This is a genomic window from Arthrobacter sp. M4 (genome assembly GCF_020251205.1).
In the GTDB taxonomy this organism is placed as follows: domain Bacteria; phylum Actinomycetota; class Actinomycetes; order Actinomycetales; family Micrococcaceae; genus Arthrobacter.
This window is the reverse complement of the sequence record NZ_JAIWYX010000010.1, coordinates 56912-113893: the sequence shown is the minus strand read 5'-3', so window position 1 is coordinate 113893 and position 56982 is coordinate 56912. Positions and strand designations below refer to the sequence as shown.

Below are 56982 nucleotides of genomic sequence, written 5' to 3'. Positions count from 1 at the left end.
TCCCTTGTGAGGAACGCAGCGGTAAGTCCCAGCACACCAAGACCTGGTAGACGAGGGGCTACGCCCGGCCACCCCCAGGCTGCTGCTGTTGCCGCTAGGATCAGCGGAATTAACCCCGAGCGCACGGCGGAGAACTGGTAGCCGATGGACGCACCCGAGGTGCGAGTATTGGCGCTAAACAGCCCGGAGAACCAGGCGCCCTGCGCGCCACCATCTCAGTAGTGTTAAGTGGCGTCAAGAGACCTTTGTGAAGGGCCCTCATCCCGCCTTGCTCGAAGCACGGAAAGTGCGCGTCCACTGCCAGTTCCGGACATGCCGGAGTTGGAGCACAAAACTGTCGGAGCCTCCCGTTACAGTCCTAGACATGAACGCGATAGCCCTTTTGGAAACGGATTTTGTTGCGCCCTTGGGTCCCGCATCGGATCCCGAAACTGGCTGGCAGCTTGAGGCATGCCGCGACTGCGCAAAGACTCTTGGCGATGCCGAGCTCCTTCTCAGTGGCGACGAATACCGGTGCACTGATTGCGCGGACCTGGCAGCTCACAACGGTGAGTGCCGCGATTGTGGTCGTCTGCTGGCAGACGCCGATTTTGTCGCCGGGTCTTGCGCGGACTGCCTGGCCTAACTTCCGCACCTCCCGGGCTGCGGGAAGGACAGCGCCCGCGCTGGGCTGAATCTGGTCAGCGCCCGCTGCCATCTGCCAACCGCACCCGTCCGCCCTGCAACCAACTTGCCAGTACTAGGCCATCCAGGCCCTCTGCCTGGTGAGTTCGCCGGCACAAGGACCGGTGCCCGTCCCTCGGCCTCGTGAGCTTGCCGGCACAAGGACCGGTGCCCGTCCCTCGGCCTCGTGAGCTTGCCGGCACAAGGACCGGTGCCCGTCCCTCGGCCTCGTGAGCTTGCCGGCACAAGGACCGGTGCCCGTCCCTCTGCCTCGCCTGGCCCCAGGACCGGTGCCCGTCCCTCGGCCTCCTGAACCTGCCGGCACAAGGACCGGTGCCCGCCCCTCTGCCTCCTGAGCCTGCCGGCACAATGACCGGTGCCCGCCACTTTGCCTTGCCCGGCCCCAGCCCGCCGCGAGAGGGCTCTTGGCATTGATGACTCCCTTGTTTGGTGGATCATGGAGCAATGGACGCGATCGAGGCCCTCGACGAAATCGCCTTCTGGCTTGAACGAGGCCAGGCGGCGAGTTTCAAAGTTCAGGCATTTCGAAAGGCCGCCGACGTTATCAGGCAGCTGACCCCTGACGACCTCGCGCAACTCGTGGAGAGCGGGCGCCTCACAAGCCTCAAGGGCATCGGCAGCCGCAGCGCGGAGGTGATCAGCCAGGCCGTTGAAGGCCGCACCCCCGAGTATTTGGAGGACCTTCGCCAACGAGGGGCGGGGTCACTCACTTCGAGCGGCCTTACCGCAGCCCTTCGAGGAGACCTGCACAGCCACAGCAATTGGTCGGATGGCGGTTCGCCGATCGCCACGATGGTGGCAGCTGCGCGCACCTTAGGCCGTGAATACTTGGCCCTGACCGACCATTCACCCAACCTCACCATCGCCAACGGACTCAGCGTCGAGCGGTTGATCGAACAGCTCGGAGTGGTGGACAGCATCAACTCCGAGCACGGCGATTTCACCCTTCTGAGCGGCATCGAAGTGGACATCCTGGAAGACGGCGCCCTTGACCAGATCCCGGAAATGCTGGAAGGTCTGGACGTTGTGGTGGCCAGCGTTCACTCGAAGCTCCGCGCCGACAAAAACACAATGACGCGACGCATGTTGAAGGCTATCCGCAATCCGTACACCAACGTCCTGGGCCATTGCACGGGCAGGTTGGTGCAGGGTTCACGAGGAACTCGCCCTCAATCTGAATTCGACGCTGCGAAGGTATTTGCGGCTTGCGCGGAGAACAATGTCGCCGTAGAGATCAACTCGCGTCCGGAACGCCAGGACCCACCCGACAACCTCATGAAAATGGCCCTCGACGCGGGTTGCCTCTTCAGCATTGACAGCGACGCGCATGCACCAGGCCAACTGGACTTCCTTCAGTACGGAGCCGAACGAGCCGAGGCCCAGGGCGTACCGGCAGAGCGAATCATCACCACCTGGCCGCTGGAGCGCCTGCGGGGGTGGCTGCATGCGAAGAAATGAGCCACGGCAGCTGGACTCCATGATCGGGTCCGCATGCAGATACAGGCCTGTGGCCTCGCACGCCGGCACCGGTAAGCCCAAGAGTCAATGGCGCGGGGACACCCTGAATTTCCCCTTCTCAGTTTTGGTGCCGGCTGTAAGCAGCAGCCATGAATTTCCTGCCGCGAACAACCGGACCGCGCCTTCCAAGCAGCAGTAGATTGGTCTTAAGAGGTGCGTGAAGATGTCCTTGGCCGTTCTGGTACTGCTTGTCCTGCTGGCTGCACTTGCCCTTGTGGCGATGTTAGGTACTGTGCTCGTCGTCATTCACGACGGCCGGGGCCATTTGCCGCCAGAAGAATCAGAGTACGCATGGACTCCCGGCCAGCTCCCGAACCGCCCGTATTCGTCACCATCGATCCGCCCGTAAGCAACGCAATAAAGTCCCATCACATCCACTGCGAACTTCCCCTTGCAGCTGGTATCCCGCATTCGATGGCAGGTCAGGCATGGGCGGAGTAGGCGCCTCCATCCACGCTCTGGGTTTCAGTCCTGCCGGCCCAACCTTCCGCGCAATGCGGCCACGCCCCACGCTGCCAACATCATGGCCACCAGCAACAACCCGGCGTCGCCTAGATGCACTTCGTCCAACCAGGAGGTCACGGGGTCATTCAGGCCGAAGGCTGCGTTGAGGAATCCGCCCAGGGTGATTACCGATATGATCAGCGCCGACACAGCCGATAGTCCAGTGACGGCGGCGTTGAAACCGAGCTTGCGTCGGGGATCGTTGAGCGCGGACCTGTACATGTTCAGCATGGCAACACCGTTGAGGCAGTCGCACAGGGTCATTGCGGCCGTGAAAGCCAGCGGCAGCCCGAGCAAGGCTAGCGGCGAGACACCGGCGAGTGAGGCCGCCGTCGTCATCACCAACAGGCCAATGGTGGTTGCTGTATCGAAGCCCAGGCCGAACAAGAAGCCGATCACGTAAATATTGCGCGGGCTCTGGACCCGGGATAGCGGCCGGGCCAACAGGCGGGCGACAAACCCCCTCGCTTCAAGGTCCTCGAGGGAGATCTGGCCATGACGCTTCGCTTCCCTGTACACCTTGACTGTCTGGAGGAAGGCGTGGCCGTTGAAGAGGCCCATCAGCAACAGGAAGAGGCCAGAAACACCGCTGCCAACCAGACCCAACACAAGGTTGCCGGTGGTCCCGTCCTCCATGAACTGTCCAACGAGTGCTGCACCCGCAACCACCAGAACCCCGGCCAGAATCACCACCGAACTGTGGCCGAGGCTGAAAGCAAAGCCCACGCTGACGGGATCCTTGCGTTGCGCCACGAACTTCCGCGTCGAGTTGTCGATGGCTGTGATGTGATCCCAGTCGTAGCTGTGCTTGACGCCAGCCAAATAGGCGGTCATCACGAGGCCCAAGACCGTCGGCGTACCAGACCCCATGGTCCCAATCAGGAGCATCGCACCGGCGGCCAGATGGAGGGCGGCTACGGCACCGAACGTCCAAAGTAAACGCGTCCGCACAGGCAAGTGTTCACGGCGGCGGTAAAGGGCGGCCAGCTCCGCCAGCCTTGTCATCAATGCTTCCTTAACTCAATCGGCCCCTGACCGTGCCACTCCCTACGGAGGTAGGCAGTGCAGTCACTGAGCAACCGGTGTAGTTCCCCGGTGCTGTTGGATAGCGCACGCAGAACCAGCCCGGTGGTTCCGCTGACCGTTGCAGTAAGTGAAACACCGGTGTAGGCCTCGCGGGGATCTGTGAGCGTGTGTAGTTCGTCCGCGAGGGCTTGGTCTACGCGGCGATCTACGACAATAAGCGACCCCACGTGGCTGTAGCCCTCCATAAAGCCAAGCCCTGTCACATCCCTTGCAGGCGGACGGATGAGCAGGTTATCCATTGCCAACAGCTTCGCGCCTGACTCGTCCTCCACGTGGATTTCGTTGCGTAGCCGCAACTCCTGGTACTTGAAAGCCGCGCCGTCGGGAGACCATCCGGGGGTGATGATTTCGGTCAAAACAAGGCTCGACGACGGTCGCAAAGTAACGTGCGACCTTTGCCGATAGCTGGCGTCCCGGTAAGCGATGAGCTGGTCTGGCACCATCTCCAACCGCGCGCCTTCCCCGAGCCGAATCTCCATTCGTTGCTCAGCAAAACACCCAGGCGTCCGATAAACCTTAGTGGCGGACTGCGTAGTCAGGAGCAACGAAGCCCCCGCCTGCACCTCCATGTCCAGTACATAGACGTCCCCACCGAGATAAGCCCCACCCGGATTTACAACGACATAACAAACCTGGCCAGACCCATCCAGATAGTGCGGTCGTATCACCCTTAAGGCACCCTGATGGTACTGATGCGTGGCAACGGATCGTCCGCCGCGCACACCAACGCGCAGTTCGAGCGCCCCCATGGGTGAGCAATCAGATGCCCAACTAGCAGCAGCAGAGTCGGGCATGGGCCGAGGCGTGGCGCTGCCCGCAAGGGGCCCACGGGCGCGACCTTCCCAACTTGAGCTCGCGATGGTTGGGAGGGGACGGGCACCGCCCCCTGCACCCGGCTCAGTTTCCAAGCCAGAAGCGCTCACCAGGGGTGGGGACACTGTCAGCCTGGCGCGGACGGTGCCGCTCATGAGGCCAGGTCGAGCATCAGGACATCGTGCCGAATCCATTGGATGACCCTATCCAGCCCCTCGTCAGTCTTGAGGTTCGTGAAGCAGAAGGGCCTGTCACCGCGGAATTCTTTGGAATCCCGCTCCATGACTGAAAGGTCCGCGCCGACGAACGGTGCGAGGTCGGTCTTGTTGATGATGAACAGGTCTGATTTGATCATGCCTTGTCCGGCCTTGCGCGGGATCTTCTCTCCCTGGGCGACGTCGATGATGTAGATCGAGAAATCTACAAGTTCCGGGCTGAACGTGGCGGAAAGGTTGTCACCGCCGGATTCGACGAAGATAACCTGCAGATCCGGGTGCCGGCGCTTGAGTTCTTCGATGGCTGCGGTGTTCATGGATGTGTCTTCGCGGATGGCGGTGTGGGGGCATCCGCCGGTTTCGACGCCGATGATGCGGTCCTCGGGCAGGACTCCATTGGCCGCGAGGATCTTGGCGTCCTCGATGGTGTAAATGTCGTTGGTGATGGCGGCCATTGAAATTTCGCCGCTCATATGCCGGGTCAGGCGCTCGACGAGTTGCGTCTTGCCCGCCCCAACGGGCCCTCCGATGCCGATCTTAATGGGCTCAGGCATGATCTTTTCTCCTCTTCTAGCTCATGAACATGCGGGCGCGCTGCCGCTCGTGCCGCATCTGCGAAATCTCGAGTCCGGGGCTAACAGCTCCAAAGTCGTCCCAGCCAAGGTGCCGGACGCATTCGATGGCGGCAGCGACGTCGTCGTGCGCTTTCCGCAGGATGCGCTGTCCGGCGTTTTGGCCGAGCGGGATGGCGCGGACGGCGTTTTGCGTCAGCGAGGTGACGCTCGCAAACAGGTAGGCAGCCAGGGCTGCCTCGAACGGGACGCCCAGCGAGCGTGCGACGACTGCAAACGCCAAGGGCTGATGCCCCGCGGCCTGCCCCTCCCTCACGAGGGAAATGTAGGCATCCAGTTCGGGAGACGGAAACACCTCCACGCCAATTTCCAGCAATCGTCCGCCCATCTTGGCACTGGCCTCCCGCACCTCCCGGGGAAGCAACTGAGCGTTCAGGTGAGCATCCAGTTCAGCAAGATCACCACCCTCATAAAGGAACCGAACGGCCAAAGCATCCGAATAGGTGAGCTGCTGTCCCACAAAAACAGTCAACCACCGCCCGAACGATTCCTCGTCGAACACCACCCTGCGCTCGATATACGTCTCAAACCCGAACGAATGAGCAAACGCCCCAGTCGGAAGGGCTGAGTCACAAAGCTGCTGGAGAGCCAGTTGATAGTCATTCATCTACAACCCCTCCCTTTGCCTCGAAGATGGGGCACCGAAAGGGCGGGACAGCTGGCGGCGTCCCGGACTTTGAGGCCGCGGCGTGACGTTGCCCGCGGAGGCCCCAGCCGCGAAGTCCCCGACCCGAGCCTGCGAGCGTTGGAAGTGGCTGGGAACGCACAGCCCCCTTCCCAGCGAGCGGCCCCCAGCCGCGAAGTCCCCGACCCGAGCCTGCGAGCGGTGGAAGTGGCTGGGAACGGGCACGACCCCGGGAGCCCCCGGAGCCCGTTCAGTGCGTATGTTCTGCATGGCGAAACGGCACCGGCATGATGCGTTCTTGGCGGCTGAACGGGACGCCAACGTGCTTCAGGTAATCCTCGACGGTGTGGTCGTATTGGCACACCATCACTTCGGCGGCATAGTCGGAGTCCGCGTCGAAGAACTGTGCCTGCAGGTGCCTGTTCCCAAGCGAGTGCGCCACGACGCCCATTTCGTAGACGCTCCGCGGCGCGATCACGAGCACGTCTGTGGGCAGCACGGAAATCACCACGATGTTGGAGTCCGTGACGTGCAGGATGTCCCCATCGCGTAGGTCCCCAGAGCCGGAGGGGAGGCGAATGCCAATTTCCTGCCCGTGGTCCGTGGTGACCCGCTGGATGCGCTTGACCAACTGCGCGCTGGACAGGACTACTTTCTCTTTGTGCAGCTGGGCCAGCGCGGCGGCCTCGGCCTGCGGCAGTTCGTGCAGGTTGCCGAGGATCTTCTCGATGATCATGTTCTAATCCTCCCGCTACCTAGAACAGGAAGTACCGCTGCGCCATGGGCAGCTCGTCGGACGGCTCACAGGTGACTTCTTCGCCGTCGACTGTCACCTTATAGGTTTCCGGATCGACGGCGATGTCCGGCGTTTCGCCGTTGAATTTGAGGTCCCCTTTGCTGAGGTTCCGGATTCCCGAAACGGGCCTGATGAGCTTCTCCAAACCGAGCTGCTCCGGCACGCCAGCGTCGATGGCGGCCTTGGACAGGAAAGTGATGGACGACTTCTGCACGGACTTGCCGTAGGCACCGAACATGGGACGCATAGTGCGGGGCTGCGGCGTGGGGATGGACGCGTTGGAGTCGCCCATCAGCGCGTAGGCGATCTGTCCACCCTTGATGACGAGCTCCGGTTTCACCCCAAAGAACGCCGGATCCCACAACACCAAGTCGGCAAATTTGCCGACTTCAACCGACCCGATGATGTCCGCCATTCCTTGGGCGATCGCCGCGTTGATGGTGTATTTCGCGATGTACCGCTTGATGCGGAAGTTGTCGCTGTCCGATCCGTCGCCGTTGGGAGCACCGTGGGCCTCTCCGGAGGCATCACGCAATATCCCGCGCTGCTTCTTCATCTTGTCGGCCACCTGCCACGTGCGGGTTACCACTTCCCCAACTCGGCCCATCGCCTGCGAGTCGGAGGAGGTGATGGAGAAGATGCCGAGATCGTGCAAGACATCCTCGGCAGCGATGGTTTCGGCACGGATGCGTGAGTCGGCGAATGCCACGTCCTCAGGGATGTCCGGGTTGAGGTGGTGGCACACCATCAGCATGTCCAGGTGCTCTTCGATGGTGTTTCGCGTATACGGGAGTGTGGGGTTGGTGGAGGCAGGGAGGACGTTGGGGAGCCCCGCAATCTTGATGATGTCCGGTGCGTGGCCGCCACCCGCGCCCTCGGTGTGGAAGGTGTGGATGACACGGCCGTCGATCGCCCGGATGGTGTCTTCCACGAAGCCGCATTCGTTGAGGGTGTCCGTGTGGATTGCCACCTGGACGTCGTACTCATCTGCGACCTTGAGTGATGTGTCGATGGACGAGGTTGTGGAGCCCCAATCCTCGTGCACTTTGAGTCCAACGGCACCGGCGCGGATCTGTTCGGCAAGTGGTTCGACGGCGGAGGCGTGACCTTTCCCGAGGAGGCCGATGTTGATGGGCAGTCCCTCGGCGGCCTGGAGCATGCGGGCAATGTGCCATGGCCCTGGAGTGACAGTGGTGGCCTTGGTGCCCTCGGCCGGTCCTGTGCCGCCGCCAACCATGGTTGTGACGCCGTTGCACAGCGCCGCGGGAACCTGTTCCGGGGAAATGAAGTGGATGTGCGTGTCTATGCCACCAGCGGTGAGAATCTTCCGCTCACCCGCGATGATCTCCGTGGAAGAACCAATGACAATGTCCACGCCGTCACTGATCTGTGGGTTCCCGGCCTTGCCGATCTTGAAGATGTGGCCGTCCCTGAGCGCTACGTCCGCCTTGTAGATCCCCGTGTAATCGACGATCACCACATTGGTTATCACGGTGTCCGGCACCCCGCCGCCGGAACCGATGCCGCCGGAACCAACACCGCCCCCGGAATCAACTCCGTCACGTGTGACCTGTCCGTTTTGACCCATGCCATCACGGATCACCTTGCCGCCGCCGAAGACGACTTCCTCGCCGTAGACGGTCAGGTCCTTCTCGATCTCCAGGAACAACTCGGTGTCCGCGAGGCGGATGGCGTCGCCCGTGGTCGGACCGTATAGGTCCGCGTACTGCTTGCGCGACATTTCGAAACTCACGCGTCGCTCCCTTCCGCTGCGGCAGCGCCGCCGTCGTTGTTTCCATTGGTACCGCCGCTGGGACCTGCCTTTAGCGGGCCGTTGACGGCGTTGGAAAGGCCAAAGACTTGCCGATTGCCAGCCATCTCCACCAGCCGGACAGTCTTGCTGTCGCCGGGTTCGAAGCGGGCCGCTGTTCCGGCGGGAATGTCCAGGCGGCGGCCGTAAGCGGCCTGTCGGTCGAATTCAAGGGCCTGGTTGGCCTCGGCGAAGTGGAAGTGCGAACCCACCTGCACGGGGCGGTCGCCGCGATTGATGACGTCGACTTCGATCGCCTCACGCCCGCTGTTGATGCTGATCGACTCCAGCCGAAGTCGGTATTCCCCGGGGATCATCAGGGCCTCCTAGCGGATCGGGTGGTGGACGGTGACGAGTTTGGTGCCATCAGGGAACGTGGCTTCGATCTGCACGTCGTGGATCATCTCAGGCACGCCCTCCATCACGTCATCGCGAGTTAATAGTGTGGTGCCGTAGCTCATTAGCTCGGCCACGGTTTTGCCGTCCCGGGCGCCCTCGACGAGCTCGTAGCTGATGACTGCCACAGCCTCCGGATAGTTGAGCTTGAGCCCCCGGGCCTGTCGCCTACGAGCGAGGTCGGCAGCGACCACAATCATGAGTTTTTCCTGCTCACGGGGCAACAGATGCATGGGCTCTCCTCGGTGTTTCCGGCTCGGCACGCCGACCAATGTGTCCAGCGTAGGCCCACCACATTTCAGCCCTGTTACCCGGACAGCGCTATGTGCACAAAATGGCCGGTTCTTTCAGTCCCGAAGCGCCAGCACCGCTGGCCGCCCCGACGGTGTGAAATAGACCAGTTACAGGCGGCTCAGGTATAAGGATTGTGACGCAGCTTCAAGGATTGTCTACAATAGGATTATTCAATCTGGCCCTAGAAGGCAATAGGCAGTACGATTGTTGACAATGATTCGGCAGCTTGAAAGGTCATAGTGATGCCATGAACCTCCGCGAAGGGCTGCAGCCAATTACCCAGGAATCCACTCCATCGCTGATCGCCGCGCAGCTTCGACGGCTCATCGGCCAGGGTTCGCTGGCAGCGGGAGCACAGCTGGTGGAAATGGACATCGCCGGGGAGTTGGGCGTGAGCCGAGGTCCCGTCCGGGAGGCCATTCAGAGGCTGACCCAGGAAGGCCTTCTGGTCAGCGTCAGGAACCGCGGCGTTTTTGTGGCGGAGTTCAGCGAGGCAGATATCCGGGATATCTATGAGGCCCGGACGGCGGTAGAAAAGGCCGCTGCAGGAATCCTGGTCATTGGCGAGCATGAGCGTGCTGGCCGTGAGCTTACTCAACGTGTTGATGCCATGGAGGAAGCGCGGAAAGCCAATGACTCCGAAGCCATGACAGAAGCCGATATCGCATTTCACGAATGCCTTGTGGCATTTGCCTCCAGCCCACGCCTCGCAAGAATGCACGCGACGCTGTTGACAGAGACCAGAATGTGCCTGAATCGGCTCGAGGGCCGTTATGCCGATGAATCGGTCCGTGTGGCAGAACATCAAGCCATCGCAGAAGCCATTCGGGATGGCAGCAGCGAATTGGTCACAAAGCTCTTGGACTCCCACAAGGACGATGCCTTGGCACGGCTTCTCCCCCAGGGACAGCATTCCACCACGTCACAGCGCTCCGACCTTGGACAAAGCGCGTAACCAGCGGCGCTTCGGAAGCCCCGGTTCGATGCTTGACGACCTACAGACCGGTTCAACGACATTGCCCTCCGCCAACGCTTCCCGTTTCCTTGACCAGGCCGGAGCTCAATTCAATTGTTTTCAGCCCCACTCCGGCCACGTCACTGATTCCGTCCGCGCAAAATCCCTCCTTAACAGCGACACCGAGGAGTGGGTGGTCCGCTGGATCAGGAAAGCCGGCGGTTGGCAGCACCGCACCAACACACCAAAGGAAAACACATGTTCGAAGAATTCGATGCCCTTAGCTTCGACTGCTACGGCACCCTCATCGACTGGGAAGCAGGCATCGCCGCCGTCCTGGGGCCGTGGGGACGCGCCGCCCGGCCGGAACTGACAGATGAGGACCTGCTGCTCGCCTACGCGGACGAAGAAGCCCGTATCGAGCGCGAGAACCCCACAGCCCTCTACCCCCAGGTCCTGGCAGAAGCCTTCCGCGCAACAGGAGCCAAGCTCGACATCCCCGTATCCGACGCCGACGCTGAGACGCTGGGCAACTCGGTCCCCGACTGGCCAGCCTTCCCAGACTCCACCGAAGCCCTGCAGAAGCTGAAGACCCGCTTCAAGCTGATCATTCTGTCCAACATCGACAACAAGAGCTTCGCAGGCAGCAACGCCCGGCTCGGCGTCGAATTCGACCGCATCATCACCGCAGAGGAAGTGGGCAGCTACAAGCCATCGGAAAGGAACTTCGACGCCCTGAAGGCGTACGTCAACAGCGAAGGCCTGAAGGTCCTGCACGTCGCACAGAGCCTGTTCCACGACCACGTGCCAGGCAGGAAGGCGGGCATCAAGGGCGTTTGGATCAACCGCCGCCACAACCGTCCGGGTTGGGGCGCCACGCCAGACCCCGCTGCCGAGGTGAAGCCCGATTGGACCTTCAACTCGATGGCCGAGTTCGCCGACGCAGCTGTCCCGCAGACCGTCACCTCAAAGTAGCTTCCGACCAGCCCCGCTAAGCGGCGTCGGCAGTTGCTGCCGTCGTCGGAGCAGTGCCGGCCGCAGCCGCAGTCTAGGAAAACCATGCCCCACGATGTCCTCACCACGCCCGGAAACGGAAAGGGACGCGAACCGTCCCGTTCCCCTGAAAAGACGCCGCACCGCGCGGAAGTCCTGGCCAAGCTTCTGGCCGCGGGTGTGCCTGCGGAGGCATCGGGTCACCGGGTGGCCACGTACTCCTACGATGCGTCAAATTATCGGGTCCCGCCCCTGGCGGTGGTGTTTCCCCGCAGCGCGGACGACGTCGTGGCTGTACTGGCTGTGTGCAGGGAGACGGGCACTCCCGTGGTCAGCCGGGGCGGGGGGACGTCCATGGCCGGAAACGCGATCGGCCCGGGCATCGTCCTGGACTTCTCCCGCCACATGAACCGGATCCTGGCCATCCACAAGGACACCGAAACCGCCGACGTCGAGGCCGGCGTCGTGCTTTCCCAGCTCACCCGCGAAACTGAGCGCGCCACCGGCGGGACCCTGACTTTCGCGCCGGACCCGTCGTCGAAGAACCGCGCCACCATCGGCGGCGCGATCGGCAACGACGCGTGCGGCAACCACTCCGTCCGGTACGGCCGCACCTCGGATCATGTGCATGAGATCGACGTCATCACCTCAGACGGCGCCCGGCTCACCGCGTTCGACGGCGGCCTGAGGGCTACCGATGCGGCCGACGCCTTCTCGGTGTCACGGGCCTTCGAACTCGGCGAAGACCTGAAGAAGCTCGCCCAGGACAACCTCGCGGCTTTTCGTTTGGAACTTGGCCGCATCCAGCGCCAGGTCTCGGGTTACCACTTGGCCAACCTGCTGCCGGAGAACGGGCTGAACGTGGCCCGGGCGCTGGTCGGCACGGAGGGAACCTGCGCCGTCGTCGTACGGGCCCGGATGAAGCTGGTGCCGAAGGCGCCCAGCGCCCTGCTGGTCTGCCTCGGCTACGCAGACGTAGTGGACGCCGCCAGGGATATCGAGACGATCCTTGAGTTCTCACCGGCAGCTGTCGAGGGAATCGATGAGGCCATCGTGGACACCATGCGGCTCCGCCGCGGGAATGATTCCGTGCTGGGGCTCCCGGAAGGCAGGGCCTTCCTGTACGTGGACCTCGACGGCGACAATCCGGAAGAGGTCCACCGGGAGGCAAACCGGCTGTTGGAGCGGCTCGCCGCGAGCGGTCGGCTGGTTGACGGTCGGGCGGTCCCGGACGCTACGGAACGGGCAACGCTATGGAGTGTTCGCGAAGACGGTGCGGGCCTGTCGTCCAGGCCTGCAGGCGGCGGCGAATCCCAGCCGGGCTGGGAGGACTCAGCCGTCGCTCCGCAGAACCTGGCGGCCTACCTGGCCGATTTCCGCAAGCTGCTGGCCGAGTATGGGCTGACCGGAATCATGTACGGGCACTTCGGCGCAGGGTGCATGCACATCCGCATCACCTACGACCTGCGCAGCGAACAAGGCCGCAGCGTGTTCCGCCGCTTCACCCAAGCTGCCGCGGAGCTTGTGGTGCGCCACGGCGGTTCGCTGTCCGGCGAGCACGGCGATGGGCGCGCCCGCTCAGAGTTCCTTCCCGTGATGTACTCCCCCACCATGCTGGCCGCTTTCGGGGCCTACCGGAGATTGTGGGACGGTGCCGGGATCCTCAACCCGGGCTCCATCACCGAAGCTGAACCGATCGACGCCAATCTCGCCCTCGACGGCGTCCCGGACCGCGAGTGGCGAACCCACTTCGAGCTCCGGCCCAAGGAGGGCAGTGGGTCTGGCATCGATCCTTGGGTGCACGCTGTCCAGGCCTGCATTGGGGTCGGCCGGTGCCGCTCCGATTCCGGCGGGGTGATGTGCCCCAGTTTCCGGGCGACCGGCGACGAGAAGGACTCTACGCGCGGCCGGTCTAGGGCACTCCAGGACATGGTCCGGGGTGCAAAGACCATCGACGAAGGCTGGAAGTCGGAGGACGTCCGCGAAGTCTTGGACCTGTGCCTGGCCTGTAAGGCGTGCTCCAACGACTGCCCCACGGGTGTGGACATGGCCACCTACAAGTCGGAGTTCTTTTCCCATTACTACGAGGGCAAAATGCGGCCGATGTCGCACTTCTCCCTCGGATGGTTGCCACGCTGGCTGAAGCTCACCACTCGCATTAGCCCCCTGGTCAACGCCGTTATGGGAAGCCCGCTGGGCAAAGTCATCGCGGCGGCGGGCGGGCTCACCACCCAGCGGGCCATGCCGCGGTTCGCGTCACGAAAGATGCTCCGGCGGGAGCTCGCCACGTTCAAAAAGGCGCCCGCGGCTGCTGACGTTGTCCTTTTCGTCGATTCCTTCACCAAGGGTTTCCGCCCGGAAGTAGCGGGCGCAGCCGCGCGCGTCGTCGAAAACACGGGCCGACAGGTCGCCTGCGAGAGCGATGCCTGCTGTGGCCTGACCTGGATTTCAACGGGCCAGCTGGACACCGCCAAGACGATGATGGCCAAGGCCGTGGAGAAACTCGACGACGGCGGCGACGCGCCGATCGTTGTCATCGAGCCTAGTTGCGCGGCGGCTCTGAAGAAGGACGGCCCCGAACTGCTGGGCACGGAAGCCGCCGAGCGCGTTTCGACCCGGATCCAGAGTTTCGCGGAGGCTGTCAAAGGATGGCTCGACGGCGGCTGGGAACCTCCCGCAGTGCCCTCGGCCGTGACCGTGCAGACCCACTGCCACGAATACTCAACCTTCGGCGCCACTGTACAGCGCAAGGCCTTGGCCGCCCTGGGCGTCGCAAACGTCAACGAAGCCACCGGGTGCTGCGGAGTGGCCGGGAACTTCGGCTTCGAAGCGAACCACTACAACATCTCCATGAAGGTTGCCCAGCAGGCCTTGGCGCCGGCCCTCGCGCAGACAGCAGCGGATACTCCAGTCCTGGCCGACGGCTTTAGCTGTGCGATGCAGGTCAAACAACTCGAACCCGGGCGCAGGAGCCTGCACCTGGCAGAACTCCTGGATCCCCTCAGCAATGTCCCCGCAACACAGACTCGCCGAGTCCCCAGATCTGAAGGAAAACAATGACTACTACGACCCAGTGGCAACGCCGGGCTCATGCTTCGCGAGCATCAGCTACAGGCTCGGGCTCATCCAACCAGGTGAGCTCGGAATCCGGGGTGTAGCCCTGCGCAATTGCAGTTGCGGTTGCACGCCACGCGGCCAACGCGGCCAAAAGCCGGTCGTAATGAGCGATTGAAGCGCAGGCTCGGGCAACGCTCACCATTTCCTTAGCGAAGGCCTGCTGCCCACGCCTACCGCCGCGCTTCCCGCCTGTGCTTGCGCACCTGCCAAATGGCCAGAAGGACAACGGCGACGGCGGCAACCGCCACGGCCGCGCCGCGCCCTACCGTGCGGGCCAGCTCTTCATACGAGTTGCCGGCAACGAACCCGAGGCAGACAAACAGCGCGCCCCATATGATGCCGCCGGTGAAGTTCCATAGGGCGAAGCGCCGGTACGGCATGCGACTCAGCCCGGCGAGCGCAGGCATCACGGCGCGGAAGAACGCGGTAAACCGGCCTAGGAAGACAGCCAGGCCGCCCCTCCGGGCCAGGAAATCCTCTGCCCTCTCCAATTGGGCCCTGCGTTTGTCCAGGATTTTCAGGCGCATAATGCTCGGCCCAACGTGCTTGCCAATTTCGTACCCCACCATGTCACCCACAATGGCAGCAACCACAACCACCGCGATGATCAGCCAGAGCGGCAGCGTGCCGCGGCTCGCTATCACTCCACCCACGACGGCGGCAGTCTCGCCTGGGATGACAAAGCCGATGAAAAGGGCATCTTCGGCAAACACCAGCGCGAAGACGATGCACACAATAACCAACGGACTGGCGTGGGTGAGACCGTCGAAGAGCGATTGCATGCGTTGAGTGTGGCAGATTCGGCTGCGCGCCTACAGGTCCATCACTCCCTTGGACCCGGCGACCACTTCGAGGAACTGAAACCGATCCGCCTCCCGTGACGTGGCGTTCGCATGCAGCAAACGTCGTGCCGGCAAAGGTCGTACCGGCAAACGTTAGGGCCGGCAAACGTCGTGCCAGCAAACGTTAGGGCTGGCTGTGGCGATTCGCCCTAGCCAGCCCTTTCCCCCTAGTCACCCGTGACCTCAACTCGATAATGTAAGCATACTGATGATTTTGGATTATGTCGTCAGGATGGGGGCAATTTTCTAAGGGAGACACGATGACCACAACAATTGAAAAGCGCGTACTAGTGGACGTTCCCGTAAAGACGGCCTACAACCAATGGACGCAGTTCGAGGACTTCCCGCACTTCATGGGCGGTGTGGAGAGCGTGCGCCAGCTCAGTGACGATCGGCTCCACTGGGTCGCCGAAATTGCGGGCATGAAGCGCAGCTGGGACGCGAGGATCGTAGAGCAGCTTCCTGACCGCAAGATTGCTTGGGAAGCCACGGAAGGTGCCCGAAATGCGGGATCTGTGCTGTTCGAGGATGCCGGAAACGGACAAACAGCCATCCAACTTGTCCTGGAATACGATCCCGAGGGCCTGCTGGAGAACGCCGCTGACAAACTCCACCTGATCGAGAATCAGGCGGAAGCGGATCTCAAGCGGTTCAAGGAATTCATCGAGGACGAGGGCTACGAAACCGGTGCTTGGCGCGGTACGATTCAGGGCGGCAGTGTCACGTCCGGTGTCGGCGGCGACACACTTGGCAGCGAAACCACTGCCAGCGACGCAGCGGGCCAAAAGCCCGACAGGATCGGCCGACCATTCGATCAAACGAACGAACTCGCAGATTTTGAAGGCGACTCGGATGAGACAGCTGCGAGCGATACCCAAAGTGCGGCCGAGCGCGAAGCCGAGAGCAAACCGAGTCCTGCGCCGGGCATCATCCCTCCCGTCCCGCCCACCGGAGGCTCGCTAGGCCAGCACTAAGCCTCGAGTAGCTCCGCTCAAGGGGCCGACTGGCGGATGCGGAGGGCGTATTCCGCGCGGGGTTGTTCGACGTCGGCACGCTCGCCTTTGCCTTCCACCCGGTCAATGAGCAGGTCAACTGCGCGTTGCGCGATCTCCGTTCGGCCCGGGGACACGGTGGTGAGCGACGGCGACGCGAAGCGCGCCTCATCGATGTCGTCGAACCCGGCGACCGCGACGTCGTCGGGAACCGAATAGCCGCGGACCAGCAGCTCGTGCAGCGCGCCCAGGGCGACGACGTCGTTGAGGCCAAACACGGCGTCGAATTCAACGCCGCTGGCCAGCAAGCGCGAGACGGCTTCGGCGCCGCCGTCGCGCCGCCACCCACAGGGGATGACCAAGGCGGGGTCGTACTCCACGCCGTTCGCCTTCAGCGCGTGGCGATAACCGATCAGGCGCAGGCCGTTGCTCCCGGTCGTGTCGCCGTCGTTCGCTCCCAGTACGGCGATTCGACGGCGACCCGAACCGAGCAGGTGGGCCGTCACCGCGGCCGCGGCGTCCTGGTTTTGGATCAGTACCATGTCCAGCCTTGGGTCTTCCACGAATTCACCCAGCAGGACCAGAGGCTTCTTACCGGCCGCCGCGATGATGTCATCGCCGCCGAGGGCCAAGGGGATAAAGAACAGCCCATCCGTGAGGTTGCGGAACTGGCCTTGGAGGGCCGCACGCTCGTGCTCGGCCTGGTTGGCTGACTGCTCAACGAGGACGCGGTAGCCGCGGTTGGACGCCGCCTTCATGATGTCCGAGGCGAGTTCGGCGTAGTAGGGAACGGACAGATCAGAGAGGACCAGGCCAAGCATGTTCGTTTTCCCCGAGCGCAGGCTCCGGGCCGTCAGGTTGGCTTCATAGCCGAGTTCGGCGATGGCCTCCAGGACCTTCTGCTTGGTGGCTGGCCGAATGAACTCATAGTTGTTGATGACGTTGGACACCGTTTTCAGGGACACCCCTGCTGCCCGGGCAACATCGTTCATGGTGACGGCCATCTGCGTTTCCTCCTACTGCGTTGAATACATCGTTGCAGATTGGAGGAACCGCGGCCGTCTATACCGGCAACGGCTCAGCGACCGGGGCTTCCTGGTTCCTGAGCGGCCTTGTCACCTGTTTCTCCACACAGGACGGCATGCCCGCCACAGCACCCATCGCCTGACGGCGGTAGGCGCTGGGCGACATGCCCATCAGTTCGGTGAAGCGTGTGCTGAAAGTGCCCAACGACGAGCAGCCGACGGCGAAACAGACTTCGGTGACGCTCAGCTCGCCGCGGCGCAAAAGCGCCGTCGCCCGCTCAATCCGCCTCGTCATCAAGTAGGCATACGGCGACTCGCCATAGGCGAGCTTGAACTGACGGCTGAGGTGCCCCGCGGACATGTTCACGCCGCGGGCCAGCTCCTCAACGTTCAGCGGCTGTGCGTACTCGCGATCCATCCTGTCGCGGACGCGGCGCAGGCGCGCGAGGTCGCTCAGGCGCTGCGCCGCCGCGATGTCAGCTTGCCCCATCGAGGGGTGGCACATCCGAGTACTCCTTAGCCTTGGCTCCGCTAACTGCCGGTAATTGACGGCTCAGCGAAGCTCTTGGATGCGGACCATGTTGCCTGCAGGGTCGCGGAATGCGCAGTCACGCATACCGTACGGCTGCTCGGTGGGCTCCTGGACCACCTCGGCGTCACTGGCCTGTATCTTCTCAAAGGTACCGTCGAGGTCGCGAGTGGCCAAGAGGATCCAACCGTAGGTGCCCTTCGCCATCATCTCCGTGATGGTGCGGCGCTCGTCTTGGGTAATCCCAGGGTCGGCGGCGGGCGGTGCGAGGAGGATGGAGATGTCGGGCTGGCCGGCCGGGCCTACCGTGATCCAGCGCATGTTCCCTTGTCCGAAATCGGTGCGGACCTCGAATTCCAGAATGTCGCGGTAGAAGGCAAGGGAAGCCTCAGGGTCCGTGTGCGGAAGAACTGTGGTGTGAATTGTGATGTCCATGTCGATAATCCTAGGAACGCCTGCGAACCTGCGCTTCTTGATTCCTGATCAATTCCGAGGCGACATTCCGGGCCTGTCACACGGAGATCATCGATGCGCAACGCCCCTGCAACATGCTGCGTGTTGACTGAGGACCGTGAGGCAAAGCACGCTGAGGGGATCCGATATGACCGCCACCAACAACTCCATCCGCACATCCGCAGAGTTGGCCTTGGGCGACTCCATCGAGGCCTGGCACAACGGACGGCTGTACCACCGCGGAACCGTAGTGAAGAAAGTCGCCGCCACGGAGCTGTTCTGGATTGAGGAAACCGCCACTGGCCGGAGGCGTTTGCTGGACATGGATTCCGTCGAGATCGTCCGGGTCCCGCAGGCTCCGCAAACCCAGCCGCCGGCACAGCCTAAGGCAGCAGCGCCGTCGTTCTCGCCCTATCCGCTCTTCCAGGACGGGACTAAGTTGCAAGATGAGCTGCAGCGCCGGGCCGGAACCCGACTTCACGGCGGCACGCAGGCAATCGCCTGATCGACTGCGCGCCGCCCCGGGGCGTCGGGCCGTGGACTCGGGCTAGGACTCGACCGCCAACCGGATCATCGTCCAGGAGACGGCGGGCAGCTCTGCGGTGAGGCGACCGCCGTCGAGCTTCACGTTGACATTCTCAGCGGGCAGCACCGACGTCGAATCATCCGCGGTCGCCTGCCAATACGGGTCCTTGTTGGAGTAGGTGACCGCCTCGATGACGCGGGCGGCGCCCAAGCCCCCGACGGCGGCATCGAGCGTGAGTGCTTCGCTCGCCGAGCGGTTGACCGCGAAAACCACGGCTTCCCCAGACTCGGCGTCATAGCTTGCGACGGCGGACAGCGCCGAGAAGCCCGTGGTCTTTTCAGCGTCGATGCTCGGGGATTCGATGGCGAGGTTGAGCACCGTGCCTGCGGCGTGCCGCGAGGTGAGCGCGAACGGGTGGAAGGTGGTCTGCTTCCAGGCGCGGCCGCCGGGTTCCGTCATGATCGGGGCGATGACGTTGACCAGCTGCGCCAGGCTCGCGGAGTGGACGCGGTCCGTGTTGCGCAGCAGTGTGATCAGCAGGTCGCCAACGACGACGGCGTCTGCCACGGTGTAGCGGTCTTCCAACAGTGCGGGTGCCACCGGCCAGTCGTCGCCCGAGGGGACCTTGGACTCGGCCCGACTGGCGTGCCAGACGTTCCATTCGTCGAAGGAAATGTTGACCTGCTTGGTGGATTTCTTGACCGACTTCACGTGGTCGATGTGGGAGACGATGTCCTTGATGAAGAGGTCCATGCGGTATCCCGCCGACAGGTGCTCCTGCAGGTCGCCATGGTCCTCGAAGTACTGGTGCGCCGAGATCAGGTCCACGACGTCGTAGGTTTCGCTGAGGACAACGCGCTCCCACTCGCCGAAGGTCGGCATGCCTGGTCCGGAACTGCCGCACGCCACGAGTTCCAGCTTGGGGTCGATCATGCGCATGGCGCGCGCGGTTTCGGCGGCAAGGCGCGCGTACTCGGTTCCCTTCTTATGGCCGATCTGCCAGAAACCGTCCATTTCGTTGCCGAGGCACCACATGGTGATCCTGTGGGGTTCGACGGCGCCATTGGCCTTTCGCTGTTCGGAAAGGGCGGTGCCGCCCTTGATGTTGCAGTACTCCAGGATATCCAGGGCTTCCTGCGTGCCGCGGGTTCCGAGGTTGACAGCCATCATGGGTTCGACGCCGGCCTTCGCGGACCACTTGGCGAACTCGTCGACGCCCACAAGGTTGGGGTCCGTGGAGTGCCAGGCCAGGTCCAGCCGGGTGGGACGCTGGTCCGCTGGTCCTACGCCGTCTTCCCAGCGATAGCCGGACACGAAGTTGCCGCCCGGGTAGCGGACTGTGGAGACGCCCAGCTCCCTGGTGAGTTCAAGCACGTCGGTGCGGAAGCCGTCGTCGTCGGCATTCGGGTGCTCGGGTTCGAAGATGCCGGTGTAGACGCAGCGGCCCAGGTGCTCAACGAAGGCGCCGAAGGTCTTGCGGCGGACCGGGCCCACCACGAAGGCGGGATCGACTGTGACCTTGGCGGTGTTGGCCGTGTGTGCTGTGTCATTCCGGGCGTCGGAGCTTTGGTGGTTTCCCAAGGGTGGGTCCTTATCTCTGGTGTTCCCCAGGCGCGCCTTGCGTGTTTCCTGAGCGATTTACAACGTTATAGAAACATTGTTAGCGCTGCCACAGCGGGAGTCAAGGGCTCTTTCGCCACTTCGGTCTAAATCGTCCGGGCAGGGGAACGGTAAACGTAAGGGCCAATCAGGCCGGCAGTATCGGGCAACCGAACGCTAAATCCCACGATGAGGAGAACGGCATGGAATCCCCGGCGACTCAATCACAAGTCCACAGACGCACACATGCAACCGTGATGGCGATTGCCATGGTTGTCCTGGTCCTCATTCTCATGACGTTCGGTTGAACGGGGATTCCATCGCCGTTGGGAAGTCGCCATTTCTAGGTGGCGCTGCTTAGCCACTCCCGCGCAGCGGTCAGGTCGGCCTGCGCAATACCGTGGCCGCCGGGACGGAGGTGCTGCTCGACCTCGGCACCCCTCCCGCGGAGGGCGCCCACCGCACGGGTGACGCTCGGCAGGGGCGCCATTGGGTCGGCGTCGCCGTTCACCATCAGGATCCGGCTCGCGGTGAGGTCGGACGACGACTCCCGCTCCCCCAGCGGATACATGCCGGAGAAGGCGACCACCCTGTCCAGGGAAGCGGGGTGCAGCAGCGCAGTGGCCAGCGCGATATTCGCTCCATTGGAGAATCCGACGGCGACAATCGCCCTGCCGTCGAGGCCGTATTGTTCGCGGGCCGCTTCAATAAAGCCGGCCAGATCGGCCGAGCGGGAGATGACGTCGTCTACGTCGAAAACGCCCTCAGCGTGACGCCGGAACCAACGATTCATCCCATCTTCGCTGACCCGTCCGCGCGGTGCCAGCATGCCGGCGTCGGGGTCAAGTTCGACGGCGAGCGGCCGCAGGCTTCGCTCGTCACCGCCTGTGCCGTGGAGCAAGAGGAAGACGGGCGCGCCGGGCTGGCCAGGAACATAAAGGTGCGGCCAGTCGGTCAGCGTTTTTGTGGCCGTCATGTCAGCCCTCCAATCCAGCAGTAGGGTTGTTCTCAACGGCCGGGCTGTTCTCGACGGCCGGGTTGTTCTCGGACGGCAGCTCGATGCGGGCCACGGCCTGCTCGATCTCCTCTCGGGAAGGCTCCAGCCATGGTGGCAGCTTCAGCGAGCGCCCGAGCTCGAGCAGCGGCTCGTCGACGTTGAAACCGGGGGTGTCCGTGGCAATCTCGAAGAGGACGCCGCCGGGCTCGCGGAAGTAGATGGACTTGAAGTACTGCCGATCGAGGATGGCCGTCACGCGGTAGCCGCGGCCGATTAGCTCCTGCCGCCACAGCTCCTGCGTGGCCTGGTCCGGGACGCGGAAGGCGATGTGGTGGACCGTCCCGCCAGCAGTGAGTCCGTACTGTGCGCGGGGGTCGGCGACGACGTCGATGATGTTGCCAGCGCTGCCATCGCCGGCAGCCAGCCGCGTGGTGTTGCCCGTTTCGGAGAGGATGCTGAGCCCGAGGGCATCGGTGAGGGTGGCCAGCGTTCCCTCGGGATTGTTCACGGTGAGCACCGACGAGTGCTGGCCGCGGACTGCGTGCTCGGCGGGGACCGAAGCAGAATCCCAAGGATCACGCGGATCGGTGGTTGACGATGCCACGAGGTCCAGTTGGAGCCCGTCGGGGTCCCGCAGGGAAAGCCGCTCTTCATCCGGCGAAACGCGCACAATAGTGGATTCCACCCCAAGCGCCTTGAAGTGTTCGCGCCACCAGCCGAGGCTGCCCTCCGGCACGGAGAAGGCGGTGGAGGTGGACTGGCCCGCACCGATCCGGCCGGGAGCGATTCCGTTCCACGGGAAGAAGGTCATGAGCGTACCTGGTTTGCCGGATTCGTCGCCGTAGTAGAGGTGGTAGGTAGCGGGATCGTCGAAGTTGACCGTCTTCTTGACCAGCCGCAGTCCCAAACCCTTGATGTAGAAGTCGATGTTGGCCTGCGGGTTGCCCGCAATAGCGGTGACGTGGTGCAGGCCCTGCGTTGCAGCTGTCATGGTGGCCCCTCCCGGGCTACTTGGGTCGCCTGGACTGCCCAGCCGACTGATGTAGATGCAAACGCATGTAGTTTGGATTTATTCCAGCCACCTCCAAGCGTGCTGCCGAAACGACCACCGTTGGAACCCCGAAGCCCGCTTCTGGAGCTAAATCCCCCCGGCCAACCTGTAGTAGGCCGCGTTCCAGGCCAGCTCCTTCTTGAACTTCTTAATTGTGGTGCCCTCGTCGATGGTCAGCAGCTCGGTGCGGGCCATCTCCGCGAAGTCCTCGAATACCTCAATGCCCACCTGCGTGGACAGCACTGTGTGGTGCGCCGCGCCGGCAGTCAGCCAGGCAGCGGCCGACGTCGCGAAGTCCGGCTTGGGCTCCCATAGCGCCCGGGCAACCGGCAGGTTCGGCAGCGGCGCGGGAAGTTCGACGACGTCGACGGCGTTCGCGACCAAACGGAACCTGTCGCGCATGTCGGACAAGGCGACGACGACACCGGCACCTGCATCGGTGTCGAACACCAGGCGCACCGGGTCTTCCTTGCCACCGATGCCCAGCGGATGGACCTCCACGCGCGGCTTCGACGCCGTCAGGGAGGGGCAGACCTCCAGCATGTGCGCGCCGAGGATCTTCTCCTCCCCGGGGACAAGGTGGTAAGTGTAGTCCTCCATCAACGACGCACCGCCCGGCAGCCCGGCACCCATCACCTTGGCAGCACGGACCAGGATCGCAGTCTTCCAGTCGCCCTCAGCACCGAAGCCATAGCCCTCGGCCATCAGCCGCTGGACTGCCATGCCCGGCAACTGCCGCAGCTCACCAAGGTCCTCGAACGACGTCGTAAACGCGGCGGAACCATTCGCCTCCAAAAAGCCTCGCAGGCCGATTTCAATCCGCGCGCTGTAGCGCAGCGACTCGTGCCTCGCGCCGCCGGGGCGCAGCTCCGGCCCCACCTCGTAAAGCCGCTCGTACTCCGCAACCAGGGCGTCGACGTCGGACTCTGCCGTGGTGTGGACCGCGTCGGCCAGTTCGTTGACAGACCAGGTGTTGACGGACACGCCGAGGCGCAACTCCGCCTCGGTCTTGTCACCTTCGGTGACGGCGACATTGCGCATGTTGTCGCCGAAGCGGGTCAGCTTCAGGCTGCGAACAGCAGCCCACCCGGCGGCAGCGCGCTGCCAGACGCCCACTTGTCGGGCAACTTCGGGATTGGTGACATGCCCGACGACGGTCTTCCGCGGCACCCCAAGACGGGACTGGATGTACCCGAACTCACGGTCACCATGCGCAGCCTGGTTGAGGTTCATGAAGTCGAAATCGATGTCCGCCCACGGGAGTTCGACGTTGGACTGAGTGTGTAGGTGGAGCAGCGGCTTGCGTAGGAGGTCCAGACCCTGGATCCACATCTTGGCCGGGCTGAATGTGTGCATCCACGCCGTCACGCCGATCACTGAATCGTCCGAATTGGCGTCCAACGCGGTGCGACGGATCGCGTCCGAATCGGTCAGCACGGGCTTCCACACCAACTTCACCGGAACGGCGGCGGAAGCGTTGAGGGCGTCGACGATCTCTTGGGACTGCGCGGCAACCTGCTTGAGGACGTCCTCGCCGTAGAGGTGCTGGCTGCCGGTGAGGAACCAGACCTCGTAGCCGTCGAGGGAGGTTGAAGCTGCTGAAGTCATGTGTCTCTCCTGGAAGTTCTTGTCGAGTCTTTGGAGGCGGCCCGGCGCTACTGGCCGTAAACGTTCTGGTAGCGGTGGTAGAGGGAAGCGATCTTGGCCTCGTCGATCGGCAACGGTTCGCCAAGTTGACGGGAAATATGGACGGTCCTGGCAACTTCTTCGCACATCACGGCGGCCTTCACCGCGGCCCGGGCGTCCTTGCCCACCGTGAACGGGCCGTGATTCTTCATGAGCACCGCCGGAGACTTTGAAGCCCGGAGTGTTTCCACGATGCCCCGCCCGATCGAGTCATCCCCGATCAGTGCAAACGGGCCCACTGGGATCTCGCCGCCGAATTCATCACCCATCATGGTCAGGACGCACGGGATGGGCTCACCTCGGGCGGCCCACGCTGTGGCGTAGGTGGAGTGGGTGTGGACCACTCCACCTACCTCCGGCATGTTCCGGTAAACGTAGGCGTGCGCGGCAGTGTCCGACGACGGCGCCAGCACAGGATTGCCCCATTGCACCCAGTTGCCGTCCCCGGCCTGGGCCTCCCTGGAAGTGACGTCTCCGGCGTCGCCTTTCTCGAAACCACGTGTTTCGAAGCCACCGCTCACAGGCTCCCCAAAGAGATCGGTGACGACGATGTCTTCGGGTGTGAGCGCGTCGTAGGCGACGCCGGAGGGCTTAATGACCATCAGCTCATAGCCGGGGACACGGGCTGAAACGTTGCCAGCGGTCCACACGACCAGTTCGTAGCGGGTCAGTTCGGAATGCAGTGCACAGACTTCGCGTCGGAGCCGGGCGATGGTGTCCAGGAGCGGGCTCATCGCGTGGCTCCGGTCGCGACGGCAGCGGATTCGTCGTCCGATGCTGTGCCAGCAACACTGCCTGCAACACTGCCAGCAACACCGCCAGCAACCCCAGCCGCAGCACCCCCGGTGGCACCGGCGACGCCGCCCGAACCCATGGCTTTCGCCGCACGCTGGATCGCCTTCAGCCGGTGCATAACGTCGTTGGCGCCACGTCCAAAGAAGTCATGTAACAGGAGGTATTCGCGGTAGAGCGCCTCGTACGCCACCACGTTCTCCGGAATCGGCGTAAAGACAGCCCCAGGCTCGGCGCCCATAACACCGGCAGCCGACCTGACGTCGTCGTACTTTCCAGCCGCAACGGCGGCGTGAATGGCTGAACCCAGCGCCGGGCCCTGTTCGGAACCGATGGTGGACAGCGGAAGGTTCAGCACGTCGGCGTAAATCTGCATCAGCAACAGGTTCTGCAGCAAGCCGCCGGCGACGATGAATTCGCGCACGGGTACGCCGGAATCGCGGAAGGTATCCACAATGACCCGCGTGCCGAAGGCCGTAGCCTCGAGCAGCGCACGGTAGGTGTCCTCGGGCTTGGTCGCCAGGGTCTGCCCCACCACCACGCCGGACAGTTCGTGATCCACCAGCACTGAGCGGTTGCCGCTGTGCCAGTCGAGGGCGATCAGCCCGTGCTCGCCGATTTCCTGCCTGGCTGCGAGTTCGGTGAGGTATTCATGAATGCCAACGCCAGCTGCCTCTGCGGCAGAGTGGTACGCGGGCGGGACGCCGTTCTTGGTGAACCACCCAAAGATGTCGCCGACGCCGGACTGCCCGGCCTCGTAACCCCACAGCCCGTCGACGATCCCGCCGTCCACCACGCCGCACATTCCCGGGACCTCCCGGAGGACGTCGCCGTTCATAACGTGGCAGGTGGACGTCCCCATAATTGCCACCATTTGCCCGGGTTCCACGGCGCCGGCCGCCGGTGCCGTGACGTGAGCGTCGACATTCCCGACCGCCACCGCGATGCCCACAGGCAGGCCCGTCCAAGCCGCGGCCTCCTCCGTGAGGTAGCCGGCGGCGTCGCCGAGTCGGCCGATGGTGTGTTCCAGCTTGGCGGCGACGAAGTCCTTGAACTGCGGGTTGAGCTCGGCCAGGAACTCCTCGGAGGGATAGCGGCCGTCCTGGTAAATGCCCTTGTATCCGGCCGTGCACGCGTTGCGCACGTAGCGTCCGGTGAGCTGCCAGACGATCCAGTCGGCGGCCTCCACCCAACGGTCCATCGCCGCGTAGACCTCGGGGTCCTCCTCGAGGACTTGCAGCGCCTTGGCGAACTCCCATTCCGAGGAAATCAGGCCGCCGTACCGCGGCAACCAGTTCTCGCCGCGGTCCTCCGCCAGGCGGTTTATCCGATCTGCCTGCGGCTGCGCCGCGTGGTGACGCCACAGCTTCACGAACGCGTGCGGCCGGTCGGCGAACTGCGGCAGCTCGTTTAACGGAATTCCGTCCGCGGTGACCGGCACCATGGTGCAGGCGGTGAAGTCCGTGCCAATACCAACGACGGCGGCAGGGTCTATCCCGGCGTCGCGCACCGCTGCCGGAACAGCCACGCGCAGCACGTCGCGATAGTCGTTGGGAACCTGCAGGGCCCAGTCGGCTGGCAGCTTTACGTGAGAAACGCCAGGGATCGCATCGGTGACGACGGCGTGCGTGTAGTGGTGCACCGCACTGCCGACTTCCTTGCCATCAGAAACCCGAACCACCACGGCCCGGCCGGAAAGCGTGCCGTAGTCCACGCCGATCACGTAGCTGTCAGTTGTGGCATCCATTTTCTATGTCCTCACACGTCAAACCCCGTCATGGGCTGCTTTCAATTGTTAGCGCTAACAACATGGAACGTCAAGAGCAGAGGGCGATGAGCCACGCCGGTAGAATGTCGTGATGAGCGCCGTCGCCCATCAGCCCCTGAAGGAATCCCCTATGGCCCTTTCAGACCTGCCTTGGCCGTTGCTACATTCGGTGGCAGCTTTGGCCGATGCCCCTCTGATCCAGATAGCCGAGCGGCTGCGTGACGCCACGCTCCCCTTCATTGGAAGCAGTGCGCTGGTCATCTTCACCGAAGACTGTACGGGTCGGCCGCAGAAGAAGGCTGGCGCGGAAGAAATCACTTCCCGGGTATCCATTGCCGAGCTTGACGCACTTCACGGTGTCCTTGCAGACGAGTCTCCCTGGTTCGGTGAAACCCAGCTGGCCGGCCGGAACCGCCCGGTTCTGGCCATGAAACACGCCCCCAGCCAGGCCCTTCTGGTCTTCACGGATCCTCAGCCTGCCCAGCGCGGGAACAACTCCGGAACGGAGTTGGTGACGTACCTCTGGAACCTCACCGCGCGGCGGATCCAGGAGAAGGTGGCTGATGCGTCGCCGTCGTACTTGCTGGAATCCCGCGCGGCCTCGGCCGAGCGGATCCGCGTGACTGCTGAACTGACCGACCTGCACTCCACTACCTTGGAATCACTCCTGGCAGCACTGCGTTCCAACTCCCTGGACGATGCAACAGCCCGTTCAACTGTCACTGACCTCACTGCCAGGGCCCTGGTGGCGCTCCGCACTCTCAGCGACCGCACGACGGACCTGGTGGAAGAGCCTGTCGCCAAAGCCTTCGAACGCCTTCGGGAGGACCTGCGACCGCTCACGAGCTACAGCGGCACTGAGGTCCAATTCATCGAACCGCCGCTGAATGGAAGGGCCCTCCCAGGCGAAGTCGCCCACGCCGCACGTGCCATCGTTCGAGGGCTTGTGCTGGCCATGATGGAACAAGCCGAGGTCAGCAGGATCCGTACGCACTGGGACTGCGACGGCGTTAACTTGCTGATCAACGTACGCGATGACGGCGGCGGTGAACTCACTGCCGCTGATCCGAGCATCGGCCGGCTGGACCGCCGGGTGCAGGCGCTCAGCGGACAACTGCGGGTGGACGTCATGCCGGGCTGGGGTGCAGACGTTTTCGTCTCGCTCCCCTTGGACCTGCCTACGCGCCCGGCCGGGGAGGTCGCCGAATGGAACCTTGCCGCCCGGGAACTGGAGGTTCTTCAGCACCTGGCCGCCGGACACCGCAACCGAACCATCGCCCTGGCCATGGGCATTAGCGAGAACACGGTCAAGTTCCATGCGCGGAACCTGTTCAAGAAGCTCAACGTCCGTTCCCGCACGGAAGCCATCGCTCTGGCACATAGTCACGGGCTACGGTGATGCCGAAGGCCCCAGCCTCGGAAGAACGTGTGCCTACCATAGCGTCCTGGCGACCTGCATGGCCGGCTGACCCCGGAACGGGAAGTAGGCGATATTCTCAGGAACGCGCCTACGCTGCGTCCGAAGGAGGGAAAAATGTCACTGGGCCGGCTGGAAGTCATTTTGCTGGGACTTCTTTCCACCGGAGACCGCACCGGGTATGACGTGTGGAAGTGGTTGGAAGGGCATGGACCATTTGTCGGGTACATGGCCAAGACGTCGCAGATCTACCGGCAGCTGGGAAAACTCGTGGAATGGGGATGGGCCACGTCCTTCCCTGATCCCAGGAGCTCGGGTCCCGACGCTAAGCTCTACCGGATCACTGATCGTGGAAGGGACACGCTCAGGGAGTGGATCAACTCGCCGTACGTACCCTCTCCCCGGCCGCTGGATCCGGACTTCCAGGTGAGGCTTCGCTTCGCTGGAAGCATTGGTCCTGAAAAGGCGCTGGAACTGGTGCAGATCGAACTCGAGTACCGCAAGGCGCGGGAAGCCAGCATCGACAGGACTTTCGATGAGGTGTTGGTCAGCGCCGACGCAGCTGCGAGGGAACGTGAATGGCAGAAGGAGTGGTTCCTCATCCAGAACGAGAGAGGCCACTATATGGTGTCCAACCTCATCGCCTGGCTCGAGGCAACGGAGCGCCGGCTGCTGACAATCATCCAAAACAGGGCAAAGGTAGAGGTGTGAATACCGGAAGCCACGCGGAGAGTGCGGCAACACCGAGCTGCTGCTCAGCCTCGAGAGAACCCGCATCGAGCGGCAGGGCGCCTTTTACCACCCAGTCGCCCCCCTACTAACGGCAACCAGCCCGCTCACAACGACGTCCCGATTCCCGCCGGTACTTTGGCAACTGCGGCTTCCGCACCGTTGCGTTGAACTGACCGGGCGGTCAATGCAAAACGCCCGACGGCGGCGCGCGGCCCGCGCCCAAGGCGACCCGGCCGACGTCGACCGCGGCCTCTGGCGCGGTGGGAGCTAGCGGCGTAGCGTCGTGAGCATCCACGGGGCGCTAGCTACAGTACGGCGCATGGACGCCGGCCCACGCGGTCTTAGGTGTTGGAGGAGCCAGGGATGGCTGGATGGAACGCTGACACGGCTGCCGGCCCCCTCGGGTCGGGAACAATAACTTTGGTTGAAGGCTCGTCCTTCTGCATCTCCTCGTCCAATGGGGACATCCATCCCGAGCTGCCGCACGGAGCCTTCCACCGGGACACCCGCATCCTGTCCCGCTGGAACCTGACCATCAACGGACAGCCAATGGAAGCCCTGGCCGCGGAGACGAAAGAACCCTACAGGGCGTTCTTTGTCAGTCGTGTCCCACGATCGGACGGCTACGCGGACAGCCCGTTAATCGTCGAACGGCTACGGGAAGTGGGCGCCGGGATCCTGGAACAGGTTACTGTGCGGAACTATTCCGTTGATCCGGCCGAGTGCGCCGTATTGCTGGTCCCCGAAGCCGATTTCGCGGACCTGTTTGAAGTGAAAGAGGCTCGGGTCCAGCGTCGCTGGGAGGAAGTCCGCGAGGTCAAGGACGACTCGCTGGTGGTGCATGCCAATTGGCAGGGCCTCCGGAAGAGCGTCGTCTTCAGGGGCGAAGGCGCCACCGCAACATCCGACGGCCTGAGTTATCGGGTGACCATCCCGCCCTACAGCGACTGGACGGCCAGGCTGAGCGTCCTGCCCCTCATCGATGGAGCCGGCCCGGAGTCGCCTTTCAGCCACCCTCATCCCGGAGAGATGTCGCCGCGCGACAAGCGCCGCCAGGATTGGGTCGCCAGAATCCCCGCATTGCACATGGGCAACCGCTCCATCGAAAGGACGCTGAGGAGAAGCTACGACGACCTCGGTGCGCTGCGCATCGAGGATCCCGAGCACCCGGACCGCGTGGTGGTGGCGGCCGGCGCGCCGTGGTTCATGACGTTGTTTGGCCGTGACTCGTTGTGGGCGTCCGAAATGGCGTTGCCGGTTGACCCTTCGCTGGCCCTCGGCACCCTGCAGACCCTGGCGGACCGGCAAGGCAAGGTAGTGGACTCAATGAGCGAGGAGGAACCCGGCAAAATCCTGCACGAGGTCAGGCTCGATATTTCCAGTGGACTGGCTCTGGGCGGCAAATCGACCTATTACGGCAGCGTTGACGCCACGCCACTCTTTGTCCAGAATCTGGGATCCCTCAGCAGGTGGGGATTCTCCAAGGAGACCATCTCCGCCCTCCTGCCGAACGCGGACCGGGCGCTGGAGTGGATCTCTGAGTACGGGGACAAGGACGGCGACGGGTTCGTCGAGTATGAGCGGCTCAGCGACCAGGGGCTGATCAACCAAGGATGGAAGGACTCCTGGGACGGCATCAATTTCGCCGACGGCCGGCTGGCCGAGCCGCCCATCGCGCTGTGTGAGGTGCAGGCTTACGTCCACGGCGCCTATATGGCGCGGGCCTGGATGGCGTACGACGCCGGAGACGTGGCTTTGGCGGCGGACCTTCGGGACCGTGCCGCGCGGCTAAAGCGGCAATTCAACGAACAGTTCTGGCTTCCGGACAAGGGGTACTACGCCATCGCCCTGGACGGCGACAAGCGTCCGGTGGACTCGTGCGCCTCCAACATGGGGCACTGCCTGTGGTATGGCCTCATTGATGACGACAAAGTGCCGCTGGTGGTGGACAAGCTGATGTCCCCTGAAATGTTCAGCGGCTGGGGCGTGCGGACTTTGGCGAGCGATATGCGGGCCTACAACCCCGCCAGCTACCACAACGGCTCGGTCTGGCCGCACGATAACGCCATCATCGTGGCAGGGCTGATGCGCTGCGGGTACATCGACGAAGCGCAGCGCATCGCCACGGCACTGCTGGAGGCCGCCGAATACTCCGATGGCCGCCTGCCTGAGTTGTTCTGCGGCTTCGATCGGAACATGTTCAAGGAGCCGGTCCCCTATCCCACCGCCTGCTCGCCACAGGCCTGGGCTGCCACGGCCCCGATCCTTCTGATCACAGCCCTCATGCGCTATGACGCCCACATTTTCCACGGCGGCATGTGGCTGGACCCGGCACTCCCGGGGTCCTATGGCGATGTCCACATCAGCAACGCGCCCATGGGAGCGGGCCGGATCACCATCGACGTTTCAGGCTCCTCGGTCTCCGTCCAAGGGCTGCCCGAAGGCATGCGCGTGCACCGAGGTCACCGGCCCTGGATTACTGAACTCGTGGAACAGGCCAAACTGCCCCCGGAAAGGTAAGGGCTATCGGATGACAGGGCTGGGCCGGTCCGGCTGACAGAGGCGCGCCGGACCGGCCAGCCCATATTTCAAGCGCCGGGGCAGCCAAGATCCCCGGCACCTTTCACCGCGAGAGGCTGGCGGTGTCTGTGAGAAGGAGGGGCGGAAAGGAATGATCCTTTCCGCCCCTCCCAATTGCCGTTCTCCCAGCCAGCTAGGCCCACATTTGGTAGCCGCTGAGCTTGTCGAATAGCTTTCGAGTGCGGTTTCCCTCCGCAGCTATCCAGAGAACGGAATCATCGGCGGCAGCCTGCTCCACGATGCCGGTGACGACGTACTCGCCCAAGCGCCAGACTTCCACTGTGCGGCCAACCAACTGGCCCCAATCGGCGCGCATACCCCTGCCCCCTTCGGTTTTGATGACGCCCGAAGCCATGGTTCAGCACTCGATGACGTTCACGGCGAGTCCGCCGCGGGATGTCTCCTTGTACTTGATCTTCATGTCGGCGCCCGTCTCCCTCATGGTCTTGATGGCTTTGTCCAGGGAGACCTTGTGGGTTCCGTCTCCGCGCATCGCCATGCGGGCCGCGTTGATGGCCTTGTTGCTGGCGATGGCGTTGCGTTCAATGCAGGGAATCTGCACCAAGCCACCCACGGGGTCGCAGGTCAGGCCGAGATTGTGCTCGATGCCCACCTCGGCTGCGTTCTCCACTTGTTCCGGTGTGCCACCAAGCACTTCGCAAAGTCCCGCAGCCGCCATGGAACAAGCTGAGCCAACTTCGCCCTGGCATCCCACTTCAGCGCCGGAAATGGACGCATTTTCCTTGAAAAGAATCCCGACGGCGGCCGCCGTGAGCAGGAAGCGAATCACCCCATCATCGTTAGCCCCGGGGATGAACTTTTCGTAGTAGTGCAACACGGCTGGCACGATGCCGGCCGCACCGTTGGTGGGAGCCGTGACGATCCTGCCTCCGGAAGCGTTCTCCTCGTTCACGGCCAGCGCGAACAGGTTCACCCAGTCCATGGCCCGCATGGGATCGGACTCGTCCGTGGTGGCGGACAGTTCGGCGAAGAGCCGGGGAGCCCGGCGTGGAACCTTGAGTCCGCCCGGAAGCGTCGGATCTATCCGCTCACAGCCGTTGCTCACGCACTCCTTCATCACGGACCAGATGTGCAGCAGCTCGCTGCGGAGTTCCTCCTCGGTCCGCCACGCCAGTTCATTGGCCAGCATGATGTCGCTGATCCGCATTCCTTCACGACGGCAATGCGCCAGGAGCTGGGCACCCGTGGTGAAGGGGTAGGGCAGCACGGTGCTGTCCTCAACGATCCGGTCAGCCCCGGCGGCCTGCTCATCCACCACGAATCCGCCGCCCACCGAGTAGAAGGTCCCTTCCCTGAGCACAGTTCCTTCGGCGTCGTAAGCCGTGAAGGTCATGCCGTTGGGGTGGGCCGGCAGCGACTTGCGCCGGTGCAGGATGACGTCGTCGTCCTTGTAGAAACTGATTGGCCGTGAACCAGCCAGGTTCAGTTTCCTGGCGTGTGCAGCATCCGCGACCATCTGGTCTGCGCGGTCGGTGTCCACAGTCTCAGGGCTTTCCCCCTGCAAACCCAGGATGACTGCCTTGTCCGATCCGTGGCCATGGCCCGTTGCCCCAAGGGAGCCAAAGAGTTCCGACTTAACGCGGGCCACACTCTCCAGGAGCCCTGCGGCTGCCAGGCTGTTGGTGAACAGCCTGGCAGCACGCATGGGACCCACTGTGTGGGAGGACGAAGGACCGATCCCAACCGAGAACAGGTCGAGCGTGCTCAGCGCCATTACGGGGTTTCCAGAACCGCAAACTGATCGAGCGCCGCGAATTCACCCATGGCGTCCGCCAGCCACCGGCCCAGGTAGTCCGCGAAGGATGACCGCGGGTAGATACGGTAGCTTTCCGGCGCGGTCTTCCAGAGGATCACCGGGACGTGACCGATGTTCGTGTTGACCGCCGTGCCCTCCTTGAAAACGCGGGGGTGCAGGTCCAGCGGGCACCCCTTCTCCAGCACCTCACGCGCGGACGGACCGATCAGCTCGAAGGTGGTGCGGTTCGCCGAAAGATCGACGACGGAGCCGTGGTCCGCCTGCAGCGCCTCGGTCAGCGCCCGGGTCAACTGGGAGTGGTCTTCGTCAGTGACCACTAGGAACTCATCTGGGCCCAGCCACAGAACCGAACGTCCGGACTCTGCGGTGACGCGGCCGTGTGCGTCCGGCAGGAGGGTCCCCAGGACCTTTTCCAGCCGCTGGGCTGCGTCGCTTGCCTGCGTAACCCTCAGGCCAACCATGGTCTGGAAAGGGATTTCGCGGAGCCCGACGCCCCTTTCACCTTCTACGCTGGCACCCTCAAACAGCTCGGCCAGGTGGGCGGCAGGGCTGCGGCGCAGCGCGCTGAGGTCGGATGTTGCGTTGGATTCAACGAGTGTCAGCTCAGCCATCTCGGCGCTTCCCTTCAGGATCGAAAAGTACTGTCTCTGCCACAACAACGTCCACCAGCTGGTCACCAACGGGTGCCACCAGCGTCTGGCCGATTAGGTTGCGGCCGTTCTTGATCAGGGCCAAGGCAAAGGAGCGGCCCAGGGCCTGGCTGTGGTAACTGGAAGTGACGTGTCCAAGCATCGGAACCGGCGCAAAGTCCGGGTTGCAGTCGATGCCCTTTTCCACCAGCTGGGTACCCTCCGGCAGGCGGAAGGACGTGTCAACGGGCAGAAGGCCCACCAGGTGCTTGCGGTCAGTCCGCTTGGTGTCCTCACGTGCGAAGGACCGCTTGCCCACGAAGTCCTTGGCCTTGGAAACGATCCACTCCATGCCCGCGTCCTGCGGGGTGACCGTTCCGTCGGTGTCCTGTCCGACGATCGGGTAGCCCTTCTCAGCACGGAGCACGTGCATGGTCTCCGTGCCGTAGGGGGTGATGTTGAACTCGGCACCGGCCGCGGCCACGTCCTCCCAGACCTGCTGCCCGTACCAGCCGGAGACGTTGATCTCGAAGGCCAGTTCGCCGGAGAAGGAGATCCGGCAAACGCGGGCCGGGATTCCGGAGGCGAGGGTGGTTTCGCGGAAGGTCATGAACGGGAACGCGTCGTTGGTGACGTCCAGCTGTGGTGCCAGTTTCGCAACCACCTCGCGGGACTTGGGACCAACAATCGCGATGGTGCTCCACTGCTCCGTCACGGACGTGCAGTTGACGTCCAGTTCAGGCCACTCGGTCTGCAGCCATTCCTCCAGCCAGTCCAGTACACGCGCCGCGCCACCGGTGGTGGTGGTCATAAAGAAGCGGTTGTCGTCGACGCGGAGGGTCACGCCGTCGTCGAAGATCATTCCGTCCGGCTTGCACATCACGCCGTACCGGGCGGAGCCCGGGGCGAGCTTCTTGAACGCGTTGGTGTAGATCCGGTTCAGGAACTCACCGGCGTCACTGCCCCAGATTTCGATCTTGCCGAGCGTAGTGGCGTCCATGAAGCCCACCGACTCGCGCACTGCCGAGCATTCGCGGGCCACCGCAGCGTCCAGGTCCTCGCCTGGCTGCGGGTAGTACCAGGGGCGCAGCCACTGGCCGACGATTTCGAACTCGGCGCCGTTGGCAACGTGCCACGGGTGGATGGATGTCAGGCGTGCCGGGTCGAACAGGTCACCGCGTTCCCGGCCGGCCAGGGCCGCGAAGGCGACCGGCGCGTAGGGGGCGCGGTACGTCGTCGTACCAATTTCACCAGGCGTCGCTCCGCCGTTCAGTGCCGCGGCAATAACGCCGATGGCGTTGACGCCGGAAGTCTTGCCCTGGTCATTGGCGGTGCTGATGGACGTGTAGCGCTTGACGTGCTCAACGCTGCGCATGCCGGCCCCGGTGGCCCGAAGCACATCGGCAACCGACTGGTCGCGCTGCAGGTCAACAAAGTGTTCGTGCAGTTCGGAAAGGTCCTCGCCTTCCTGGCGGACAAGCCACAGCGGGCGGGTGGAGCCCTGAACTGCCGGCGGGTAGGAAGGCACGGCGAGGGTGGTGGTGCCCTGTTCGTTGACGAAACCGGCGTTGAACGCCGCAACCGAACCGGAGTGCGAACCTTCGGCGACGCAGTCCTCGGTGGCGAAGCTGCCGCGGGCAGCGCCCACGATCTGCTGGCCGTCCACCGAGTCCGATGGCACAAAGGCAACCAGGTTGTCGTCCCAGCGGACGCGGCCCTGCCGCTGGCTGTGGAGGTGGGTCACTGGGCTCCAGCCGCCGGAAACGGCCACCAGGTCGCAGTCCAGTTCGACGGCGGGACCCTGCGCAACGCCGTCGGCGTCAAGGGAGCGCACCACGGCGCCGCTGACGCGCGGGTCACCGGTGGTGTCGACGACGGCAGAACCGGACAGGACTTTGATGCCCTGGGCGGCGGCAGCGCTGGCTGCGTCCGATACCTCGGTGCGGGCATCCGCGATCGCGGCAATCGTGACGCCAGCGGCCGTCAGTTCGCTGACGAGGGCGTAGGCGCTGTCGTTGTTGGTGCCGATCACCACACGGGTGCCCGGGGCCACGGCGTAGCGGTTGATGTAGCTGCGCACTGCGGAAGCCAGCATCACGCCGGGACGGTCGTTGTTGCGGAAGACGATCGGCCGCTCGTGGGCACCCGTTGCGACCACTACTTGCTGGGCGCGGATGTGCCAGAGCCTCTGACGGGACACGGCTGCGAGCTCCGGGGCCGCTGCGGCGCTGCCCAGATGGTCCGTCCGGTTCTGCAGGGCGATGACGTAGTTGCTGTCGTAGTTGCCGAACGCGTTGGTGCGCGTCAGGACGGTGACCTCTTCGGCGGACTCGAGTTCCTTCCGGATCGCGTCAACCCATTCAAGGGCGGGAACACCTTCGACGACGGTGCGCGGCGCAGAGAGCAGCGAGCCACCCAGTTCGGGCTGGTCGTCGATCAGGATAACGCGGGCGCCGGTGACGGCGGCAGACTTGGCGGCGGCGAGGCCGGCAGGGCCGGCGCCGATAACCAGCACGTCGGTGTGGACGTACTTCTTGTCGTAGACCGCGGTGTCCTCGGCCGGGTCGAGCTGGCCCAGGCCGGAGAGGTAGGAGGCTGCCAGGCCATCCGTGAGTTCAACGGTGGTGGCCGGCAACATGGATTCGTTGACCCCGCCCCGGCCGTGGTTCTGGACCTTGACCAGCGCGTTGGGCTCCTCGATGCCTGCGGCCAGAATGCCGCGACGGCGCTTCTGGTACAGGGACGGCGCCGTCTCAATCACGCCGTTCGCCAGGAGTGCCGATGCCAGGGTGTCCCCCGGGTGCCCGACGTAGCTCTTCCCGTCAACTGTGAAGGCCAGCTCCTGGGAGCGGTCGATGCGGCCACCTTCGGAGATGCGGTGGGGCTGAGGCGTCATTTGGTCCCTCCAGCTGCGGCGTTGTTGGTCTCGGCTTGGGTCGATGCGATGTCCGGACGGGGTGCGCCCGCCGGGTACACCGCGGAAATCCGGTAGGTGACGGTGTCACGAATGGCGTTGAACCACTTGCGGCATCCACCGGAGTGGGACCACCGCTCGGCGTACTGGCCCTTGGTGTTCTCCCGGTAGAAGAGGTAGCGTGCCCACTCCTCGTCGCTCAGCGCATCGGGGTTCTCGGGATAGGCCACGTGGGCCTGCCCGCCATAGTGGAATTCGGTTTCGTCTCGCGGCCCGCAGTTGGGGCACTGGATCTGGATCATGCCGTGTCTTCTTTCAGTGCGCCACGGCTGCTGCGCCGTGCTCGTCGATGAGGGCTCCGGTGACGAAGCGCTCCAGGGAGAAGGGTTCGTTAAGGGCGTGCGGCTGGTCGTTGGCGATCGTGTGGGCGAAGGCCCAGCCGGCGCCAGGGGTTCCCTTGAAGCCGCCGGTGCCCCAGCCGCAGTTGACATACACGTTGTCCAGCGGGGTCTTGCCCACGATCGGCGAGGCGTCGTTGGTGGTATCCACGATGCCGCCCCAGGTGCGCAGCAGGTGCGCCCGGGCAAAGATCGGGAACAGCTCAACCGCGGCAGCCATCTGGTGCTCGATCACGTGGAAGGAGCCGCGCTGGCCGTAGCCGTTGTAGGAGTCGATGCCTGCGCCCATCACCAGTTCGCCCTTGTGCGCCTGGGAAACGTAGACGTGCACGTGGTTGGACATCACCACAGTGGGGTGGACCATCTCGTGCAGTTCCGACACCAGCGCCTGCAGCGGGTGGGACTGGATGGGCAGGTCGAAGCCTGCCAGCTTGGCCAGGACGCTTGAGTGGCCTGCGGCGCAAAGCGCAACCTTGCCGGTGTTGATGGTTCCGCGGTTGGTCTTGACGCCCGTGATGCGGTTGCCGTCCTTGATGAAGCCGGTGACTTCACAGTTCTGGATGATGTGCACACCCATTTCGTCGGCTTTACGGGCGAAGGCCCAGGCGACGTGGTCGTGCTTCGCGATGCCGGCACGCGGCTGGAAGGTTCCGCCAAGGATCGGGTAGCGGATCTTGTCGCTGGTGTTGATGATCGGGCAGACTTCCTTGACCTGCTCCGGAGTCAGCCACTCGGCGTCCACGCCGTTGAGCCTGTTGGCGTTGACGCGCCGAGTGGAGTCGCGGACGTCCTGAAGAGTGTGGTCCAGGTTGAGCACACCGCGCTGGCTGAACAGGAAGTCGTACTCGAGCTCCTCGGGCAGCTGCTCCCACAGCTTCAGCGAGTGCTCGTAAATGGCGGCACTTTCATCCCAGAGGTAGTTGGAGCGGATGATCGTTGTGTTGCGGGCCATGTTGCCGCCGGCCAGCCAACCCTTTTCGAGGATGGCGATATTTGTCATGCCGTGGTTCTTGGCAAGGTAGTAAGCCGTGGCCAGGCCGTGCCCGCCGCCGCCGATGATCACTGCATCGTAAGAGGGCTTCGGGTCCGGGTTGTGCCAGAGGAAATCCGGGTGCTCCGGCAGGTGTCCAGTCGTCATCACTCAGCTCCGTTTTCCTGGGAGAGGTTGGGGTAGAGCGGGAATTTTTCGGCGAGGTTCTCAACCCGCTGGCGGAGGGCGGCTGCGGTCTCGTCGGTGAATTCGCGCTTCAGGGCGGTGGCGATGATCTCTGCGACCTCGGTGAATTCGGCCTTGCCGAAGCCACGCGTGGCCAAGGCCGGTGTGCCGATGCGCAGGCCAGAGGAGACCATCGGGGGGCGCGGGTCGAACGGCACCGCGTTGCGGTTGACCGTGATGCCGATCCGGTGCAGGCGGTCCTCGCCCTGCTGGCCGTCCAGTTCGGAGTTGCGCAGGTCCACCAGGACCAAGTGGACGTCGGTACCGCCGTTCACCACGGAAACGCCGGACTCGGCGACGTCGGCAGCAAGCAGGCGCTCGGCAATGATGCGGGCGCCTTCGAGGGTGCGCTCCTGCCGCTCACGGAAGGCCGGCTCCGCAGCCATCTTGAAGGCGACAGCCTTGGCAGCGATGACGTGCTCAAGCGGGCCGCCCTGCTGCCCGGGGAAGACAGCCGAGTTGATCTTCTTGGCGATGTCGGCGTCGTTCGTGAAAATGACGCCACCGCGCGGACCGCCCAGCGTCTTGTGGGTGGTGGTGGTGACGACGTGGGCGTGGGGCACCGGGTTGGGGTGCAGCCCGGCGGCGACCAGCCCTGCGAAGTGGGCCATGTCCACCATGAGGTAGGCACCCACGAGGTCTGCGATGCGACGGAACTCCGCGAAATCGAGCTGGCGGGAGTAGGCGGACCAGCCGGCGACGATGAGCTTCGGCTTGTGCTCCAGGGCCAGCGCCTCGACATCCGCCATGTTGATCAGCAGGTCATCCTCGCGGACGCCGTACGGGACCACCTTGTAGAGCTTGCCGGAGAAGTTGATGCGCATGCCGTGGGTCAGGTGCCCGCCGTGGGCCAGGTTCAGGCCCAGGATGGTGTCGCCAGGGTTGAGCAGCGCGAACATTGCTGCTGCGTTGGCCTGGGCACCGGAGTGGGGCTGGACGTTGGCGAACTCAGCGCCAAACAGTGCCTTGACACGGTCGATGGCAAGCTGCTCAACGACGTCGACGTGCTCGCACCCACCGTAGTAGCGCTTGCCCGGGTAGCCTTCGGCGTACTTGTTGGTCAGGACCGAGCCCTGCGCCTGCATCACAGCAGTGGGGGCAAAGTTCTCGGACGCGATCATCTCCAACGTGCCCTGCTGGCGCTGCAGCTCGCGCTCCACAGCGGCGTGGATTTCGGGATCGTACTCGGCCAGCGAACGGGTAAGAATATCGACCATCGATGACTCCTAAGACTCGGCTAATATCGGGTTGATATATTAGTTCTGGTTGCCAAGTATGCTACGTCACAAGTTGGGTGTCAACAGGCCTTATGCCGCGTCAGCCAAGCCGGCACTGGAGGGGGCATGGATACGACTGGATGCCAAGGGAGGATGCTTGCTAGGAAGCGAAAAGGGCAGTACGGACTGCCTTCTCAAAACCGTCAACATGCACTCGGGCAAGCTCCGCTGCCCTTGCCTCGTCACCGTCGATAACGGCCTCCAGGAGGTCCAGGTGCTCATGGACGTGCCGGGAGAGGTTCGGCAGCCGATCAAGCACCATGCACCAGATGCGCGTGGCCAGGTTGTCGTACCGGATCAGGATGTCTTCAAGATGCGGATTCCCCGCGGCGGCATAAATGCCTTGGTGGACGCTCGCGTCCAGGCGAAGCGTTTCCACTACGGAGGCTTTGTCCACATCGAAGGACTCCACGGCCTTTTTGACCAGCCTGAGCTGTTCCCTGATGGCCGGCGTCGCCACCCGGGCCGCGCGGGAAGCCGCCAACGGTTCAAGTTGGGTGCGAATCTCGGAAATGAACGCAAGGTCGGTGACTTCAACGCGCGTGGCAAAAGTTCCGCGCCGTGGGTATGTGACCACAAGACGGTCCAGCTCAAGCCGCTTCAGTGCTTCACGAACAGGAGTGCGGCCAACGCCAAGGTCCTTCGCGAGCGCATCGTCATGCAGCAGTTCGCCCGGTTTGATATCCAGGATCAGGAGTCTGTCGCGGATCCGCTCGTAGGCAATGTCCGCCAAAGACTTGGGAACTGCGGTCTCAGTTGCCGCCAAAGCTTCGAATGCCACGGTACCGCCTTTTCCTGTCGATCCAATCAGACTATTGACCCCGTCCTTTTTATGAGTATACGCTATTCTCGAATCTGATATATCAGTCCATTACTGCAAAATATATCTTTAGGAGGAGACGTGACACTGGTGGAAGCCAACCCGATTTCACACACACTTCCGCAGGCCGATGCCTCTGGAGAGCCCCAGGCCCGCAAGTTCGTCCTCACACTGTCGTGCAACGAACGCGCAGGTATTGTCCAAGCCGTAACCACGTTCCTCTTCGAGCGCGGTTTCAACATCGAAGAGCACCAGCAGTTCGACGACGGACTCCGGCAGACCCTGCACCTGCGCACCGCATTCTCCGGCTCGGCCGAATACTCGCCTGAGCGGCTGGAGAAGGAGTTCCAGTCCGTCGCAGAACGCTTTGACATGAAGTTCGACTTCTACGACGAGACCAAGCAGCGCGTCCTGGTGATGGTGTCCAAGTTCGGACACTGCCTCAACGACCTTATCTTCAGGTGGCGTGGCGGCAGCTTGGGCGGCGACTTGGTCCTGGTGGTTTCAAACCACGAAACGCACCGGGCCATGGCGGAGGCCGCCGGCCTCCCCTTTGTGCACATTCCGGTCACGGCCGAAACAAAGGCCGACGCCGAAAAGCGCCTGCTCGAGCTCGTCGACGAATACAACATCGACCTTGTTGTGCTGGCCCGCTACATGCAGGTCCTCTCCGACGAGCTGTGCCGCTCCCTTGAGGGCCGGGCCATCAACATCCACCACTCGTTCCTGCCGGGCTTCAAGGGCGCACGCCCCTACCACCAGGCCTACGACCGAGGCGTGAAGCTTGTCGGCGCAACGGCCCACTATGTAACAGCTGACCTCGATGAGGGTCCGATCATCGAACAGGAAGTCATCCGGGTGGACCACAGCTACGGTCCGTCCGCGCTCTCCACGGTAGGACAGGACGCCGAAGCGCTGGCATTGTCCCGTGCCGTTCGCTGGCACTGCCAACACCGAGTACTGCTGGACCAGCACAGCACCGTGGTCTTCCGCTAAGGCCCGAAGTTTCAAGAACGCAGCAGAGCCACACACGAGATTTCAGGAGAACCCATGGCATCGACGCCACGCATCGTAATCATCGGAGCCGGCATCGTCGGCACCAACCTGGCCGATGAGCTTGTTAGCCGGGGATGGAACAACATCACGGTCCTGGACCAAGGCCCTCTGAACATGCCGGGAGGTTCCACTTCCCACGCTCCGGGGCTGGTCTTCCAGACCAACCCGTCAAAGACCATGGCCACCTTCGCCAAGTACACGGTGGAGAAGCTGCTGTCCCTCACCGAGGACGGCGTCAGCTGCTTCAACCAGGTGGGCGGCCTGGAGGTCGCTACAACCGAGACCCGGCTGAATGACCTGAAGAGGAAGCTGGGTTACGCGTCCTCCTGGGGAATCGAAGGCAAGATCCTGTCCCCTGCTGAGTGCAAGGAGCTCTACCCACTCCTGAATGAAGACGACGTCTTGGGCGGCCTGCACGTCCCCAGCGACGGTTTGGCCAGCGCCGCACGGGCTGTGCAGCTCCTGATCAAACGCACGGAGGCCGCAGGCGTCAAGTACCTCGGCAACACCGCAGTCACCGGGATCGAACATTCCGATCGCCGCGTCACCGGAGTCCAGACCTCCGAGGGTGTTATCCCTGCGGACATCGTGGTCTCCTGCGCTGGCTTCTGGGGAGCCAAGATCGGCGCCATGATCGGCATGTCCGTCCCGCTGCTCCCACTGGCACACCAGTACGTCAAGACCACGCCGGTCCCGGCCCAGAAGGGCAAGAACGAGCTGCCGAACGGCGCCAAGCTGCCGATCCTGCGCCACCAGGACCAGGATCTCTACTACCGCGAGCACGGCGAGCGCTACGGCATCGGCTCCTACGCGCACCGTCCCATGCCGGTGGATGTCGACGAGCTGGGATCTTTCACTCCGGAGTCCATCAGCGAACACAACATGCCCTCCCGGCTTGAATTCACTGTGGAGGACTTCCTTCCGGCCTGGGAAGCAACCAAGCGCTTGCTTCCGGACCTGGCGGAAAGCGACATCGAAGACGGTTTCAACGGCATCTTCTCCTTCACCCCGGACGGCGGACCGCTGGTTGGCGAGTCCAAGGAACTCGACGGCTTCTACGTGGCGGAGGCCGTGTGGGTGACGCACTCCGCAGGCGTTGCCCGCGCCGTCGCGGAGCTGCTGACCACCGGCAAGTCCCAGATCGACCTCGGCGAATGCGACATCCACCGCTTCGAAGAAGTCCAGCTGACGGACGAATACGTCAGCGAAACGTCGCAGCAGAACTTTGTGGAGATCTACGACGTGCTTCACCCGCTTCAGCCCAAGCTGTCCCCGCGCAACCTTCGCGTCAGCCCGTTCCACGCCCGCCAGAAGGAGCAGGGAGCATTCTTCCTGGAGTCCGGCGGATGGGAACGCCCCTACTGGTTCGAGGCCAACGCCGCGTTGCTGAAGGAAATGCCCGCCGAGTGGCTGCCGCCGGCACGCGACGCCTGGTCCCAGATGTTCAGCTCGCCCATTGCGGCCGCTGAAGCGTGGAAGACCCGCACTGCCGTCGCTATGTACGACATGACTCCGCTCAAGCGCCTGGAAATCTCTGGCCCTGGTGCCCTGAAGCTGCTGCAGGAACTCACCACCGCGGACCTGGACAAGAAGCCGGGCGCAGTGACCTACACCCTGCTGCTGGACCACGCCGGAGGGGTTCGAAGCGACATCACCGTGGCCCGCCTGAGCGAGGACACCTTCCAGCTCGGCGCCAACGGCAACATTGACACCGCCTACTTCGAGCGGGCTGCACGGCACCAGACGGAGAGCGGCTCGGCCAGCGATTGGGTCCAGGTCCGCGACACCACCGGCGGCACCTGCTGCATCGGCCTGTGGGGTCCCCTTGCCCGCGACCTTGTAAGCACCATCAGCAACGACGACTTCTCCAACGACGGTCTCCGCTACTTCCGGTCGAAGAAGGTAGTCATCGGCGGCATCCCGGTCACTGCGATGCGCCTGTCCTACGTGGGCGAATTGGGCTGGGAGCTTTACACCAGCGCTGACAACGGGCAGCGGCTGTGGGACGCCCTGTGGCAGGCCGGACAGCCGTTCGGCGTTATTGCCGCAGGCCGCGCAGCGTTCAGCTCCCTCCGCCTGGAAAAGGGCTACCGCTCCTGGGGAACGGACATGACCACCGAACACGACCCGTTCGAGGCGGGCCTTGGCTTCGCGGTCAAGATGGCCAAGGAGAGCTTCGTTGGCAAGGCTGCGCTGGAAGGCCGCACCGAGGAGGGCTCCGCCCGCCGCCTGCGCTGCCTGACGGTCGACGACGGCCGTTCCATCGTGCTGGGCAAGGAACCTGTCTTCTACAAGGACGCCGCAGTGGGCTACGTGACCAGCGCCGCCTACGGCTACACCGTGCACAAGCCGATCGCGTACGCCTACTTGCCGTCCGCCGTCTCGCTCGGTGACTCGGTGGAAATCGAATACTTCGGCCGGCGGATCACCGCAACCGTCACCGAAGAGCCGCTGTACGACCCGCAAATGACCCGTCTCCGCGGCTAACGGCGGATCCGCCAACAGCCCGTAGGAATCAAACAGCGCGCGGCCCGGACTCATCCCTCGCAACCCGAGTCCGGGCCGCGCGCATCTCCGCCCTGCCCATCCACAGCATTCTCCAGCCTAGGAATGGACTCATGATCAGCTCAGAAACCATTGCCGACTACCTCGGCAGGCTCGCATCGCGCCAGCCCACTCCGGGTGGCGGTGCAGCCGCAGCCCTCCACGCCGCGCAAGGGGCCGCCCTTGTCGCCATGGTGGCCAGATACACCACCGGCGGCAAGTACGAACAGCACGCGGACACCGTTGCGCAAATCGTCTCCGGCGCCGAAAAGCTCATCGGCGAAGCCCTTCGCCTGGCCGACGCGGACGAACATGCCTTCCAGGACGTCATCGACTCCTACAAGCTTCCCGCCGGCAACGAGGCCGAGCGGACCACCAAGGCCCAGGCCATCCAGGACGCCCTCATCCAAGCGGCCCAGCCGCCGGCGCTGCTCATCGACCTGGCGGGTTCCGTCGTCGAACTTGCCACCGAACTCTTTGAGATCGCCAACCCGAACGTGATCAGCGACGTCGCCGCTGCCGCCGACGCCGCCCGTGCGGCGGCCACCACCGCGCGGGTCAACATTGACATCAACGTGGTCGCCATCAAGGATGCCGACGCCAAGACCGCCCTGGCCGAAAAAACAAACGGCCTCGAAGAGAAGGTCGTCCTGGCTGCGGATTCCCTTGTGCAGCGGGTACGCGAAAGGATCCTTCGATGACCGCCACCCCGCTGCCCGGCAAAGACCTGGCGAGGCTCATCAAGGAGAAGGCCAAGGCCGAAGCCAAGGCACTCGTGGAAGAAGGCCTGCGCCCCACGCTTGCCGTGGTGGTCGCCACGGACGACGGCTCCACGCACTGGTACGTCCGTTCCATCGAGCGCGCTGCCGAAGCCGCGGGTATAGCCTGCCGCCTCGTTGACCTCGGTCCCGATGCCACGGAGCAGGTCCTCATCAGGGTTCTGGACGACCTCAGCGCGGAGCCGTCGGTGAATGGAATCATCCTCCAGACTCCGCTGCCGGCCGGCGTACGCGTGGACGAACTCGTCCGGCACATCGCGCCGGAAAAGGACATCGACGGCGCCAACCCCCTCAGCCTGGGCCTCCTCGCCGTCGGTCAGCCGGCGTTCGCGCCCGCTACGGCAAGGGCCGTCATCGAAATGCTGGACCACTTCGAGGTTCCCGTCGCGGGCCGCAACGTTGTGGTCGTGGGCCGCTCGGCCGTCGTCGGGAAGCCCCTGGCGCTGCTCCTGCTGAAGAAGGACGCCACGGTGACCATCTGCCATTCCCGCTCCGGCGCGCTGGACAAATACACCAAGGACGCCGACGTCGTAGTCGTGGCGGCCGGGCGCCCCGGCCTGCTCACCGGTGGCCAGGTTTCCAGCCGCTCCGTGGTCATCGACGTCGGCACGAACGTCTTGGCAGACGGCTCGCTGACCGGCGACGTTGACGCCCCAAGCGTCAGCGCCGTGGCGGCATCCCTGACGCCCGTTCCCGGCGGCGTCGGAACCGTCACTACGTCGCTTCTCTTGCTGCACACAACCGCCGCCGCCCGGGAGCAGTCAAGCTCCTTGGTGCCCGGGGCGGTTGCGTGAGCCGGGGGCATCATGACTTACGGCAGCGGTAACGGCCGGAAGAGTACGACGGCGGTGGTCCCGGATTGGCGGGAACTGGCACCGGGCGATCTTGTCACCGTTGTGGATTCACATTCCGTGCTACACAGCGGTTGGATCGACGACGTGACGGAAGACGGCTCGGTGTTGTGGCTGGTCCAAGTGGGTGGCCGCGGGCGGAAGATGTTTCTCCGTGAGGACGGTGGCCTGGTCACGATGGATACGGTGCCGAGCGAAACTGCCCCCGTGGCTGGGGCGCGCGCAAACGCATAGACCTGCCCTTACTGCAGCGGATGCCCCATCTTCCGGGCATCCGCCAGTGGGGGGCTTGGCGTGCGTTTATTTTGTTAGAGGACCCCGCGGATAAGGTTCTCGAAGTCGGAGACGTGCTTGGTCGTCAGTCGTGCTGCTTCGTCGGCTTCGCCGTCCGAGATCCGCTCCAGAAGCTCAATGTGCTGGGCGATGTGTTCGGAAACCGGCGGGAGTTTCTCCAGCACCAGGCTCCAGATGCGCGTCGCCAGGTTGTCGTACCGGATCAGGACGTCTTCCATGTGCCGGCTACCCGTGGCACGGTAGATGGTCCGGTGCACACGCATGTCCAGGCGCATGAGGTCGCGCTGGGATTGCCGGCTGGCCAGGATTTGCTCCACCTCGCGGGCGAACTCCTTGAGTTCCTGCCGTGTTCGCGGCGATGCCATCCTGGCGGCGCGGGCGGAAGCAGCCGGCTCCAGGAGTTGGCGGATCTCTGAAATCTCGGCCAGGTCGGTGATATCGACTCCGGCTGCGAAAGTCCCGCGACGGGGATAGGCCACCACCAGGTGGTCGCTTTCCAGGCGCTTCATGGCTTCGCGGATCGGCGTCCTTCCAACGCCCAGGCGCCGGGAGATTAGGTCATCGTTCAGCGGTTCGCCCGGTTTGATGTCCAGCACGATCAGCTCATCGCAGAGAACCCGGTATGCGTAGTCGGCATACGATTCGTCTTCCTGCCTGGGCGGCAGATCCGACTCCCCAATCTCCACTGCTATCTCACCGATGCCTTTCACCTGGCGCCTTCTTCCACCTTGGACAGAGCCTTGACTCGGCGGCTCTGTGAACATAATATTCCTACAACTGATATATCAATACTTTGCAATAAAAATGTCAAGCTGTCTTTCGTTGCCAATATAAGATGGCCCACCTGCGAGAATCAGTAAGACACCCGGACGCCACCTGGGCCGGACAATGTCACGGAGGGAACAATGAGCACGGAACCTCAGGGGATGCTGCGACTGGAAGTCGTGCCCTCCCGCGACCTTGCCGCCCAGCTTCCCCCTATCTACCAAGCACCAGGCGCAGTGAGCATCACCTGCCTGCCCCACCATGGCCCGTCCAAGACTGTCGAGGCTGCCGTTGAACTGGCAGCGATGGGTTACCACGCAGTTCCCCACCTGGCCGCCCGGAGCGTAACCAGCCGTGCCGAACTGCACGGTTTCCTGGAGCAATTGGGCCAGGCCGGGGTCACGGAGTTGTTCCTGATCGCCGGGGATCGCCGTGGACCCGCCGGACCGTACTCCTGGAGCGGTCCGCTGATTGACGATGTCAAGGCCTTCTCACCCGAGTTCTCGGTAGGTGTTGCCGGTTATCCGGAAGGACACCCCGGCCTGACTCCCCAGCAGCTCCGCAATGGATTGGAGCGGAAGTCGCCCCAGGCTGCATCGCTGGTCACCCAGATGTGCTTTTCCGCCGATGCGATCTCCCGCTATTTCGACAGTCTTCGCCAACAAGGATTTGAACTGCCCGTGTGGGTTGGAGTCCCTGGACCAATTACCGTCAAGAAGCTTGTATCGATGGGGGCCCGCTTGGGCGTGGGACGCTCCCTGAAGCTCGCCCGCGGGACTGGCCTTGCCAGGGCCTTGTGGCGACGCAGCGATTTCGCCCATTTCGATAGCAACCGACTGATCCGGGACATCCACGGCAGATTGGGCGGGCACCCGCTGTTCGCGGGCTTCCACCTATATACCTTTAATGACTTGCAGCGGCTGCCGGCCCTTTTGGATGGGCTGCCGAAACCTGTGAAACCCACCCATCCCGGGCCCGGCGAAGCGCGCCCCCTCTACCTGGCCCAGACCTGAAGGGACCACGATGGCATCCAAAGCCCCCCGTGACAACATCGACGAGTCGAAGCTGACCGTCACCAAGCCGAAGACCAAGGCGGTCGGAATCCCGGCGGTAACCAACGCCCTGAAGATCTCGCTTGAGCAGATGGGCCCGCTGCGCAGTGTCCAGACGCTCATGGCCGTGAACCAGATTGACGGATTCGACTGCATGGGCTGCGCCTGGCCCGAGCACGACAAGCGCCACAAGGCGGAGTTCTGCGAAAACGGCGCTAAAGCCGTTGCGGAGGAAGCTACACGAAGGCGGGTCTCGCCGGAATTCTTCGAAACATATTCCGTTGCTGAGCTGAAGACGCGGGACGACTACTGGCTGGGACAGCAAGGACGCTTGACCCACCCCATGGTCCTGGATGAAGGGGCAACGCACTACCGGCCAATCGAATGGGACGATGCGCTGGAAATAATCGCCCAGGAGATCAGGGCGATGGACAACCCGGACCAAGCGATCTTCTACACCTCGGGACGCACCTCCAACGAGGCCGCCTTTGCGTACCAGCTGCTGGTACGCGGCGTGGGGACGAACAACCTTCCCGACTGCTCGAACATGTGCCATGAGTCCTCCGGGTCCGCACTGGTTGAAACCATCGGAATCGGAAAGGGCTCAGTAAGCCTCACTGACCTTGAAACTGCATCCCTGATCTTTGTGGCGGGCCAAAACCCCGGCACCAACCACCCTCGAATGCTCAGCGCCCTGGAGAAAGCCAAGAAGAACGGCGCAGCGATCATTTCCGTGAATCCTCTCCCCGAGGCCGGATTGCTGAAGTTCGAGAACCCGCAGACCGTGTCTGGCGTACTCGTTGGCACCGAACTGACGGACGATTTCCTGCAGATCAGGGCCGGTGGCGACCAGGCCTTGTTCCAGGGACTCGGGAAGTACCTGCTGGAAGCGGAGCGCGCGGGGCGGAACACGCCCGGACTGGAGACGGTCCTTGACCACCACTTCATCAGGAATCACACCGTGGGCATCGAGCCCTACCTGCAGCAGCTGGAGCAGGTCGAATGGGATGAAATCGTTGAAGCGACGGGACTGACCCGGGAGCAGCTCAACGCCACCGGTGAACGCCTGCTTGCCTCGAACGCCACAATCGTCTGCTGGGCGATGGGCCTGACCCAGCACAAGCACTCCGTTCCCACTCTCCGGGATGTTGTTAACGTCCTTCTCCTGCAGGGGAACATCGGCAAGCCTGGTGCGGGTGTGTGTCCCGTCCGCGGACATTCCAACGTCCAGGGAGACCGGACAATGGGCATCTTCGAAAAAATGCCGGAGAAGTTCCACGACAAGCTGGACCTGGAATTCCAGTTCCAGTCGCCGCGCGCCCACGGCTACGACACGGTAGCCGCGATCCGGGCCATGCGGGACGGCAAGGCTCGCGTTTTCGTCGGGATGGGCGGCAATTTCGTCAAGGCAGCTCCAGACACTGAAATCACGGAACAGGCCCTGGCGAACACCAACCTCACCGTGCAGATTTCAACCAAGCTGAACTACTCCCACCTTGCCGTGGGCAAGCGCGCGCTGATCCTTCCGACACTTGGCCGGACCGAGCGGGACGCCCAGCGCAGCGGCGACCAGCGGGTCACTGTGGAGGACTCGATGAGCGCAGTCCATGCCTCCCGTGGCCGACTGAAGCCCGCCAGCGATCTCCTCAAGTCAGAGGTGGCCATTGTGTGCGAGCTGGGCCACAAGTTGTTCACGGACGCCAACGGCACTCCTCTTGCCAATACCCCCAAGGTGGACTGGCTTGCGCTCAGGGACGACTATTCCTTGATCAGGAAGCACATCGAGGCGGTTATCGACGGCTTTGAGAACTTCGAGGAACGGATCCAAAACCCGGGAGGCTTCGTCCTGCCCCACCCGCCACGGGATAACCGCGAGTTCGCCACGGCTTCAGGCAAGGCCCACTTCACGGGCAACCACCTGGAGTACCTACGCGTCCCCGAAGGAAGGCTGATCCTGCAGACCCTTCGCTCGCACGACCAGTACAACACCACCATCTACGGCAAGGACGACCGCTACCGCGGCATCCACAATGGCCGCAGGGTGGTCCTGGTCAACGAAAACGACGTGGCAGAACTGGGCTTCCGTGACGGGGACATGGTCCATCTGATCTCCGAATTCCAAGGCACCGAGCGCCGGGCCGAGAACTTCCGGATCGTCACCTACTCCACGCCGAAGGGTTGTGCTGCCGCGTACTACCCCGAGACCAACGTGCTGGTTCCACTGGACTCTGTGGCGGACACCAGCGGCACCCCGACGTCCAAGTCAGTCATCGTTCGGCTCGAACCCGCCAAGGCAACAGTCAATGCTTGACGAAGTAGTAACAGCGCATGCGGACCAGAACGTCGACGGGAAGCGCGGCGTTGACCAACCACGTGTTGAACGGGCTGTCCGGGAATTCCTCCTCGCCATCGGGGAGGACCCGGACAGGTCAGGGCTTTCAGATACACCCGCCAGGGTTGCCCGGGCCGCCGCGGAAATGTATGGCGGCCTGCACGAAGACCCCTTGGACATCCTGGACAAGACCTTCGACCTGGGCCACGAGGAACTGGTCATCGTCAAGGACATACCGTTCTACAGCACTTGTGAGCACCATCTGGTGCCGTTCCACGGCGTTGCCCACGTGGGCTACATTCCGTCGTCGGAGGGTTTGGTGACTGGCCTCAGCAAGTTGGCCAGGCTTGTGGACGCCTTTGCCCGCAGGCCACAAGTCCAGGAACGGTTGACCACCCAGGTGGTCGATGCACTGGTCACGGCGCTGCGCCCGCTCGGGGCGATTGTCGTCGTCGAATGCGAACATCTGTGCATGTCCATGCGCGGGGTGCGGAAACCGGGCGCCAAGACCATTACTTCCGCTGTTCGCGGCGAGCTCCGGCTACCGGCTGCCCGGGCCGAAGCGCTAAGCCTGATTCTGGGACGATAGCCGAAGACGCAGCGTCAAGCAGGGTGCCTTTCCAGAAGCCAATGGATTGATAACCTCCAAAGGGTTCCCTCTGATATATCTTTACCGCTATATTCGACATATCAGTGCTGCGAACCCTTTTTCGGGTGGCACCAGAACAGCCACCACAGAGCCTAACGACCCATCGCAGAGTCGTTCACGTCTCCCCAAAAAAGGGGATTTGACCAGATCCAACCGCAACAAAGCAGGACAGCACACCACCAAACCACTGCTAGAAAGGAGAGTTCCATGTCCGATATCACCCAAGCCCAAGCCGACGCCGTGCTCGCTGCTGCGCGCGACGCCGCCAAGGAAAACGGCACGGCTATGAACATCGCCGTCGTGGATGCCGGCGGCAACGTCAAGGCGTTCACCCGCATGGACGGCGCCTGGCTCGGAAGTATCGACATTTCCATCAGGAAAGCCCGCACCGCGCGCTACTTCGACATGGCCACCGGTTCAATCGGTGAATTGTCGCAACCGGGTGGCCCACTCTACAACATCGAAGTGTCCAATGGAGGCCTCATCACTTTCCCGGGCGGTGTTCTGCTGAAGGGCTCCAACGGGGACATCATTGGCGCCATCGGCGTCAGCGGAAGCACGGTAGAAAACGACCACGCCGTCGCAACCGCGGGCGCATCTGCCCAGTTGTAATTCGTGCGGGAGGCCGGCGCTCCACGGCCTCCCGCCGCTCGGCCACTTCTTCTTCGAAGAGCTGGCCAGGCTCGTTGCCCGTGAAAGGTGTTTCGGTGGCCGATACCTGGGGAGGTAATTGCCGAAACACCGCTCTCGGGCAACGAACCAAATAACCAACAGCATTCCCTGAGGAGGGACCATGTCAGGTAACAGAGCAGTTGCTTACAAGGAACCCGGCGTCGTGGAGGTCATCGACACGGACTATCCGACGTTCGAACTGAAGGACGGCCCGGGTGTAAACCAGGCCAACGTGGGCCGCAAAGTCCCGCACGGGGCGATCCTGCGGACCGTGACCACCAACATCTGCGGCTCGGACCAGCACATGGTCCGCGGCCGCACCACCGCGCCCCGCGACCTCGTCCTGGGCCATGAAATCACCGGCGAAGTGGTGGAAGTGGGCCCGGACGTCGAATTCATCAAGGTCGGGGACATCGTCTCCGTCCCGTTCAACATCTCCTGCGGCCGCTGCCGCAACTGCAAGGAACGCAAAACCGGGATCTGCCTGAACGTCAACCCGGACCGGCCCGGCAGTGCCTACGGCTACGTGGACATGGGCGGCTGGGTAGGCGGGCAGGCCGAATACGTGCTGGTCCCCTACGCCGACTGGAACCTGCTGAAGTTCCCGGACCGGGACCAGGCCCTGGAAAAGATCATGGACCTGACCATGCTCTCGGACATCTTCCCCACCGGCTTCCACGGCGCCGTCACCGCAGGCGTGGGCGTCGGCTCTACTGTTTACATCGCCGGCGCCGGTCCCGTCGGCCTCGCCGCGGCCGTTGGCGCGCAGTTGCTGGGCGCCGCCGTCGTGATTGTTGGTGACATGAATGAGGACCGGCTCGCCCAGGCCCGCTCCTTCGGCTGCGAAACCGTCAACGTCACCAAGGGCGACCCCAAGGACCAGATCGAACAGATCCTGGGCGTGCCCGAAGTGGACTGCGGCGTTGACGCCGTCGGCTTCGAAGCCCGCGGCCACGGCAAGGACGCCTCGCACGAAGCCCCGGCCACCGTGCTGAACTCCCTCATGGACATCACCGCCGCCGGCGGCGCGCTGGGCATCCCCGGCCTCTACGTCACCGGCGACCCTGGCGGCATCGACGAGGCTGCGCGGCACGGCTCGCTGTCCCTGTCCCTGGGCACCGGCTGGGCCAAGTCCCTGTCCTTCACCACCGGCCAGTGCCCCGTCATGAAATACAACCGGCAACTCATGATGGCCATCCTGCACGACAAGGTCCAGATCGGTAAGGCCGTCAACGCCAAAGCCATCTCCCTCGACGACGCTCCCCGGGGCTACGCCGAATTCGACGCTGGCGCCGCCACCAAGTACGTCCTCAACCCCAACGGCTACGTCAAGGCCTAGCAAACAGGCAGGACTGCAAAGCTGGGAAACCTCCTCTGCGATCTGGTGCGGGGGCGACCAAAAGGTCGCCCCCGCATTTGCCTCCCTCCCAAAACGGAAATCACAGAAATGCCCCTCCAGGAATCAGATTCGCTGAGTGCAGCGCCTTCGAGCAGCGCGGCCCTCACTGGCTCAAGTACGACGACGTCAGCCACCACGGCGTGCAAGTCCACTTCCACGTGGGCTGAGGCGCGTCGGGTGGCTTTTGAGTGTGCGTCGCCTGTTCCGGCAGCTCCGCTTCCGCTCGGCGATGCGATTGGCCGGATCCTGGCCGTGGACGTGGTGGCGGAGCAGGATCTGCCCCACTATGCTTCCTCGGCGATGGACGGCTGGGCAATCAACGGAGCCGGGCCGTGGTCCCTACAGGAGCCGACAGCTCTGGCGGTGCAGGGCGGATTGCTGGCTGGTCAAGCTTGTCCGATTGTCACAGGCGGGCTGGTTCCTGCTGGAGCCACCGCAGTGCTGCGCAGCGAGAGCGGGCGGGTCGGAAGAGACGACGACGGTCTTCCGGTGTTGACGCTCGGTGAGGGAGCCAGGCCGGGTGAGCCGGGCAACGGTCAGCACATTCGTCCGGCCGGTGAGGAAGCCGCCGCTGGGGAGGTCCTGATTTCCGCGGGGACTGTGTTGAATCCGGTGCATGTGGCTCTGGCGGCGGTGGCCGGGCTGGATGAGGTTCAGGTTTTGGGCAAACCGGTGGTGAAGCTTGTACTGACGGGTTCGGAGGTGGTGACTTCCGGGGTTCCGGAGCCGGGCCGCGTACGGGATACCTTCGGGCCGCAGCTCGGTGCGGTGGTTGGGATGCTGGGCGGGATTCCGGCCGGGCAGCTCAGGGTGGGGGACTCGTATGACGAGTGGCTGGCCGCATTGCAGGATACCCCGACGCCGGAAGACACGGCGGGGGAAGGCACCGCGGCGTCCCGGGACGAGGTGTCGGAGGGTGGCGGTCCGGCCTGGCAGGCAGGGCCCGGTGGGCAGCTTGCCGACGTCGTGATCACCACCGGTGGTACTGGCAGGTCCGGGACGGACCATTTCCGTGCGGCGATCGCTGCGCTGGGCGGGCGGTTGCTGATCGACGGGATCGCGATGCGGCCGGGGCACCCCGCGGTGCTGGCGGAGCTGCCGGACGGCAGATTCGTGGTGGGGCTGCCGGGGAATCCGTTGGCGGCGATGATGGCACTGTTCACTATCGCCGGACCGCTGCTGGCCGCCCTGGGCCACGGGAACATGCCCGACGTCGGGGAGGTGCCGTGCGGGGTGACGATCGATCCGGATCCGGGACGGACCCGGTTGATGCCGTTCCGTCTGGTGTACGGGCTCGCGTCCCCGGCCCAGCACTCCGCTGCGGGGATGATGCGCGGTCTGGCCTCCGCCGATGGCGTGATGGTGGTCCCACCGCACGGCGTCCAACTGGGGGAGCCGGTTCCGGCAGTCCCCCTTCCCTGGTTCACAGCGGGCCAGGGTCAGCCCCTCATCAATTTCGGAAGGCGCCAATCATGGGACGTGTGATTCAGCGGCGGAAGGTTCATCGGTTTTTGTTGGATGGTTCGGATGCTGCGTTGGAGATTCCGGTGCGGTTCCGGGAGGATGTGCTGGCGGTGGAGGAGCCGCTGGAGATCCGGGTTGGTGGGTTGTCGTTTGCGGTGACGATGCGCACGCCGGGTGATGATTTTGATCTGGTGGCCGGTTTCCTGGTCTCGGAGGGCGTGATCCGTGAGGCGGCTGAGCTGGTGTCGTTGCGGTTCTGTGCCCGGGAGGATGAGGACGGGCGGCAGACGTTCAATGTGGTGGAGGCGCAGCTGCGCCCGGGGGTGCCGGTGCCGGAGACGGGCCGGAAGGTGTACACGTCCAGTTCGTGCGGGATTTGCGGTACGGATTCGATCGAGGCGGTGCGCAAGACGCTGGCCTTTGACCTGCGTCGGGACCTGCTGAGGGTGCCGGTGGATGTGCTGGCCGGGTTGCCCGGCAGGCTGCGGGAGGCGCAGGCGGTGTTTGATAAGACCGGCGGTGTGCATGCCGCGGGGCTGTTCCGGATCGGCGGGCGCGGGGAGCCGGAGCTGTTGTGCCTGCGGGAGGATGTGGGCCGGCACAATGCGGTGGACAAGGTGGTTGGCTGGGCGTTGCGCCAGGGTGGGCTGCCGTTGTCCGGGACGGTGCTGCAGGTTTCCGGGCGGGCCTCGTTTGAGCTGGTGCAGAAGGCTGCCCTGGCCGGGATTCCGGTGCTGGCCGCGGTGAGCGCCCCGTCCAGCCTGGCCGTGGAGCTGGCCGAGGAAACGGGCCTGACCCTGGTGGGTTTCAGCCGGGGCAGCAGCCTGAATGTCTACGCCGGCAAGGACCGCATCAGCCCCGCCCACAACGGCCCCACAACACCGCCCCGCAACACGGCGACGCTGGAGTGCCGCGCCGTAGCGCAAGGCGACTGACGTCGTCGTAATGGCCCCGTGAACTGACCAAGAAAGCTCAAGTTCCCAACTGATATATCTTTATTGTGATATAGTTGTATCAAGGAAGTCGCTTCCACTGCCGGTGATGATCCAACAACACCCCTTCCGGCCAGTGGGGCGACTTTCCGCTTCTCAGCTCCTTACCCCGGCCTGCTGTGACCAGAATGAATGTGGGGTCAACACCTATTCCGGTCTAGGATCAATCAAACAGAGAGGACGATTCGAACCTCTAGATTGGCCAAAGCAACACATAGGGGTATGGATCATGGCCACAAACGAACCGGAAGCAGAGAAGGGGCCAGAAGGGCAGCCCGGCGGCGTGCAGTCCGTTGATCGTGCCCTGCAAATCCTGGAAATCCTTGCCCGCGACGGGCACGCGGGCGTGAGTGAAATCGCCGAGGAAATGGGCGTCCACAAGTCCACCGTTTTCCGATTGCTGGGATCACTCGTCAGCCGGGAAATGGTTTATCAGAACAGTGACCGCGGGAAGTACCGGCTGGGCTTCGGTATCCTCCGCCTGGCTACTTCCATCCCGGCACGGCTCAGCCTTGTCCGGGAGGCACGGCCCATCTTGGAGAGCCTCGCCGAGGAATCCAAGGAAACCGTCAATCTGGCGGTCCTGCGGTCCAATTACGCGGTTAACGTCGACCAGGCTTTGGGGCCCTCCACGCTGGCGACACACGACTGGGTAGGCGGGCTGACGCCGCTGCACGCCACGTCCAGCGGCAAGGTCCTCCTGGCTGCGCTGCCTGCAGAGGAGCGTGACCGGATCATCAAGGTAACCGGATTGCCTGCCAGGACGCCAAAGACCATCACCAACCGTGATGACTTGGAAAAGCAGCTGCTGGACGTAGCCCACAAGGGTTACGCCGAAACGCATGAGGAACTCGAAATCGGGCTGAACGCCATCGCGGTGCCGGTGTACAACCACCTCGGCACGGTGATCGGAGCCGTGAGTATTTCCGGTCCGGCGTTCCGCTTCGAACCGGAAAAAGTCCCAGGACTGGTCGAAGTGCTGCGCGCAGCTGGGCTCCGGATCAGCGCGAAGATGGGCTACACCCGGCGGTAACCCTCGGCCTTGGCGACGCGGAGGACTCCCGGCGGAGGACTCCCGCAAAGGGACCTCCACTACTAACAAAACTGGGATTTAAAGAAAGAGCCGCTGAGGCTACTGGTGACTCTGCACCAGTAGCCTCAGCGGCTCAGCAGTTTTGGCTCGGGTTCTCTTCTCGGGAGACGCCCGTTATTTAAGCCACGCGGCAACCTTGTCAGGGTTCGCGTCGATCCATTTCTTCGCGGCCGCATCGGCGCTCATATTGTCGCGGGCAATGTATCCGGCCACCGTGTTCTGGTCCTGGTTGGTCCACTTGAAATTCTTGAGGAGCGAATACGCGGGACTGCCGGAATTGGCGAATTTGGTGGAGGCGATCTTGTTGAGGTCGTACTTCGGGTAGTCGCACGCGACCTTGGCCGCATCGGCGTCGCAGCCCTCCGTGTACGCCGGTAGGTTGACCTTCACGAGCGGGACCTCGGCCAAGAACCATTGCGGCTCGTAGAAGTAGCCAATGAGCGGGGTCTTGTTCTGCTCGGCCTGGCGGAACGCCTGGATGAGCGCAGGCTCGCTGCCGGCGTAGACGACCTTGAAGTTCAGGCCGAGGTTCTTCACGAGGGCGTCGTCGTTGGTCACGAACGAGGGGTCGCCGTCGAGCAG

The 56982-nt window shown here is 63.6% G+C and carries 52 protein-coding genes (1 of these 52 running past the window's edge); 23 read left to right on the top strand and 29 right to left on the bottom strand.

Translation table 11 applies throughout. The annotated features are described in order from the left end of the window. Positions 1-1128: 1128 nt before the first annotated feature. Both LD110_RS17430 and LD110_RS17425 read left to right on the top strand, forming a co-directional pair. Positions 1129-2142 (top strand): PHP domain-containing protein, encoded by a 1014-nt coding sequence (locus tag LD110_RS17430; protein ID WP_225500495.1) that lies wholly within the window; start codon positions 1129-1131, stop codon positions 2140-2142. Between the two features lie 223 nt (positions 2143-2365). After that, complete coding sequence (locus LD110_RS17425; protein WP_225500493.1) at positions 2366-2551, top strand: hypothetical protein; 186 nt, start codon at positions 2366-2368, stop codon at positions 2549-2551. A 116-nt stretch (positions 2552-2667) separates the two neighbouring features. On the opposite strand, the gene LD110_RS17420 is transcribed toward LD110_RS17425, so the two are convergent. The 8 genes from LD110_RS17420 to LD110_RS17385 all read right to left on the bottom strand — a co-directional run bounded on the left by LD110_RS17420 (position 2668) and on the right by LD110_RS17385 (position 9312). After that, positions 2668-3711: a HoxN/HupN/NixA family nickel/cobalt transporter gene (locus tag LD110_RS17420; RefSeq protein WP_225500491.1), complete on the bottom strand. Its 1044-nt coding sequence runs from the start codon at positions 3709-3711 to the stop codon at positions 2668-2670. Then, positions 3711-4586 (bottom strand): urease accessory protein UreD, encoded by an 876-nt coding sequence (locus tag LD110_RS17415; protein WP_225500489.1) that lies wholly within the window; start codon positions 4584-4586, stop codon positions 3711-3713. Before LD110_RS17415 ends, LD110_RS17420 begins: the two co-directional genes overlap by 1 nt. Positions 4587-4756: 170 nt before the next feature. Continuing rightward, the gene (gene ureG, locus LD110_RS17410; protein ID WP_225500487.1) at positions 4757-5374 is read right to left on the bottom strand and encodes an urease accessory protein UreG; all 618 of its coding nucleotides are present in this window, start codon (positions 5372-5374) and stop codon (positions 4757-4759) included. Between the two features lie 16 nt (positions 5375-5390). Beyond that, positions 5391-6059: an urease accessory protein UreF gene (locus LD110_RS17405; protein ID WP_225500485.1), complete on the bottom strand. Its 669-nt coding sequence runs from the start codon at positions 6057-6059 to the stop codon at positions 5391-5393. A 268-nt stretch (positions 6060-6327) separates the two neighbouring features. Further along, positions 6328-6813, bottom strand: a complete 486-nt coding sequence (gene ureE / locus LD110_RS17400; protein WP_225500483.1) for an urease accessory protein UreE — start codon at positions 6811-6813, stop codon at positions 6328-6330. Positions 6814-6832: 19 nt separating this feature from the next. Next, positions 6833-8626 (bottom strand): urease subunit alpha, encoded by a 1794-nt coding sequence (gene ureC, locus LD110_RS17395; protein WP_225500481.1) that lies wholly within the window; start codon positions 8624-8626, stop codon positions 6833-6835. Then, a complete protein-coding gene (locus LD110_RS17390; protein ID WP_225500479.1) occupies positions 8623-9000 on the bottom strand; it encodes an urease subunit beta in 378 nt (125 codons plus the stop codon). The genes ureC and LD110_RS17390 overlap by 4 nt, the downstream gene beginning before the upstream one ends. Before the next feature lie 9 nt (positions 9001-9009). Next, entirely contained in the window at positions 9010-9312 is a 303-nt protein-coding gene (locus LD110_RS17385; protein ID WP_225500477.1) for an urease subunit gamma, read from the bottom strand. 308 nt (positions 9313-9620) lie between these two features. Between LD110_RS17385 and LD110_RS17380 the strand changes: the two genes are divergently transcribed. From LD110_RS17380 to LD110_RS17370, 3 genes are all read left to right on the top strand, one after another. Beyond that, positions 9621-10328, top strand: coding sequence for a GntR family transcriptional regulator (locus tag LD110_RS17380; RefSeq protein WP_225500475.1), 708 nt, complete (start codon positions 9621-9623; stop codon positions 10326-10328). Positions 10329-10586: 258 nt separating this feature from the next. Further along, the gene (locus tag LD110_RS17375; RefSeq protein WP_225500473.1) at positions 10587-11303 is read left to right on the top strand and encodes a haloacid dehalogenase type II; all 717 of its coding nucleotides are present in this window, start codon (positions 10587-10589) and stop codon (positions 11301-11303) included. Between the two features lie 84 nt (positions 11304-11387). Next, positions 11388-14381 (top strand): FAD-binding and (Fe-S)-binding domain-containing protein, encoded by a 2994-nt coding sequence (locus LD110_RS17370; RefSeq protein WP_225500471.1) that lies wholly within the window; start codon positions 11388-11390, stop codon positions 14379-14381. Between the two features lie 28 nt (positions 14382-14409). On the opposite strand, the gene LD110_RS17365 is transcribed toward LD110_RS17370, so the two are convergent. After that, a complete protein-coding gene (locus LD110_RS17365) occupies positions 14410-14580 on the bottom strand; it encodes a hypothetical protein (protein WP_225500469.1) in 171 nt (56 codons plus the stop codon). 28 nt (positions 14581-14608) lie between these two features. Then, positions 14609-15220, bottom strand: coding sequence for a DedA family protein (locus tag LD110_RS17360; protein ID WP_225500467.1), 612 nt, complete (start codon positions 15218-15220; stop codon positions 14609-14611). Positions 15221-15540: 320 nt separating this feature from the next. On the opposite strand from LD110_RS17360, the gene LD110_RS17355 reads away from it, so the two are divergent. Further along, entirely contained in the window at positions 15541-16254 is a 714-nt protein-coding gene (locus LD110_RS17355) for an SRPBCC family protein (RefSeq protein WP_225500465.1), read from the top strand. A gap of 17 nt (positions 16255-16271) precedes the next feature. Here the strand turns inward: LD110_RS17355 and LD110_RS17350 are convergent, their stop codons facing one another. The 3 genes from LD110_RS17350 to LD110_RS17340 are packed head-to-tail and all read right to left on the bottom strand — an operon-like array spanning position 16272 to position 18261. Then, the gene (locus LD110_RS17350) at positions 16272-17276 is read right to left on the bottom strand and encodes a LacI family DNA-binding transcriptional regulator (protein WP_225500463.1); all 1005 of its coding nucleotides are present in this window, start codon (positions 17274-17276) and stop codon (positions 16272-16274) included. Positions 17277-17334: 58 nt separating this feature from the next. Beyond that, complete coding sequence (locus LD110_RS17345) at positions 17335-17802, bottom strand: helix-turn-helix transcriptional regulator (RefSeq protein ID WP_225500461.1); 468 nt, start codon at positions 17800-17802, stop codon at positions 17335-17337. A gap of 48 nt (positions 17803-17850) precedes the next feature. Further along, entirely contained in the window at positions 17851-18261 is a 411-nt protein-coding gene (locus LD110_RS17340; RefSeq protein ID WP_225500459.1) for a VOC family protein, read from the bottom strand. Between the two features lie 166 nt (positions 18262-18427). On the opposite strand from LD110_RS17340, the gene LD110_RS17335 reads away from it, so the two are divergent. After that, positions 18428-18784, top strand: a complete 357-nt coding sequence (locus tag LD110_RS17335) for a hypothetical protein (protein ID WP_225500458.1) — start codon at positions 18428-18430, stop codon at positions 18782-18784. A gap of 42 nt (positions 18785-18826) precedes the next feature. Here LD110_RS17335 and LD110_RS17330 read toward each other — a convergent pair whose 3' ends face one another. The 6 genes from LD110_RS17330 to araB form a co-directional block, all read right to left on the bottom strand. Further along, positions 18827-20386 (bottom strand): alpha-N-arabinofuranosidase, encoded by a 1560-nt coding sequence (locus LD110_RS17330; protein ID WP_225500456.1) that lies wholly within the window; start codon positions 20384-20386, stop codon positions 18827-18829. 361 nt (positions 20387-20747) lie between these two features. Continuing rightward, positions 20748-21380 (bottom strand): alpha/beta hydrolase, encoded by a 633-nt coding sequence (locus tag LD110_RS17325; protein WP_225500454.1) that lies wholly within the window; start codon positions 21378-21380, stop codon positions 20748-20750. A gap of 1 nt (position 21381) precedes the next feature. Beyond that, positions 21382-22392, bottom strand: coding sequence for a ring-cleaving dioxygenase (locus LD110_RS17320; protein ID WP_225500452.1), 1011 nt, complete (start codon positions 22390-22392; stop codon positions 21382-21384). Positions 22393-22539: 147 nt separating this feature from the next. Next, positions 22540-24060: an L-arabinose isomerase gene (araA, locus tag LD110_RS17315; protein ID WP_225500450.1), complete on the bottom strand. Its 1521-nt coding sequence runs from the start codon at positions 24058-24060 to the stop codon at positions 22540-22542. Positions 24061-24107: 47 nt separating this feature from the next. Further along, positions 24108-24872, bottom strand: coding sequence for an L-ribulose-5-phosphate 4-epimerase (locus LD110_RS17310; RefSeq protein ID WP_225500448.1), 765 nt, complete (start codon positions 24870-24872; stop codon positions 24108-24110). Next, positions 24869-26677 carry a ribulokinase gene (gene araB / locus LD110_RS17305; RefSeq protein ID WP_225500446.1) on the bottom strand — a complete coding sequence of 603 codons (1809 nt, stop codon included), beginning with the start codon at positions 26675-26677 and terminating at the stop codon, positions 24869-24871. Before araB ends, LD110_RS17310 begins: the two co-directional genes overlap by 4 nt. A 112-nt stretch (positions 26678-26789) precedes the next feature. On the opposite strand from araB, the gene LD110_RS17300 reads away from it, so the two are divergent. From LD110_RS17300 to LD110_RS17290, 3 genes are all read left to right on the top strand, one after another. Beyond that, positions 26790-28097, top strand: a complete 1308-nt coding sequence (locus LD110_RS17300; protein WP_225500444.1) for a response regulator transcription factor family protein — start codon at positions 26790-26792, stop codon at positions 28095-28097. 135 nt (positions 28098-28232) lie between these two features. Beyond that, positions 28233-28826: a PadR family transcriptional regulator gene (locus LD110_RS17295; RefSeq protein ID WP_225500442.1), complete on the top strand. Its 594-nt coding sequence runs from the start codon at positions 28233-28235 to the stop codon at positions 28824-28826. Between the two features lie 384 nt (positions 28827-29210). Continuing rightward, positions 29211-31367: a glycogen debranching N-terminal domain-containing protein gene (locus tag LD110_RS17290; RefSeq protein WP_225500440.1), complete on the top strand. Its 2157-nt coding sequence runs from the start codon at positions 29211-29213 to the stop codon at positions 31365-31367. A 193-nt stretch (positions 31368-31560) separates the two neighbouring features. Here LD110_RS17290 and LD110_RS17285 read toward each other — a convergent pair whose 3' ends face one another. The 8 genes from LD110_RS17285 to LD110_RS17250 form a co-directional block, all read right to left on the bottom strand. After that, a complete protein-coding gene (locus LD110_RS17285) occupies positions 31561-31743 on the bottom strand; it encodes a hypothetical protein (RefSeq protein WP_225500438.1) in 183 nt (60 codons plus the stop codon). Between the two features lie 42 nt (positions 31744-31785). Continuing rightward, the gene (locus tag LD110_RS17280; RefSeq protein WP_225500436.1) at positions 31786-33162 is read right to left on the bottom strand and encodes an L-serine ammonia-lyase; all 1377 of its coding nucleotides are present in this window, start codon (positions 33160-33162) and stop codon (positions 31786-31788) included. Then, complete coding sequence (locus tag LD110_RS17275) at positions 33162-33815, bottom strand: sarcosine oxidase subunit gamma (RefSeq protein WP_225500434.1); 654 nt, start codon at positions 33813-33815, stop codon at positions 33162-33164. Before LD110_RS17275 ends, LD110_RS17280 begins: the two co-directional genes overlap by 1 nt. Next, the gene (locus LD110_RS17270; RefSeq protein WP_225500432.1) at positions 33808-36729 is read right to left on the bottom strand and encodes a sarcosine oxidase subunit alpha family protein; all 2922 of its coding nucleotides are present in this window, start codon (positions 36727-36729) and stop codon (positions 33808-33810) included. The genes LD110_RS17275 and LD110_RS17270 overlap by 8 nt, the downstream gene beginning before the upstream one ends. Then, positions 36726-37049: a sarcosine oxidase subunit delta gene (locus tag LD110_RS17265; RefSeq protein WP_225500430.1), complete on the bottom strand. Its 324-nt coding sequence runs from the start codon at positions 37047-37049 to the stop codon at positions 36726-36728. The genes LD110_RS17270 and LD110_RS17265 overlap by 4 nt, the downstream gene beginning before the upstream one ends. A 13-nt stretch (positions 37050-37062) precedes the next feature. Next, on the bottom strand, positions 37063-38283 hold the full coding sequence (locus LD110_RS17260) for a sarcosine oxidase subunit beta family protein (protein WP_225500428.1): 1221 nt from the start codon (positions 38281-38283) through the stop codon (positions 37063-37065). Continuing rightward, a complete protein-coding gene (gene glyA / locus LD110_RS17255; RefSeq protein ID WP_225500425.1) occupies positions 38283-39578 on the bottom strand; it encodes a serine hydroxymethyltransferase in 1296 nt (431 codons plus the stop codon). The genes LD110_RS17260 and glyA overlap by 1 nt, the downstream gene beginning before the upstream one ends. Positions 39579-39738: 160 nt before the next feature. Then, positions 39739-40419, bottom strand: coding sequence for a GntR family transcriptional regulator (locus LD110_RS17250; RefSeq protein ID WP_225500423.1), 681 nt, complete (start codon positions 40417-40419; stop codon positions 39739-39741). Between the two features lie 129 nt (positions 40420-40548). Between LD110_RS17250 and purU the strand changes: the two genes are divergently transcribed. From purU to LD110_RS17225, 5 genes are all read left to right on the top strand, one after another. Next, positions 40549-41454, top strand: a complete 906-nt coding sequence (purU, locus tag LD110_RS17245) for a formyltetrahydrofolate deformylase (RefSeq protein ID WP_374200359.1) — start codon at positions 40549-40551, stop codon at positions 41452-41454. A gap of 54 nt (positions 41455-41508) precedes the next feature. After that, positions 41509-44001, top strand: a complete 2493-nt coding sequence (locus tag LD110_RS17240; RefSeq protein ID WP_225500421.1) for an FAD-dependent oxidoreductase — start codon at positions 41509-41511, stop codon at positions 43999-44001. 131 nt (positions 44002-44132) lie between these two features. Then, positions 44133-44759: a cyclodeaminase/cyclohydrolase family protein gene (locus tag LD110_RS17235; protein WP_225500419.1), complete on the top strand. Its 627-nt coding sequence runs from the start codon at positions 44133-44135 to the stop codon at positions 44757-44759. Next, the gene (locus tag LD110_RS17230) at positions 44756-45631 is read left to right on the top strand and encodes a bifunctional 5,10-methylenetetrahydrofolate dehydrogenase/5,10-methenyltetrahydrofolate cyclohydrolase (protein WP_225500418.1); all 876 of its coding nucleotides are present in this window, start codon (positions 44756-44758) and stop codon (positions 45629-45631) included. The genes LD110_RS17235 and LD110_RS17230 overlap by 4 nt, the downstream gene beginning before the upstream one ends. 12 nt (positions 45632-45643) lie before the next feature. Continuing rightward, a complete protein-coding gene (locus LD110_RS17225) occupies positions 45644-45922 on the top strand; it encodes a hypothetical protein (RefSeq protein ID WP_225500416.1) in 279 nt (92 codons plus the stop codon). Between the two features lie 74 nt (positions 45923-45996). Here LD110_RS17225 and LD110_RS17220 read toward each other — a convergent pair whose 3' ends face one another. Next, the gene (locus LD110_RS17220) at positions 45997-46683 is read right to left on the bottom strand and encodes a GntR family transcriptional regulator (RefSeq protein WP_225500526.1); all 687 of its coding nucleotides are present in this window, start codon (positions 46681-46683) and stop codon (positions 45997-45999) included. 204 nt (positions 46684-46887) lie between these two features. Here LD110_RS17220 and LD110_RS17215 point away from each other — a divergent pair, with 204 nt between their 5' ends. From LD110_RS17215 to LD110_RS17180, 8 genes are all read left to right on the top strand, one after another. Further along, complete coding sequence (locus tag LD110_RS17215) at positions 46888-47760, top strand: methylenetetrahydrofolate reductase (RefSeq protein ID WP_225500414.1); 873 nt, start codon at positions 46888-46890, stop codon at positions 47758-47760. Between the two features lie 10 nt (positions 47761-47770). After that, positions 47771-50110: an FdhF/YdeP family oxidoreductase gene (locus tag LD110_RS17210; protein WP_225500412.1), complete on the top strand. Its 2340-nt coding sequence runs from the start codon at positions 47771-47773 to the stop codon at positions 50108-50110. Further along, positions 50103-50720 carry a GTP cyclohydrolase I FolE gene (gene folE / locus LD110_RS17205; RefSeq protein WP_225500410.1) on the top strand — a complete coding sequence of 206 codons (618 nt, stop codon included), beginning with the start codon at positions 50103-50105 and terminating at the stop codon, positions 50718-50720. Before LD110_RS17210 ends, folE begins: the two co-directional genes overlap by 8 nt. 267 nt (positions 50721-50987) lie before the next feature. Continuing rightward, positions 50988-51392 carry a heme-binding protein gene (locus LD110_RS17200; protein WP_225500408.1) on the top strand — a complete coding sequence of 135 codons (405 nt, stop codon included), beginning with the start codon at positions 50988-50990 and terminating at the stop codon, positions 51390-51392. A 181-nt stretch (positions 51393-51573) separates the two neighbouring features. Further along, positions 51574-52791, top strand: a complete 1218-nt coding sequence (gene fdhA, locus LD110_RS17195) for a formaldehyde dehydrogenase, glutathione-independent (protein ID WP_225500406.1) — start codon at positions 51574-51576, stop codon at positions 52789-52791. 108 nt (positions 52792-52899) lie between these two features. After that, complete coding sequence (locus LD110_RS17190) at positions 52900-54336, top strand: molybdopterin molybdotransferase MoeA (RefSeq protein ID WP_225500404.1); 1437 nt, start codon at positions 52900-52902, stop codon at positions 54334-54336. Then, positions 54324-55250 carry a formate dehydrogenase accessory sulfurtransferase FdhD gene (gene fdhD / locus LD110_RS17185; RefSeq protein WP_225500402.1) on the top strand — a complete coding sequence of 309 codons (927 nt, stop codon included), beginning with the start codon at positions 54324-54326 and terminating at the stop codon, positions 55248-55250. Before LD110_RS17190 ends, fdhD begins: the two co-directional genes overlap by 13 nt. Before the next feature lie 286 nt (positions 55251-55536). After that, positions 55537-56340, top strand: coding sequence for an IclR family transcriptional regulator (locus LD110_RS17180; RefSeq protein ID WP_225500400.1), 804 nt, complete (start codon positions 55537-55539; stop codon positions 56338-56340). 174 nt (positions 56341-56514) lie between these two features. On the opposite strand, the gene LD110_RS17175 is transcribed toward LD110_RS17180, so the two are convergent. After that, positions 56515-56982, bottom strand: partial view of an ABC transporter substrate-binding protein gene (locus LD110_RS17175; protein ID WP_225500399.1) — the end only. It continues 516 nt past the right edge of the window; 468 of the gene's 984 nt are visible here — the last part of the coding sequence; its start codon lies off the right edge, out of view; it ends in the stop codon at positions 56515-56517.

Coding starts and splice junctions, on each gene's coding strand:
- LD110_RS17365 (WP_225500469.1), bottom strand. CDS start 14,580: ATGGTGAGCGTTGCCCGAGCCTGCGCTTCAATCGCTCATTACGACCGG.
- folE (WP_225500410.1), top strand. CDS start 50,103: ATGCTTGACGAAGTAGTAACAGCGCATGCGGACCAGAACGTCGACGGG.
- LD110_RS17265 (WP_225500430.1), bottom strand. CDS start 37,049: ATGATCCAGATCCAGTGCCCCAACTGCGGGCCGCGAGACGAAACCGAA.
- LD110_RS17280 (WP_225500436.1), bottom strand. CDS start 33,162: ATGGCGCTGAGCACGCTCGACCTGTTCTCGGTTGGGATCGGTCCTTCG.
- LD110_RS17340 (WP_225500459.1), bottom strand. CDS start 18,261: ATGGACATCACAATTCACACCACAGTTCTTCCGCACACGGACCCTGAG.
- LD110_RS17425 (WP_225500493.1), top strand. CDS start 2,366: ATGTCCTTGGCCGTTCTGGTACTGCTTGTCCTGCTGGCTGCACTTGCC.
- araA (WP_225500450.1), bottom strand. CDS start 24,060: ATGACTTCAGCAGCTTCAACCTCCCTCGACGGCTACGAGGTCTGGTTC.
- LD110_RS17405 (WP_225500485.1), bottom strand. CDS start 6,059: ATGAATGACTATCAACTGGCTCTCCAGCAGCTTTGTGACTCAGCCCTT.
- fdhA (WP_225500406.1), top strand. CDS start 51,574: ATGTCAGGTAACAGAGCAGTTGCTTACAAGGAACCCGGCGTCGTGGAG.
- LD110_RS17325 (WP_225500454.1), bottom strand. CDS start 21,380: ATGACGGCCACAAAAACGCTGACCGACTGGCCGCACCTTTATGTTCCT.
- glyA (WP_225500425.1), bottom strand. CDS start 39,578: ATGGTCGATATTCTTACCCGTTCGCTGGCCGAGTACGATCCCGAAATC.
- LD110_RS17380 (WP_225500475.1), top strand. CDS start 9,621: ATGAACCTCCGCGAAGGGCTGCAGCCAATTACCCAGGAATCCACTCCA.
- LD110_RS17430 (WP_225500495.1), top strand. CDS start 1,129: ATGGACGCGATCGAGGCCCTCGACGAAATCGCCTTCTGGCTTGAACGA.
- LD110_RS17420 (WP_225500491.1), bottom strand. CDS start 3,711: ATGACAAGGCTGGCGGAGCTGGCCGCCCTTTACCGCCGCCGTGAACAC.
- LD110_RS17345 (WP_225500461.1), bottom strand. CDS start 17,802: ATGTGCCACCCCTCGATGGGGCAAGCTGACATCGCGGCGGCGCAGCGC.
- LD110_RS17355 (WP_225500465.1), top strand. CDS start 15,541: ATGACCACAACAATTGAAAAGCGCGTACTAGTGGACGTTCCCGTAAAG.
- LD110_RS17295 (WP_225500442.1), top strand. CDS start 28,233: ATGTCACTGGGCCGGCTGGAAGTCATTTTGCTGGGACTTCTTTCCACC.
- LD110_RS17190 (WP_225500404.1), top strand. CDS start 52,900: ATGCCCCTCCAGGAATCAGATTCGCTGAGTGCAGCGCCTTCGAGCAGC.
- LD110_RS17215 (WP_225500414.1), top strand. CDS start 46,888: ATGAGCACGGAACCTCAGGGGATGCTGCGACTGGAAGTCGTGCCCTCC.
- LD110_RS17270 (WP_225500432.1), bottom strand. CDS start 36,729: ATGACGCCTCAGCCCCACCGCATCTCCGAAGGTGGCCGCATCGACCGC.
- LD110_RS17230 (WP_225500418.1), top strand. CDS start 44,756: ATGACCGCCACCCCGCTGCCCGGCAAAGACCTGGCGAGGCTCATCAAG.
- LD110_RS17390 (WP_225500479.1), bottom strand. CDS start 9,000: ATGATCCCCGGGGAATACCGACTTCGGCTGGAGTCGATCAGCATCAAC.
- LD110_RS17290 (WP_225500440.1), top strand. CDS start 29,211: ATGGCTGGATGGAACGCTGACACGGCTGCCGGCCCCCTCGGGTCGGGA.
- fdhD (WP_225500402.1), top strand. CDS start 54,324: ATGGGACGTGTGATTCAGCGGCGGAAGGTTCATCGGTTTTTGTTGGAT.
- LD110_RS17285 (WP_225500438.1), bottom strand. CDS start 31,743: ATGCGCGCCGATTGGGGCCAGTTGGTTGGCCGCACAGTGGAAGTCTGG.
- ureE (WP_225500483.1), bottom strand. CDS start 6,813: ATGATCATCGAGAAGATCCTCGGCAACCTGCACGAACTGCCGCAGGCC.
- araB (WP_225500446.1), bottom strand. CDS start 26,677: ATGGATGCCACAACTGACAGCTACGTGATCGGCGTGGACTACGGCACG.
- LD110_RS17370 (WP_225500471.1), top strand. CDS start 11,388: ATGCCCCACGATGTCCTCACCACGCCCGGAAACGGAAAGGGACGCGAA.
- LD110_RS17260 (WP_225500428.1), bottom strand. CDS start 38,283: ATGACGACTGGACACCTGCCGGAGCACCCGGATTTCCTCTGGCACAAC.
- LD110_RS17385 (WP_225500477.1), bottom strand. CDS start 9,312: ATGCATCTGTTGCCCCGTGAGCAGGAAAAACTCATGATTGTGGTCGCT.
- LD110_RS17335 (WP_225500458.1), top strand. CDS start 18,428: ATGACCGCCACCAACAACTCCATCCGCACATCCGCAGAGTTGGCCTTG.
- LD110_RS17200 (WP_225500408.1), top strand. CDS start 50,988: ATGTCCGATATCACCCAAGCCCAAGCCGACGCCGTGCTCGCTGCTGCG.
- LD110_RS17235 (WP_225500419.1), top strand. CDS start 44,133: ATGATCAGCTCAGAAACCATTGCCGACTACCTCGGCAGGCTCGCATCG.
- LD110_RS17350 (WP_225500463.1), bottom strand. CDS start 17,276: ATGGCCGTCACCATGAACGATGTTGCCCGGGCAGCAGGGGTGTCCCTG.
- LD110_RS17180 (WP_225500400.1), top strand. CDS start 55,537: ATGGCCACAAACGAACCGGAAGCAGAGAAGGGGCCAGAAGGGCAGCCC.
- LD110_RS17275 (WP_225500434.1), bottom strand. CDS start 33,815: ATGGCTGAGCTGACACTCGTTGAATCCAACGCAACATCCGACCTCAGC.
- LD110_RS17375 (WP_225500473.1), top strand. CDS start 10,587: ATGTTCGAAGAATTCGATGCCCTTAGCTTCGACTGCTACGGCACCCTC.
- LD110_RS17320 (WP_225500452.1), bottom strand. CDS start 22,392: ATGACAGCTGCAACGCAGGGCCTGCACCACGTCACCGCTATTGCGGGC.
- LD110_RS17300 (WP_225500444.1), top strand. CDS start 26,790: ATGAGCGCCGTCGCCCATCAGCCCCTGAAGGAATCCCCTATGGCCCTT.
- LD110_RS17360 (WP_225500467.1), bottom strand. CDS start 15,220: ATGCAATCGCTCTTCGACGGTCTCACCCACGCCAGTCCGTTGGTTATT.
- LD110_RS17210 (WP_225500412.1), top strand. CDS start 47,771: ATGGCATCCAAAGCCCCCCGTGACAACATCGACGAGTCGAAGCTGACC.
- LD110_RS17240 (WP_225500421.1), top strand. CDS start 41,509: ATGGCATCGACGCCACGCATCGTAATCATCGGAGCCGGCATCGTCGGC.
- LD110_RS17310 (WP_225500448.1), bottom strand. CDS start 24,872: ATGAGCCCGCTCCTGGACACCATCGCCCGGCTCCGACGCGAAGTCTGT.
- ureG (WP_225500487.1), bottom strand. CDS start 5,374: ATGCCTGAGCCCATTAAGATCGGCATCGGAGGGCCCGTTGGGGCGGGC.
- LD110_RS17225 (WP_225500416.1), top strand. CDS start 45,644: ATGACTTACGGCAGCGGTAACGGCCGGAAGAGTACGACGGCGGTGGTC.
- LD110_RS17415 (WP_225500489.1), bottom strand. CDS start 4,586: ATGCCCGACTCTGCTGCTGCTAGTTGGGCATCTGATTGCTCACCCATG.